Origin of the sequence: Acinetobacter pseudolwoffii (assembly GCF_002803605.1) — a bacterium.
Classification (GTDB): domain Bacteria; phylum Pseudomonadota; class Gammaproteobacteria; order Pseudomonadales; family Moraxellaceae; genus Acinetobacter; species Acinetobacter pseudolwoffii.
The window spans coordinates 1-57,671 of record NZ_PHRG01000002.1 but is presented as its reverse complement, the minus strand read 5'-3'; the positions used below and the strand labels follow the sequence as shown (position 1 = coordinate 57,671).

At 40.1% G+C, this 57,671-nt stretch carries 49 protein-coding genes, 2 tRNA genes and 8 pseudogenes (1 of these 59 running past the window's edge); 36 read left to right on the top strand and 23 right to left on the bottom strand.

The genetic code is table 11. The annotated features are described in order from the left end of the window. On the top strand, positions 1-886 hold the 3' portion of the coding sequence (locus CWI32_RS04930; protein ID WP_100357726.1) for a M61 family metallopeptidase. Its footprint begins 818 nt before the window's first position; only the last 886 of its 1,704 coding nucleotides appear in the window; its start codon lies beyond the left edge, outside the window; its stop codon occupies positions 884-886. 65 nt (positions 887-951) lie between these two features. On the opposite strand, the gene paaI is transcribed toward CWI32_RS04930, so the two are convergent. The 3 genes from paaI to CWI32_RS04915 all read right to left on the bottom strand — a co-directional run bounded on the left by paaI (position 952) and on the right by CWI32_RS04915 (position 2,439). Beyond that, positions 952-1,344 carry a hydroxyphenylacetyl-CoA thioesterase PaaI gene (paaI, locus tag CWI32_RS04925; protein ID WP_074383292.1) on the bottom strand — a complete coding sequence of 131 codons (393 nt, stop codon included), beginning with the start codon at positions 1,342-1,344 and terminating at the stop codon, positions 952-954. 129 nt (positions 1,345-1,473) lie between these two features. Beyond that, a complete protein-coding gene (uraH, locus tag CWI32_RS04920) occupies positions 1,474-1,872 on the bottom strand; it encodes a hydroxyisourate hydrolase (RefSeq protein ID WP_100355846.1) in 399 nt (132 codons plus the stop codon). A 69-nt stretch (positions 1,873-1,941) separates the two neighbouring features. Next, complete coding sequence (locus tag CWI32_RS04915) at positions 1,942-2,439, bottom strand: GlcG/HbpS family heme-binding protein (RefSeq protein WP_100355845.1); 498 nt, start codon at positions 2,437-2,439, stop codon at positions 1,942-1,944. A 120-nt stretch (positions 2,440-2,559) separates the two neighbouring features. Between CWI32_RS04915 and CWI32_RS04910 the strand changes: the two genes are divergently transcribed. After that, positions 2,560-3,231, top strand: a complete 672-nt coding sequence (locus CWI32_RS04910) for a heavy metal response regulator transcription factor (protein ID WP_005097421.1) — start codon at positions 2,560-2,562, stop codon at positions 3,229-3,231. Continuing rightward, entirely contained in the window at positions 3,228-4,613 is a 1,386-nt protein-coding gene (locus CWI32_RS04905) for a heavy metal sensor histidine kinase (RefSeq protein ID WP_100534789.1), read from the top strand. The genes CWI32_RS04910 and CWI32_RS04905 overlap by 4 nt, the downstream gene beginning before the upstream one ends. On the opposite strand, the gene CWI32_RS04900 is transcribed toward CWI32_RS04905, so the two are convergent. After that, a complete protein-coding gene (locus CWI32_RS04900) occupies positions 4,610-5,398 on the bottom strand; it encodes an rRNA large subunit pseudouridine synthase E (protein WP_005170277.1) in 789 nt (262 codons plus the stop codon). The genes CWI32_RS04905 and CWI32_RS04900 overlap by 4 nt on opposite strands. A gap of 195 nt (positions 5,399-5,593) precedes the next feature. Between CWI32_RS04900 and CWI32_RS15330 the strand changes: the two are divergent. From CWI32_RS15330 to CWI32_RS04890, 3 genes and pseudogenes are all read left to right on the top strand, one after another. Then, a pseudogene (locus tag CWI32_RS15330) lies at positions 5,594-5,757 on the top strand (NADP-dependent isocitrate dehydrogenase); the annotation flags it as partial. Between the two features lie 539 nt (positions 5,758-6,296). After that, on the top strand, positions 6,297-6,425 hold the full coding sequence (locus CWI32_RS15465; protein ID WP_005170281.1) for a hypothetical protein: 129 nt from the start codon (positions 6,297-6,299) through the stop codon (positions 6,423-6,425). A gap of 145 nt (positions 6,426-6,570) precedes the next feature. Beyond that, positions 6,571-7,131 carry a M23 family metallopeptidase gene (locus tag CWI32_RS04890; RefSeq protein ID WP_100534788.1) on the top strand — a complete coding sequence of 187 codons (561 nt, stop codon included), beginning with the start codon at positions 6,571-6,573 and terminating at the stop codon, positions 7,129-7,131. Here CWI32_RS04890 and CWI32_RS04885 read toward each other — a convergent pair. Together CWI32_RS04885 and CWI32_RS04880 are read right to left on the bottom strand one after the other, a co-directional pair. Beyond that, on the bottom strand, positions 7,110-8,321 hold the full coding sequence (locus tag CWI32_RS04885; RefSeq protein WP_100534787.1) for a YbfB/YjiJ family MFS transporter: 1,212 nt from the start codon (positions 8,319-8,321) through the stop codon (positions 7,110-7,112). The two genes, CWI32_RS04890 and CWI32_RS04885, sit on opposite strands and share 22 nt — an antisense overlap. 215 nt (positions 8,322-8,536) lie before the next feature. Next, positions 8,537-9,967, bottom strand: a complete 1,431-nt coding sequence (locus CWI32_RS04880; protein WP_100534786.1) for a pyridoxal phosphate-dependent aminotransferase — start codon at positions 9,965-9,967, stop codon at positions 8,537-8,539. Between the two features lie 229 nt (positions 9,968-10,196). Here CWI32_RS04880 and msrB point away from each other — a divergent pair, with 229 nt between their 5' ends. Together msrB and CWI32_RS04870 are read left to right on the top strand one after the other, a co-directional pair. Next, positions 10,197-10,616, top strand: coding sequence for a peptide-methionine (R)-S-oxide reductase MsrB (gene msrB / locus CWI32_RS04875; protein ID WP_100534785.1), 420 nt, complete (start codon positions 10,197-10,199; stop codon positions 10,614-10,616). Then, the gene (locus CWI32_RS04870; RefSeq protein ID WP_005097407.1) at positions 10,613-11,089 is read left to right on the top strand and encodes a glutathione peroxidase; all 477 of its coding nucleotides are present in this window, start codon (positions 10,613-10,615) and stop codon (positions 11,087-11,089) included. The genes msrB and CWI32_RS04870 overlap by 4 nt, the downstream gene beginning before the upstream one ends. Before the next feature lie 113 nt (positions 11,090-11,202). On the opposite strand, the gene dapC is transcribed toward CWI32_RS04870, so the two are convergent. The 5 genes from dapC to CWI32_RS04845 all read right to left on the bottom strand — a co-directional run bounded on the left by dapC (position 11,203) and on the right by CWI32_RS04845 (position 17,769). Beyond that, positions 11,203-12,372: a succinyldiaminopimelate transaminase gene (dapC, locus tag CWI32_RS04865; RefSeq protein WP_100534784.1), complete on the bottom strand. Its 1,170-nt coding sequence runs from the start codon at positions 12,370-12,372 to the stop codon at positions 11,203-11,205. 23 nt (positions 12,373-12,395) lie between these two features. After that, a complete protein-coding gene (glnD, locus tag CWI32_RS04860) occupies positions 12,396-15,062 on the bottom strand; it encodes a [protein-PII] uridylyltransferase (protein WP_005097404.1) in 2,667 nt (888 codons plus the stop codon). Positions 15,063-15,088: 26 nt separating this feature from the next. Further along, positions 15,089-16,303, bottom strand: a complete 1,215-nt coding sequence (purT, locus tag CWI32_RS04855) for a formate-dependent phosphoribosylglycinamide formyltransferase (protein ID WP_171063324.1) — start codon at positions 16,301-16,303, stop codon at positions 15,089-15,091. A 369-nt stretch (positions 16,304-16,672) separates the two neighbouring features. Next, complete coding sequence (gene ygaH / locus CWI32_RS04850; protein WP_005097402.1) at positions 16,673-17,020, bottom strand: L-valine transporter subunit YgaH; 348 nt, start codon at positions 17,018-17,020, stop codon at positions 16,673-16,675. Then, positions 17,017-17,769 carry an AzlC family ABC transporter permease gene (locus tag CWI32_RS04845; protein ID WP_005097401.1) on the bottom strand — a complete coding sequence of 251 codons (753 nt, stop codon included), beginning with the start codon at positions 17,767-17,769 and terminating at the stop codon, positions 17,017-17,019. Before CWI32_RS04845 ends, ygaH begins: the two co-directional genes overlap by 4 nt. 103 nt (positions 17,770-17,872) lie before the next feature. On the opposite strand from CWI32_RS04845, the gene CWI32_RS04840 reads away from it, so the two are divergent. After that, positions 17,873-18,370: a hypothetical protein gene (locus CWI32_RS04840; protein ID WP_005097400.1), complete on the top strand. Its 498-nt coding sequence runs from the start codon at positions 17,873-17,875 to the stop codon at positions 18,368-18,370. 204 nt (positions 18,371-18,574) lie between these two features. On the opposite strand, the gene CWI32_RS04835 is transcribed toward CWI32_RS04840, so the two are convergent. Continuing rightward, complete coding sequence (locus CWI32_RS04835; protein ID WP_005097397.1) at positions 18,575-19,192, bottom strand: superoxide dismutase; 618 nt, start codon at positions 19,190-19,192, stop codon at positions 18,575-18,577. Between the two features lie 206 nt (positions 19,193-19,398). After that, positions 19,399-20,490 (bottom strand): redox-regulated ATPase YchF, encoded by a 1,092-nt coding sequence (gene ychF / locus CWI32_RS04830; RefSeq protein WP_005097395.1) that lies wholly within the window; start codon positions 20,488-20,490, stop codon positions 19,399-19,401. Positions 20,491-20,783: 293 nt separating this feature from the next. On the opposite strand from ychF, the gene CWI32_RS04825 reads away from it, so the two are divergent. After that, positions 20,784-21,548 carry a glutathione S-transferase family protein gene (locus CWI32_RS04825; RefSeq protein ID WP_005097394.1) on the top strand — a complete coding sequence of 255 codons (765 nt, stop codon included), beginning with the start codon at positions 20,784-20,786 and terminating at the stop codon, positions 21,546-21,548. A gap of 60 nt (positions 21,549-21,608) precedes the next feature. Here the strand turns inward: CWI32_RS04825 and CWI32_RS04820 are convergent. Continuing rightward, positions 21,609-22,860 (bottom strand): annotated as a pseudogene (locus tag CWI32_RS04820) (autotransporter outer membrane beta-barrel domain-containing protein). A 380-nt stretch (positions 22,861-23,240) separates the two neighbouring features. Here CWI32_RS04820 and CWI32_RS04815 point away from each other — a divergent pair. Next, positions 23,241-23,711 (top strand): Lrp/AsnC family transcriptional regulator, encoded by a 471-nt coding sequence (locus tag CWI32_RS04815; RefSeq protein ID WP_100329904.1) that lies wholly within the window; start codon positions 23,241-23,243, stop codon positions 23,709-23,711. Between the two features lie 68 nt (positions 23,712-23,779). Here the strand turns inward: CWI32_RS04815 and CWI32_RS04810 are convergent, their stop codons facing one another. Next, on the bottom strand, positions 23,780-24,529 hold the full coding sequence (locus CWI32_RS04810; protein WP_005097391.1) for a YebC/PmpR family DNA-binding transcriptional regulator: 750 nt from the start codon (positions 24,527-24,529) through the stop codon (positions 23,780-23,782). 245 nt (positions 24,530-24,774) lie between these two features. After that, positions 24,775-25,329 carry a 1-acyl-sn-glycerol-3-phosphate acyltransferase gene (locus CWI32_RS04805; RefSeq protein WP_005097390.1) on the bottom strand — a complete coding sequence of 185 codons (555 nt, stop codon included), beginning with the start codon at positions 25,327-25,329 and terminating at the stop codon, positions 24,775-24,777. A gap of 797 nt (positions 25,330-26,126) precedes the next feature. On the opposite strand from CWI32_RS04805, the gene CWI32_RS04800 reads away from it, so the two are divergent. Beyond that, positions 26,127-26,203: transfer RNA gene (locus CWI32_RS04800), tRNA-Ile, on the top strand. A 655-nt stretch (positions 26,204-26,858) separates the two neighbouring features. Here the strand turns inward: CWI32_RS04800 and CWI32_RS04795 are convergent. Further along, positions 26,859-27,440 (bottom strand): hypothetical protein, encoded by a 582-nt coding sequence (locus CWI32_RS04795; RefSeq protein WP_100534783.1) that lies wholly within the window; start codon positions 27,438-27,440, stop codon positions 26,859-26,861. A gap of 20 nt (positions 27,441-27,460) precedes the next feature. Beyond that, positions 27,461-27,847: a hypothetical protein gene (locus CWI32_RS04790; RefSeq protein WP_100534782.1), complete on the bottom strand. Its 387-nt coding sequence runs from the start codon at positions 27,845-27,847 to the stop codon at positions 27,461-27,463. A gap of 221 nt (positions 27,848-28,068) precedes the next feature. On the opposite strand from CWI32_RS04790, the gene CWI32_RS15145 reads away from it, so the two are divergent. The 11 genes and pseudogenes from CWI32_RS15145 to CWI32_RS15230 form a co-directional block, all read left to right on the top strand. After that, entirely contained in the window at positions 28,069-28,227 is a 159-nt protein-coding gene (locus CWI32_RS15145; RefSeq protein ID WP_167381263.1) for a hypothetical protein, read from the top strand. Between the two features lie 66 nt (positions 28,228-28,293). After that, positions 28,294-28,758, top strand: coding sequence for a YfjT/YkfB family phage-associated protein (locus tag CWI32_RS04785; protein ID WP_100534781.1), 465 nt, complete (start codon positions 28,294-28,296; stop codon positions 28,756-28,758). A gap of 81 nt (positions 28,759-28,839) precedes the next feature. After that, positions 28,840-29,379 carry a hypothetical protein gene (locus CWI32_RS04780; protein WP_100534780.1) on the top strand — a complete coding sequence of 180 codons (540 nt, stop codon included), beginning with the start codon at positions 28,840-28,842 and terminating at the stop codon, positions 29,377-29,379. Continuing rightward, on the top strand, positions 29,360-29,701 hold the full coding sequence (locus CWI32_RS04775) for a hypothetical protein (RefSeq protein WP_100534779.1): 342 nt from the start codon (positions 29,360-29,362) through the stop codon (positions 29,699-29,701). Before CWI32_RS04780 ends, CWI32_RS04775 begins: the two co-directional genes overlap by 20 nt. Positions 29,702-29,760: 59 nt before the next feature. After that, positions 29,761-30,039: a hypothetical protein gene (locus CWI32_RS04770; protein WP_100534778.1), complete on the top strand. Its 279-nt coding sequence runs from the start codon at positions 29,761-29,763 to the stop codon at positions 30,037-30,039. 639 nt (positions 30,040-30,678) lie between these two features. Next, the gene (locus tag CWI32_RS04760) at positions 30,679-31,872 is read left to right on the top strand and encodes a tyrosine-type recombinase/integrase (RefSeq protein WP_252146093.1); all 1,194 of its coding nucleotides are present in this window, start codon (positions 30,679-30,681) and stop codon (positions 31,870-31,872) included. 55 nt (positions 31,873-31,927) lie between these two features. Beyond that, positions 31,928-34,375 (top strand): DEAD/DEAH box helicase, encoded by a 2,448-nt coding sequence (locus CWI32_RS04755; RefSeq protein ID WP_100534776.1) that lies wholly within the window; start codon positions 31,928-31,930, stop codon positions 34,373-34,375. A 569-nt stretch (positions 34,376-34,944) separates the two neighbouring features. Continuing rightward, positions 34,945-36,429 carry an AAA family ATPase gene (locus tag CWI32_RS04750; protein ID WP_100534775.1) on the top strand — a complete coding sequence of 495 codons (1,485 nt, stop codon included), beginning with the start codon at positions 34,945-34,947 and terminating at the stop codon, positions 36,427-36,429. 11 nt (positions 36,430-36,440) lie between these two features. Next, positions 36,441-38,093: a VWA domain-containing protein gene (locus CWI32_RS04745; RefSeq protein WP_100534774.1), complete on the top strand. Its 1,653-nt coding sequence runs from the start codon at positions 36,441-36,443 to the stop codon at positions 38,091-38,093. Positions 38,094-38,866: 773 nt separating this feature from the next. Then, positions 38,867-38,997: transfer RNA gene (locus tag CWI32_RS15075), tRNA-Met, on the top strand. A gap of 192 nt (positions 38,998-39,189) precedes the next feature. Continuing rightward, a pseudogene (locus tag CWI32_RS15230) lies at positions 39,190-39,360 on the top strand (IS5/IS1182 family transposase); the annotation flags it as partial. A 51-nt stretch (positions 39,361-39,411) separates the two neighbouring features. Here the strand turns inward: CWI32_RS15230 and CWI32_RS15325 are convergent. Further along, a pseudogene (locus tag CWI32_RS15325) lies at positions 39,412-39,653 on the bottom strand (hypothetical protein); the annotation flags it as partial. A 104-nt stretch (positions 39,654-39,757) separates the two neighbouring features. Between CWI32_RS15325 and CWI32_RS15320 the strand changes: the two are divergent. Both CWI32_RS15320 and tnpB read left to right on the top strand, forming a co-directional pair. After that, positions 39,758-40,172 (top strand): annotated as a pseudogene (locus tag CWI32_RS15320) (transposase). Next, entirely contained in the window at positions 40,169-40,357 is a 189-nt protein-coding gene (tnpB, locus tag CWI32_RS04730; protein ID WP_075166711.1) for an IS66 family insertion sequence element accessory protein TnpB, read from the top strand. The pseudogene CWI32_RS15320 and the gene tnpB overlap by 4 nt, the downstream one beginning before the upstream one ends. Positions 40,358-40,734: 377 nt before the next feature. Here tnpB and CWI32_RS04725 read toward each other — a convergent pair. Further along, positions 40,735-41,667 (bottom strand): annotated as a pseudogene (locus CWI32_RS04725) (IS5 family transposase). A gap of 41 nt (positions 41,668-41,708) precedes the next feature. On the opposite strand from CWI32_RS04725, the gene CWI32_RS04720 reads away from it, so the two are divergent. Next, complete coding sequence (locus CWI32_RS04720) at positions 41,709-42,536, top strand: hypothetical protein (protein ID WP_157799535.1); 828 nt, start codon at positions 41,709-41,711, stop codon at positions 42,534-42,536. Here the strand turns inward: CWI32_RS04720 and CWI32_RS04715 are convergent. Further along, positions 42,525-43,484, bottom strand: a pseudogene (locus CWI32_RS04715) (IS481 family transposase). The gene CWI32_RS04720 and the pseudogene CWI32_RS04715 overlap by 12 nt on opposite strands. A 621-nt stretch (positions 43,485-44,105) precedes the next feature. Here CWI32_RS04715 and CWI32_RS04710 point away from each other — a divergent pair. The 6 genes from CWI32_RS04710 (at position 44,106) to CWI32_RS04685 (ending at position 50,443) form a co-directional block, all read left to right on the top strand. Beyond that, positions 44,106-45,770, top strand: a complete 1,665-nt coding sequence (locus tag CWI32_RS04710; protein ID WP_004679594.1) for an arylsulfatase — start codon at positions 44,106-44,108, stop codon at positions 45,768-45,770. 279 nt (positions 45,771-46,049) lie between these two features. Next, a complete protein-coding gene (locus tag CWI32_RS04705; protein ID WP_100534770.1) occupies positions 46,050-47,669 on the top strand; it encodes an ABC transporter permease in 1,620 nt (539 codons plus the stop codon). Positions 47,670-47,680: 11 nt separating this feature from the next. Further along, positions 47,681-48,484, top strand: coding sequence for an ABC transporter ATP-binding protein (locus tag CWI32_RS04700; RefSeq protein ID WP_004679590.1), 804 nt, complete (start codon positions 47,681-47,683; stop codon positions 48,482-48,484). A gap of 10 nt (positions 48,485-48,494) precedes the next feature. Further along, positions 48,495-49,283, top strand: a complete 789-nt coding sequence (locus tag CWI32_RS04695; RefSeq protein WP_100534769.1) for an energy transducer TonB — start codon at positions 48,495-48,497, stop codon at positions 49,281-49,283. 36 nt (positions 49,284-49,319) lie between these two features. Beyond that, positions 49,320-50,039, top strand: coding sequence for a MotA/TolQ/ExbB proton channel family protein (locus tag CWI32_RS04690; protein ID WP_100534768.1), 720 nt, complete (start codon positions 49,320-49,322; stop codon positions 50,037-50,039). After that, complete coding sequence (locus tag CWI32_RS04685; RefSeq protein ID WP_004679585.1) at positions 50,039-50,443, top strand: ExbD/TolR family protein; 405 nt, start codon at positions 50,039-50,041, stop codon at positions 50,441-50,443. Before CWI32_RS04690 ends, CWI32_RS04685 begins: the two co-directional genes overlap by 1 nt. A 35-nt stretch (positions 50,444-50,478) precedes the next feature. Here the strand turns inward: CWI32_RS04685 and CWI32_RS04680 are convergent, their stop codons facing one another. Then, positions 50,479-51,261, bottom strand: coding sequence for a Crp/Fnr family transcriptional regulator (locus tag CWI32_RS04680; protein ID WP_100534767.1), 783 nt, complete (start codon positions 51,259-51,261; stop codon positions 50,479-50,481). Between the two features lie 213 nt (positions 51,262-51,474). Here CWI32_RS04680 and CWI32_RS04675 point away from each other — a divergent pair, with 213 nt between their 5' ends. The 4 genes and pseudogenes from CWI32_RS04675 to CWI32_RS04660 all read left to right on the top strand — a co-directional run. After that, complete coding sequence (locus CWI32_RS04675) at positions 51,475-52,545, top strand: ABC transporter substrate-binding protein (protein WP_004679580.1); 1,071 nt, start codon at positions 51,475-51,477, stop codon at positions 52,543-52,545. A gap of 120 nt (positions 52,546-52,665) precedes the next feature. After that, positions 52,666-54,918, top strand: coding sequence for a TonB-dependent siderophore receptor (locus CWI32_RS04670; RefSeq protein WP_252146092.1), 2,253 nt, complete (start codon positions 52,666-52,668; stop codon positions 54,916-54,918). Positions 54,919-54,933: 15 nt separating this feature from the next. Beyond that, complete coding sequence (locus CWI32_RS04665) at positions 54,934-56,253, top strand: aryl-sulfate sulfotransferase (protein ID WP_004679578.1); 1,320 nt, start codon at positions 54,934-54,936, stop codon at positions 56,251-56,253. A 67-nt stretch (positions 56,254-56,320) separates the two neighbouring features. Beyond that, a pseudogene (locus tag CWI32_RS04660) lies at positions 56,321-57,148 on the top strand (IS3 family transposase); the annotation flags it as partial. Positions 57,149-57,202: 54 nt separating this feature from the next. On the opposite strand, the gene CWI32_RS04655 reads toward CWI32_RS04660, so the two are convergent. Beyond that, the coding region (locus tag CWI32_RS04655) for a transposase (protein WP_167381262.1) at positions 57,203-57,671 on the bottom strand (469 nt) is incomplete at its 5' end.

Below are 57,671 nucleotides of genomic sequence, written 5' to 3'. Positions count from 1 at the left end.
CCATGAATATTTCCATTCTTGGTTGGTGAAATTTATTCGCCCTGAAAATTTTGTCAATTATGATTTGAACCGTGAAGGCTATACGTCTTTGCTGTGGATCTTTGAAGGCTTCACTTCTTATTATGATGATTTGATTTTGCTACGCAGTGGCGTGATTAACCAGGAATCATATATTGCTTTATTAAAAGCGCAGATTGATCGTTACTTGCAGAATCCGGGTCGTGCGATTCAGTCGGTGTCTGAATCCAGTTTTGATGCCTGGGTGAAATTCTACCGTCAGGATGAAAACTCGAATAATGCCGGCACCAGCTATTACAACAAAGGTTGTTTGGTTGCATTGTGCCTAGACTTAGGTTTGCGTTTACGCGGTTCAAGTCTGGATGCCTTGATGCGCCGTTTGTATGAAAATGCACAAAAGGGTGTTCAGGTACATGAGCGGACGATCTTTGAATTATGCAAAGAGCTGACCGGTGATGATTGGTCAGAGCAGATTAATCACTTGATTAATACCACAGATGAATTGCCACTGGATCAGTTATTGCCTGAGTTTGGTATCGGTTATAACCTGAAAAATGACAAGTCATTGCCTTTCGGTTTAAAACTGGTAGATAAGCCGGAAGGTGTATTGGTTCAGTCGGCGCGTCGTGATAGTACTGCTGTAGTAGTTGGCCTTTCTGCCAATGATGTGATTATTGCCGTTGATGGTTTAAAAGCAACGATGAAGTTAATGGAAAGTTATGCAAAACAGGAAGGTGTTTATACCATGCATGCTTTTCGTCGTGACGAGCTGATGAGCTTTGAAGTTCAGGCAGCTGGTTCTGAACTGACCGAAGTTGAACTGAAAATTGAAGATCAGACTAAAGCTGAAAAGTGGTTGAAAGCTTAATTAAATTTCAAACTTTAAAAACCGATGCTTAGGCATCGGTTTTTTATTGCATCAAGTTTTGAAAGTTATCTGATGATCAGTCGAGACGTACCACGGAACTCTGCCACAATTTGATCATGCTGATTTATCACCTGAATATCGTAAATTCCGCTACGGCCACTGCTGGCCCTATGTTCTGCTACAGCAGTCAATGTATCGCCAAGAACTCCTGATTTTAAATAATGAATTCCACAATGCTGACCAACAGCCGGATGTTCACCTGTATTACAGGCAATGGCAAATGCCGCATCTGCAAGCGCGAAAATCACTGCGCCGTTACAGGTCTTGTGACCCTGTAAATGTTGTTCAGTGACTTTCAGCGAAATTTTTGCGTGATTGTGACTATAAGCAACAAGGTGTGCACCAAGATGCTGGATTAATCGATCCTGATTAAACATCTGGTTGACTTGCTGATCCATTGCAAAGCTCCTTGTTTGAGATACGTTTTATTTTTAAATTCATTTAATATGAGTCATGAATAGCATTCCAGCACAAGAATAACAAGTAAAAGAATAAGGCCCAATAAGATGGGCCTTAAGTGAAAGAGCTTAGTTACCGCGATAAGTCGAATAACCATAAGAGCTCAATAACAGTGGAATATGATAATGCTCTAAAGCACCATCAATCATAAAGACCACCGGTACTTCAGGGAAGAATGTCCGCTGATTATTGGCCTTAAACCAGTCACCCGTTTTAAAGGTCACTTTATAAATACCCTTTTGCAGATTGGTATCTTTTGGATATAGCTCTTTAATACGGCCATTTTGATCTGTTTCAGCTTCATTGAGCTTGACCCATTTCTCACCTTGCTGTGCTTCCAAAGTAACTGCAATATTTGCGGAAGGTAAACCTGTTTCCTGATTCAGAACATGCACACTAAGTGGATTCTGTGCAAAGGAAAGCGTGGCTGCGGTGCTCGCAAGGGTTGCTAGCAGGATTTTTTTCATGTTGTATTCCTCAGTAGATGGATGAAGTAATATTGAATAAAAGAAACCAATAAGACTTATTTAAATAGATTAAAGCTGTTTTAAAGTGCTTTGAATGCCGCTATTGGCACATTGATGATCCTGTTCCGAACCGCCTGCACCCGCAACACCTACAGCACCTAAAATATGATTCTGGTACATAACAGGTACACCGCCACCCAGTAACAGCAGTTCAGGCAAACTATTCAGGTTCTGTGCGTCCGGATTGTTCTGGGCATTGCGCATAAAATCCAGCGTACTGGTTTTCGTTGAATACGCGGTAAAGGCCTTGCGTTCTGCTGCGATCAGGTTGTGAATGCCGACAGATTCATGGCGTTGACTAGCCAGCAGATTACCACCCTGATCCAGAACCACGACTGCTGCGGGCTTGGCCTGTTTCTGGCAGGCCAACATGACATTGCTGGCCATAAGCTTTGCTGCTTCTAGCGACATGACTGGTGCTGTTTTTAATTCTGCATGTGCCAGTGAGCTGAGTAGTAATGAGCTGCTGAACAAGGCTAGGGTTGTTTTGGCGATTGAATTTTTCATACTTGTCATTCATGCAATTGAATACTGTTGCTATTGTAGAAAGAAATACGCCAGTGCAGCATGACAATCAGATTACCAATTTGTAATCTAGGCATAGCTAAAAACAGCTAAACTACTGACATGCATATTTTAATTGTAGAAGATGAAGTCAAGATTGCTGAATATCTGGCAAAAGGACTGAGTGAGTCAGGTTATAGCACGGCCATTGCTGAAAATGGCGTGTTGGCATTGGCCTGTTTGCAGCAACAGTCATTTGATCTGGTACTGCTGGATGTAATGCTGCCAGATCTGGACGGCTGGCAGGTGCTGAAAACCTTGCGAACTTTTAGCCAGATTCCGGTATTGATGCTCACTGCACGCGATCATGTGCTGGATCGGGTGAAAGGCCTGGAGCTTGGCGCCGATGATTATCTGACCAAACCTTTTTCCTATATTGAGTTACTGGCCCGGATCAAAAGTCTGTTGCGCCGTGTGCCGCGACTGGAGCAGGAGGCCTATCAGGTTGCAGGTCTGGTATTGAACCGCCTAAAGCATGAAGTATATCGTAATGAACAAAAGATCGAATTAAGCCAGAAAGAATTTGCGCTGTTGCAACTGTTGATGGAGCATCAGGGGCAGGTGATGACCCGGAGCCAGATTGCCTCCATGGTCTGGAATATCAATTTTAATACCGATACCAATGTGGTGGATGTGGCCATTCGCAGGCTGCGGAGCAAAATTGATGATCATTACACGCCAAAACTAATTCATACCGTACGCGGTATGGGTTATAAACTTGATGAATACCCATGAACAATCCTATCTTATTACCGCTGGCAACACGCTTGAGTATTGCGTTTGCATTGGTGTCCTGCGTGGTTTTTTTGAGTGTGGCGTTACTGTCTTATCAAAATATGCAACAGATGATTCAGGCTCAGCAGGATCAGGCACTGGCTGCACGTATTTCCCGAATTGAAATATTTCTTGAAGATGCCCAGAGTTTCGAGCTTTTGGTTCAGCATCCCAAATTATATGAAAACATGCTGGGGCAAGAAGATAATCTACTGCTGCTGCAACATCAGAATAATCGCTTGATTGAAATCAATCCTTTGCAGATTCATATTCCGGCATTGCACTATACCTCTGCCTTACAGTTTCAGAATAATCAGGCTGAACAGCCTTCGACACGACTGGCTTTTAAACAGGTGCAGTTTGATGGTCGCAGTTATCAACTGGTGGCTGGTAAGCAGCTGGCAGAGGGACAAAGGATACTGGCAAGCTATTTATCAAAACTGGTGCTCTATAGTCTGCTTGGCATACTGCTCTCGACCTTGATGGCCTGGCTGGCAGGACGCTATATTCTCAAGTCCATGCGCCAGTTGATGCTGGCTACAGCACAGGTCAATATTCAGCAGCCCAATCAGCACATCGATGTTCAGAGTAATACGCTTGAGGTTCAAGAGCTGCGTCAGGCCATGAACGATATGCTCGCTAATATTCAGGCTGCGTATCAGCAGCTGGCACGTTTTTCTGAGGATATTTCACACGAACTTCGCACCCCATTAAACAATTTAATCGGGCAGACACAGATTCTGTTATCGCGGTCGCGCGAACCTGCTGAACTGGAAAATCTGCTCTATTCCAACTTGGAAGAATACGAACGCCTGAGCCAGATGATTGAAAGTATGCTGTTTATCGCCCGGGTAGAACATGGCGGATATGCGATTGAAAAACAGCATTTCAATCTAAATGACATGCTGCAAGAATTGCTTGAGTACTTCAGCTTTCTGGCCGAAGAGAAGCAGATGCATTTAAAAGTGGATGTTCCGCCAGATTTAAGTCTGACAGCCAGCACCGTATTGTTACAGCGCGCAGTCGCCAATCTGATCAGCAATGCCATTACTTATGGTCAGCCTGGGAGTGAGATTATTGTGTCTGCACAGCGACTCAACCACAGGATTAAAATATCAGTGTTGACGCCAGAAGTCTGGATTGCAGAGCAGCACCATCCGCATTTATTTGAGCGTTTTTATCAGATCGATGACAGCCGGCACGAAAAAGCCCAGACGGGTGGTCTGGGCCTTGCCATTGTACAGTCGATCATGCAGCTCCATCAGGGGCAGACAACTGTAGAAAATACACCGTCTGGCGTGATCTTTAGCCTGTCCCTACCTGATGAGCAGACTGGGTTTTAACCACGACCGCGTCCGCGACCACGAGGTGCTTTGGTATTTGGACGAGTTGTACCATTGGTACGACGTTTCGGCTTTTCGCTTTCGTCCATTTGCCAGATACGTTTGGTACCTGATTTTTTCACTGAACCATCTTTGTTCTTGCGAACCATTGGCTTACCACCCGTACCACCCGGTTTTTTCACATAAGAACGTGAACGGTATGGCTCTTCAGCAGGAACATTCTGGAAATCTGGATAAAGTAAAGGTTCAATTTCTTTGGTTTCACCCGGTTTAATATCCATACGTACAAGGTCAATATCACCAATTTTAGTACGGATTAAACGCAGTGTAGGGAAGCCCACCGCAGAGGTCATACGACGAACCTGACGGTTACGGCCTTCACAAATTGAAATCTCAACCCAAGACGTTGGGACAGATGCACGGAAACGTACAGGAGGATTACGCTCCCACAACCATTCCGGTTCAGATACTTTTTCAGCTTTGGCTGGAAGGGTCATGCCATCTTTAAGTTCCACACCTTTACGAAGCTGCTCAAGTGCTTCTTCGGTGACATCACCATCAACCTGCACCATATAGGTTTTAAACTTTTTATTGGCAGGATTGGTGATGTACTGGTTCAGACCACCGTGATCTGTTAAAAAAACCAGACCTTCTGAGTCCATGTCCAGACGACCAGCAAGACGTAAATCTTTGTCGTCGATGAAATCAGCCATGGTTTGGTGTTTTTCATCTGGGCGGAATTGGGAGAGGACGTCATAGGGTTTGTTTAAAATGACGATTTTCATAGGAAATAACTTCTATAATTACATAAACTTAAAAAATGTAGAGGCTTATTTTAAAGGGAAATTTGGTTATTTCCCGTATAAATCTCAAAAACAACGAATCTGGATTAGAATATTATGCGTTAAGAACAGTTGAAAGTATTGCCTAATTGGCAATTATTTTTAGGTTTGTCAGTAGCATTCGGAAAAATATGAAGAATAGAATATCAAAAGATCGTAATACCTGCGGATGGTGCCAAATTACCGTTAATGCAGACCTGTCACTCAACCTAGCAAATAATCCAATTGTCCCATGTATCAAAGGGAATGAAATTGGTGCTGATATTACACCAACAATACAGGCTGTGGTAGATGTTACAGTTTAAAAGTATAGAGTAGTAAGCCCTCAAATGCCGGGACTAAACACCTAGAATCACCTTGAACTAAATTGTGCGTTAAACATGAACTACTAGAAAGAAGTCCTGACCTGATCATAAAGAAGATTTTAGCTATAAAAATAGCCAAAGAGCGAACATTCACGCAGTCTTGCGCTGGAGGTCAAGCGCAAGACTGCGAGCTTTTTTTGAATTTGATCATCCTACTATTGCAGATATACTTAACTCATTAAAGCCTGATTCTCCTAATTAAAACCTATATTAATCGCAGGTTTCTCAGGGGGATTAAATTTTCTTAAATTCTGATTGATAAACGCCCAAAAGTTAAAATGAGTATCAAGCTGCAACTTTGCGTAAAGATTGTAGTGAGCCAGAACAGGATTTGTTCTGAGTTGAATCACTTAGCCAACCTATTATTACATTGACGCATTTGGATACAGCTCGATGATTGGCATATTTTCCAAAAACGTTAGAGTGATCAATGGAACTTCCAGTGATAGAGACGTTTCTCCGAAGGAGTACATAATATGGCCAAATCTAAAGCGAAACATAAGCAGGTCCAACAAAAGGACAAGCAGGACAGCGCTCAGAATGAAGAGCAACAACAGCAACAGCAACAACCAGCCAAACCCTCCCGTGCAAAAAAACGTAAGTAATTCCTAGCTACCTTCCATAACAACGCCCTTACATAAGGGCGTTGTTATATCATTGATTTTATAAAAATATCATTCAAAAAATTACAAGATTACGACTTTAAATTGTGCTGTTCTGCTTAAGATAAAAACCATCTTTCTAAAATAAATGCGAATAATATTGGTGAAATTTTTTCGGATTTTAAGCTTAATTTTATCTGTATGCTTTGTCTTGACCGCCTGTCAGCCACCACCTTCAGGTGAAGCAGCAGGATGGAAAAGTCCTTATCTTTATTGGCAACTGAAAAAGACTCAATTAGAAGCACTGTTACAGATTCCGGTCGAAGGTATTACAGTCCGTCAAATTAATGATACGTGGGGAGCCGCGCGCAGTGCAGGCCGTAAACATGAAGGGACAGATATTTTTGCTCGACGTGGCACACCTGTCTTAAGTGCCACCCAAGGGATTGTACGTAAAATTGGCACCAATAATCTGGGTGGGAAAGTTATCTGGGTGACAGGGCCTGATATGAGTCAGCATTACTATGCGCATCTGAATGATTATGCTGAGCATATTCAGGAAGGCGACTGGGTGGAAGCGGGCGAAGTGATTGCCTATGTCGGCAATACTGGAAATGCCAAAAATACTCCGCCACATCTACATTACGGGATTTATCTGAGCGGGCAAGGGGCGACCAATCCATATCCTTATTTCGTGCCTTCTCCTTGAGCAGAAACTGGATGGGGTTGTGTTTCAGGAGTGAATCTGGCAGGACGGGTACACCAGAATAATTGCAATGTTCCTAATAAAAGAACAAATGCAGCTAATATGAACTGTTGATGATAGCTCAAACCAAAATATTGCAGCGCACTAAAACTGAGTCCGCCAATCAGCTGAACAGAGGCGAAACACAAGGTGGCAATGCTCCAGAGTTTTTTATACGCCAGCCCATACAGTTGCAAAATGGTATAAGAGGTCAGGAAGACCACAGCAGGGTTTAGCATGCCGGTCAAAAAGGAAGAGCTCAACGTGAGCAATGCTTGGCCCTCTAGAGTCGCAATAAAAATAGCCACAATATAAAGACTATAAAGAATTTTTAGGGCAGCAAAATTACCGAATTTTCTGGCCAGTGCATAAGCACTGAAGGCACCTAAAGCACTACCAAATCCATAAAGAATCCAGTTGAAGTTAATCCAGAACAAGCTCAATTCCAACTGCTGGCTTAAATAATCAATCCAGAAGAGCGAATGCGGTATATAGGCAAAGGCGCTACACGCGTAGACAGCCAGTAAGCTATAAAAGACGCTACTCAAAGATATCTTGGAGGTAGTCGAAGGTGCTTGTACGGACAAATAAGGCTTAAATTTTTGGATAAGTCCACTTAAACATAGACAAATGAGCAGGGCAAAGCCACATAAGATCAGCCAGGCAGTCTGTATGGAAATCTGATCAAGATAAGGCAGAAACAGGGTTGCAATTAATACACCTAATCCGATTCCGCTAAAACCGATAAAGTTGATTTTAAGACGATCCTGAAGCTCACAGCACTGCGCAACTACACTCGGCGATAAGATCATCATCAGCCCGCCGCTGATTCCTGAAATCACGCGCCAGACGATATACCAAACTTCAGAGAAACCAGAAAATGCACAGCACATCAGACTGAACATACCGGCAAAAGCTGAAATTTGAATATACCTGCTCATACTGCGGTCTTGAGGCAGACGCATGGCGGTATAGGCACCGATTAAATAGCCCAGTAAATTGGCACTGCCCAAAAGCCCGGCAAAATCTGTACTCCAGCCAAAGGCTTCTCGTGTACCCGGTAACAGCGCAGTATAAGAGAAACGAAGAATGCCAATCCCCAAGCACATACTAAGGCAGAGAAACAGGCTGAGTTTAATTGTGTGTGAGGACATCCGTGTACTCATAAAGTTTTATATTTGGTTAAAAAATAACATGAATCTTCGTGATTAAGGAGAAATCACTTGATAAGAAACCATTGAGTGCAGGAATTTGTGCTTCAGGAAGTCTTTGTACTTTTTAAAATGTTATAAGTCGAAACTTTGAATATGGAGAGAAATAAAAAACCGCATTCAGAAATGCGATTTTTTTATGTTGTCTATTTCAGGAATTAACGCATCTTGGCCAGGAAACGGCCAACACGAGTGATGGCTTCACGCAGTTCATTTTCAGCCGGCAGGAACACGACACGGAAATGATCCGGTGTTGGCCAGTTAAAGCCTGTACCTTGAACCAGAAGTACTTTCTCTACACGTAACAAATCCAGCATTAGTTTTTCATCGTCCTGAATTGGATACACATTCGGATCCAGTTTCGGGAAGCAGTACATCGCACCTTCAGGTTTGACACAAGATACCCCTGGAATCTCGTTCAGCATTTCCCAGGCAATATTACGCTGTTCATATAAACGGCCACCGGGACGAATCAGGTCATTAATAGACTGGTAACCACCCAGGGCGGTTTGAATCGCATATTGTGCCTGATGGTTGGCGCACAGTCGCATCGACGCCAGCATATCAAGACCTTCAATATAGTCTGCTGCACGTGCTTTATTGCCGGTAATGGCCATCCAGCCGGAACGAAAACCAGCAATACGATAGGCTTTAGATAAACCGTTAAACGAAACACAGAGCTGATCGCCAGCCAGAGCTGCTACAGCAACATGCTCGATTCCATCGTAGATAATTTTGTCGTAGATTTCATCAGCAAATAAAATCAGGTCATATTTCTTGGCCAAGTCGACAATTTGTTGTAACACATGACGTGGATAAACTGAACCGGTCGGGTTATTCGGGTTGATAATCACAATACCACGGGTATTTGGCGTGATTTTACTTTCCATATCGACAATGTCGGGATACCAGTGATTTTCTTCATCACATTTATAGTGAATCGCTGTACCGCCAGATAGATTCACTGCCGCCGTCCAGAGTGGATAATCCGGCATTGGAATCAGCATTTCATCGCCATCATCCAACAGACCTTGCATGGCCATAACAATCAGTTCAGACACACCATTACCGATATAGACGTCATTGACGTGCATATCCAGAATGCCTTTTTGCTGATAATACTGACAGATCGCCTTACGTGCCGGGAAAATCCCTTTGGAATCGGTATAGCCAATCGCATTCGGCAGGTTTAAAGCTACATCATTGATAATTTCCTGCGGCGCTTCAAAACCGAATGGGGCGGGGTTGCCGATATTCAGTTTGATAATCTTATGACCCGCTTCTTCCATCTCGATGGCCGCTCGTAACACAGGCCCGCGAATGTCGTAGCAAACATGCTCGAGCTTAGACGATTTCTTAATTTCGCGAGGGGTTGGGAGAGTGTTCGGCATTTTGATGTTCTCGGAAAGAGTGGAGGTCACTTTTGCATAACGGTATAAATAACTTTTAAATGTCTCAGTTGTTACCAGATCGAGATGATGTTCATCTCTGAGTAAAGCAACAATTCTTTCATGGGTAAATCCTAGCTGTTGATACTGTCTGATCACAGGAAGTAAATTCTGAAAAATTACGCTCTTTTTTTGCGACATTTTTTAATCCTGAGCAAGAATATGACTAAGCTTAACACTAAATTTGCTCACAAAAAAGCATTTAGTACATAAGTTGCTTACTTTGTTTCTGCATATTTGCTTACTTTTTGCTTTTTTGGCTATTATAGGTCTTTTGTAAATTGTTAAATAAACACTAGAATTTTTAAATTGAATCACGTAAATATAGGATTATCCTATTTTAAATAGCAAGATAAAAAGGTACGCAATCATGGGAAAACTCAATAAAACAGACAGAGAATGGCAAAGAGAGTTATCACCTGAAGAGTTCCGTATTACACGCCAAAAGGGAACCGAACCCGCATTTACCGGGAAATACTGGAATACCAAACAAGATGGTGTTTACGTATGTCGCTGTTGTGGTGAACCTTTATTTACTTCAGAAACCAAATTTGACAGTGGTTGTGGCTGGCCAAGCTTTTACCGTCCCCTGAGCAGTTCAGTCATAGAAGAATTACCTGATACTTCACACGGGATGGTCAGAACTGAAATTGTTTGTCATTATTGTGACGCACATTTAGGGCATGTTTTCCCTGATGGTCCAGAACCGACGGGCTTACGTTATTGTGTAAACTCGGCTTCTTTAGAATTAGAAACACAAGAAAAAAATGATGAGGAAACCTATCCATGACCAGCATTTATCAGTTTGAAGCTGAATTGTTAGATGGTAAAAGCAAACAGCTTGCAGATTATGAAGGCAAGGTACTTTTAATCGTGAATACAGCAAGTAAATGTGGCTTTACCCCACAATTCTCAGGATTAGAGAAGCTTTACGAGAAATATAAAGATCAAGGTCTGGAGGTCTTAGGATTTCCATGCAACCAGTTTGGCGGTCAGGATCCAGGTTCCAATGAACAGATTGGTGAGTTTTGCCAGAAAAATTACGGGGTATCTTTCCCGATGTTTTCCAAAGTGGATGTTAAAGGCCCTGAAGCGCATGCCATCTTCCGTTATTTGACCAATAATTCCAAAGGTATTTTAGGAAATGGGATTAAATGGAACTTTACCAAGTTTCTGATTGGACGTGATGGTAAGGTTTTGAGCCGTTTTGCACCGACGACCAAGCCTGAAGATCTTGAAGTTGAAATCGAAAAAGTACTCTAAACTTTATTTTGAGACATGAAAGAATTTTTGAGTGCTGGATTAAAATTGATCGTATTGCATTTTTATAAAAAAACCACTGTATTTACAGTGGTTTTTTTGATTATGACTTAAATCTAGAGAATCACTTTTAGACGTTGAATGACTTGTTCACATTGTGCCAGATCAGCAACCAGAGCTAAACGTACATGATTTTCACCCGGATTACCTTGTTCAGTATTACGAGACAGATAACGGCCCGGCAGAACTTTAATATGGGCTTTTTCCATCAGCATTTTGGCAAAGGCTTCATCATTGTCGACTTTGAGCCAGTAGTAGAAACCGGCATCCGGTTTTTTCAGTGGCAGCAGGTGACCGAGTTCTTGCTGGAACAAATCAAATTTGGCGCGGTATTGCACCCGGTTGTCTTCCACATGGGCTTCATCGTTCCAGGCAGCAATAGAAGCCAGTTGGTGCTGTACCGGCATCGCTGCACCGTGATAAGTACGATACTGCAAATACGGTTTTAGTAAAGTTGCGTCACCGGCGACAAAACCTGAACGCATGCCCGGCAGGTTGGAACGTTTAGACAGCGAGTGGAATACCACACAGTTTTTATAGTCATCACGACCGATTTCAGCACAGACTTCCAGTAAACCCGCGGGTGCCTGATCAAACCACAATTCCGAATAGCATTCATCTGAAGCAATGACAAAGTTGTATTGATCTGACAGCGCAATCAGCTTTTTAAACTGTTCTTTAGACAGCACCGCACCCGTTGGATTGCCCGGCGTGCAGACAAATAATAATGCGGTTTTTTCCCAGACTTCTGCCGGAACGGCATCAAAGTCACCGAGGTAATTATTTTCCTCAGTACAGTTGATGAAATAAGGTTTGGCACCTGCGAGCAGCGTCGCACCTTCATAAATCTGGTAGAACGGGTTCGGCATCACCACATAAGGTGCCTCTTCTCGGTTCACCAAGGCTTGTACAAAAGAGAAAATTGCTTCACGTGTACCGGAAACGGGCAGGATATTGCTGTCTGCACTGATGCTATTCAGCTTAAAGCGGCGGCTTAACCAGTTGGCAATACTTTCACGTAGTTCGGGAAGACCTTTACTGTTGGGATAAGTCGATAAATGTTTAAAGTTATCAATAATCGCCTGTTTCACAAACTCCGGTGCAGGATGCTTTGGTTCGCCAATCGACAGGGGAATTAATGGCATATTTGCAGGCTGGATATCCGCAAAAAGCCGATTTAACTTTTCAAAGGGATAAGGGTGCAATAAAGACAAGCTAGAGTTCATGAAATGTGTTACCGAGCAGAGTGTTAGTGTTGACCGCTGACCTGATGTGAAGCCTCATCCAGGGCAGCTTTGAGTGCAGCTGCAAATTCTTGAGACTCAGTCGGGCTCATCGGGATGCCATTTTTTTTGGTGACAAAGAAAATATCTTCAGCACGTTCGCCAAGTGTGGCAATTTTGGCAGAGTGGATATCCAGCCCTTGCATCATAAATAAACCGCCAATTTTGGCAAGTAAACCAGGATGATCCAGAGTCGCAATTTCGACCATATTCTGATCCAGAGCCGCATTCATCGTAATATCGACTGTATTTTCAATATCGAAATGACGGAGTTGACGCGGAATGCGGCGTTGCATCAGACCCGGATATTCATCTGAATGGCTCAAAGCGTCTTTCAGGGCTTCAATGACGGTGGCTTCCCGTTCAGGGTCGGTGAGTAAGGTACCAAAGCGATCCAGCACCACATAGGTATCCAGACTAAAAGCTTTGGTCGCGGTAATAATCCGCGCATCTTGAACATCCAGATTCATACGATCCAGAATGGCAACTGTGGTCGCAAACAGGTTCGGTTTATCCTGAGTATAAATAAAGATCTGTACCGCATCCTGAGCATATTTTCGATGCGCCCGCATCAGCACCAAAGGCGCAGGATTATCGCCATGTTGTAAAATGGCGCGGGTATGCCAGGCAATTTCATCCGCGGTTTCTTTCAGGAAATAATCATCACCCAGTTCCTGCCAGACTTTTTCAACATCATAGAGCGAGAAATGCTCGACCAGACGTTCACTGGCTTCAAACTTGGTGTCTTCAATCAGCATCTGATAATCGACCGGACGGCCGAGACCAGAACGGATCACATCACGCGCCTGCGTATAGAGCTGACGCATCAAGGATGCGCGCCAGGTATTCCAGAGCTTGGGATTGGTGGCATTGATATCCGCAACTGTCAGGGTATACAGATAGTCCAGATGCTCCATATCGCCCATTTTTTCTGCGAATTCTTTGACCACATCCGGGTCGGAAATATCTTTTTTCTGCGCAGTCACAGACATCACCAGATGATTCTGGATCAGCCAGGCCACCAGATTACTTTCGCGTTCGGTAAAGCCATGGCTACGGCAGAATTTAATGGCATCGGCTGCTCCAAGCTCACTATGATCACCGCCACGACCTTTGGCAATATCATGAAAAAGAGCTGCCAGATATACAATGTCACGACGGGTCAGGCGCTGGAACACTGAACTGACCACAGGAAATTCCTTGGCAAATTCAGGTGCTTTAAAGCGATTTAAATTGCGTAGCAACAATAAGGTATGTGCATCGACCGTATAGATATGGAACAGGTCATATTGCATCAGGCCCAGAATCTGCCCAAAGGCCGGGATGTAATTACCCAGTACGCCATAACGCTTCATCGTCACCAGGGTGTCGTAGAGCCGATGCGGTGAGCGGATAATCGCCATAAACAGCGCCTGATGCACCGGATTATCACGAAAATCCTGATCAATGCGTTTTCCTGCCAAGGTCAGCAGGCGTAAGGTACGCGCACGAATGCCCTGAATTTCAGGACGATTGGCCAGCAGATAGAAAATTTCCAGAATCGCGCTTGGATTTTCCGAGAAAATCTTGTGATGCTGAACTGCTAACTTGCCATCGACCAGTTTGAAATTTTCATTAATTTCCTCAATCTGGCGTTCATATTGCGGTAAACGTGGGGTAATCACAGATTCATTGAAGTAGGCCAGCAGCATTTCATTGAGTGTAGAGACTTGCTGTGCGCTGCGATAATAGCGCTTCATAAACTGTTCGATCGGATAGTTCGGATGATGCGCCTCATCACGCACATAGCCGAATTTAGCCGCAATATCACGCTGATAATCGAACAGTAAGCGGTTTTCATCGCGCTTGGTCAGGCGGTGCAGATGATGGCGAATTTCCCAGAGAAAACTTTCAGCTTCTTCGAGCACACCGAGTTCAAATTCAGAAATAAAACCCAGATGTACCAGATCATAAATCCGGTTGACGCGGAAATGTCGTTTGGCAATCCAGCCGATCTGGTTGATGTCGCGGATACCGCCCGGCGCATTTTTAATATCCGGTTCCAGATTGCTTTCGGTATTGTTGTGCTGAGCATAGCGTTTATGCTGCTCATCCATTTTGGCATCAAAGAAGGTTTTATCGGTCCAGGTGCGTGACACGATGCGCCGTGGCCATTTGCACAGGTTCTCATTGCCAATAATCAGGCGTGCTTCGATTAGCGTAGTGGCAACAGTGAGATCACTACTGGCCTGACTGACACAATCATTGATGGTACGCACGCTGATCCCCGGTTTGAAATTACCGACATCCCAGAGTAATGAAATGAAGGTAGAAATCAGCTGTTCCTGCTCTGGACTAATCTCGTCTTCTGACAGGATCATGAGGTCGACATCAGAATAAGGCAGCATTTCACGGCGACCATAACCTCCGACAGCAAACAGGGCCAAATCGGTTTGATCCAGTTCGGCGTATTTCCAGAGAAATTGCAGTGCTTCATCAATCAGATTGGAACGTGCCAGAATAATATCCCGAATCGACTGTCCATTTTCAAAACTCTCCTGTAGCTGATTTTCGACATCACTACGCCATTGATTGATGGCTTTAATGTCATGGTTACTTTTAATGTAATTCAGCAGAGGTAAGGTATTGATCATGAACAGTGGTCCGTTGGTATTTTAGCTTAGTTTTGATTAATGCTAACTTGATTTGCGACCTGAAGTGCCAGTTCGCGTGCCTGTTCAATGCTTTCAGCACGTGCAGTCGCAACACCCATGCGACGCCGTTCGAAGCCTTCAGGTTTGCCAAACAGGCGCAAATCAGTATTGCCGTCTGCTAAAGCAAGATTCAGGCCAGAAAATGAAAGATTACGATCATCTACCCCGGCATAAATCACCGCGCTGGCAGCCACACTATGCCGTGTGGTATTGACGGGCAGGCCTAAAATCGCACGTGCATGCAGTTCAAATTCGCTTTGAAATTGAGAGGCGAGTGTTACCAGTCCGGTATCGTGTGGACGAGGAGAAACCTCACTAAACCATACTTGGTCGCCTTTGATAAAGAGTTCTACACCAAAGATTCCGCAACCCCCCAGTGCTGTGGTGACTTTGTGGGCAATGCGTTTAGATTCCTCTAGCGCTGCCGGAGTCATCGGCTGAGGTTGCCAACTTTCGACATAGTCGCCCGAGTCCTGACGATGGCCGATCGGATCGCAATAAGAGGTTTCGATCTCGCCGGTTGCCGGATTTTTTGCACGAACAGTCAATAAGGTAATTTCAAAATCAAAGTCAATTTGCGATTCGACAATCACTGTACCCTGATTGACGCGTCCACCAGTTTGCGCATATTCCCAAGCCGCGTCTACCTCTGCAAAGCTTTTTACCCGAGACTGGCCTTTGCCAGAAGAGGACATGACCGGCTTGACAAAGTTTGGATAGCCGACATCATCACAGGCAGCACGGAAGGACTCTAAACTGTCAGCAAATCGGTACGCTGAAGTTGGCAGCCCCAGTTCTTCTGCGGCCAGACGGCGAATGCCTTCGCGGTTCATGGTCAGATTGACCGCTTTAGCCGAAGGAATGACGGTCGCAATATTTTGTTCTTCAACGTCAACCAGTACTTGTGTGGCAATGGCTTCAATTTCAGGAACGATTAAATGTGGCTGGATTTGATGGATCAATTGTTTTAATTCTTCAGCATCGGCCATATTCAAGGTATAGGAATAATGCGCGACTTGCATGGCAGGTGCATGCTCATAACGGTCAGCAGCATGAACTTCGACCCCAAGACGTTGTAGTGAAATCACCACTTCCTTGCCCAGTTCACCAGAACCCAATAATAGAACTTTATAGGCAGAAGCTTGCAGGGGAGTACCAATAGTCACGCTCATGTGTGTCATCCATGCTTGATTTTATGGACTTTTAGCATAGCAGAACTGAGCCGGCAGTTAAGCCAAGATTCATACAAAATTGTGATATTGTCCAACAGTTTTATTTATAAAGTTTTTCTGGAGGTAAGTAAGGCGTAATTGTCATGTCACTGATCTGTCAGACTGATTTGAAGACGGTATATCCTGTTTTGGCAATAGCTTTTTTCTATCTACAACTGGTCGAGTATTAAAAAAGTATAAAAGAATACGGAAATGATTTTATTTGAGCTTTTTCTTTCAGGAAAAATGATAGGGATCAGCTAATTATTTTTATATAATAAAGACCTATACTATTCCATAAGCATAAGTCTTTATCTTGATTGATCAGTCAGTTCAAGCTTAAAACGTCATCGGCACATAGGTATAAACCAGACCATAGGTCAGTGCTGCGGTCAGGGTCGCCATCACGATGCGTTTGAATTTAAAGTACAACGCAGTGAGTACGATAAATCCGACCAGCATCGCAATACTTTTATTCGGTGTTTCTAATAATGGCGGTAAGGTAGCAACTACCAGCATGGAGCTGATTGCCGCAATGCCGATTGAACCCAAGGCAATTTTTAGCCACAATGCTCCGCGTTTTTGTGAGCCTTGCTGAAATTTCTGAATCACAAAAAAAGGCCCGAAGCGTGAGACGAAATTGGCGATCCCGACGACAATGCCGACCAGAATAATCTCTAGATTCATGCTTGATCTCCTGCATGTTCAGGATCTGGCTGTTTTAAGATATAGTGCTTGAACAGGCCGGCAAAAATACCGGAACTGATACCAATGAAAATCGCGGCAGACAGATCAATAAAGTAACAGGCCACAGCAGAAACCAGAATGGTGACAGTCACAACAAAAGTATGTTTCTTCTCAAAAGCAGCCAAGAGGAAACTCAGGAACAGCGCAGGTAACAGGAAGTCTAGAGCCGCTTGCAAGAATTGCGGCAGATTGCTGACCTGATCGGCAAATAAACCACCGAGAAAAGATCCCAATGCCCAGGACATCCAGCTAAACAGGCTTAAACCCAGCATCCAGGATTCAGACCATTCCTGACGCCGTTGCGAGAGCTTGATCATGCCGGAAGCAAAAACCTCATCGGTCAGACCCCAAGACCAGATCGCAGTTTTCTTTAAATTCAGCCGGTCTTGAATCAGGTTTTGCAGCGCAGGGCCATAGAGCAAATGCCGAATGTCTAGGGCAATCACCGTTAATGCCGTCATCCAGATAGATGTGCCACTGCCTAAAAGTGCGACCACAAGGAACTGGCTGGCACCTGCATACATCGAGCAGGAAAGAAACAGCGCTTCCCAAGCCGTAAAGCCAAACTGAGTGGCTGAAACGCCAAAAGCAAACGACACTGGTAAATAAGTGAAGATGATCGCTTGGCTATCTTTTGCACCTTGCCAGAAGCCAGCAGGTTGCGTAGCGAGTTGATTCTGTTCAGACACGACACACCTTGAAGGAGAGTTGAACGATGGGTCAAATGAAGATTGTGTATTCTACGTGAATTTAATAGCATAGTGCCGAAATGTTTAAATTGGCGAGCCTGATATGTGGATGTTCAAGACACGTACGATGCTGACAGCTGCTTTAATGAGCACTGCATTGTTGTTACAAGCGTGTGGGAATGACAGTCAATCGACTGATAAGCCAGAAATTAAACCGGCACCTAAACTGACGAATGATGCGACCACCTATGCCAATGCGGCATGGCAACTGATCAATAAAGTCGATCCACTGGTTTATCATAAAGAAGTGGATCAGCTGGAAACCCAGGTGCGTCAACCGGCACGTAAGCTGAGCACAGACTGGCGTATTAATGTCAAAATGACCGATTCGGTGACTGAAGGTAAATATGCCTTGTGCCGTAAAGCCTTAACCAGTCTGGAAATCTGGGCGCGTACCGTGATCGACAATGGCAGCAGTCTGGAACAAAAGCAGGCGGATTATGAGCGGGATAAACTGCAATGTCAGAATGCGATTGATAATCCTGAATTGGGAAATACTGATCCCAAACAAAAAGGCACCGCGATTGCTAATATGCAATAAACCTTTAGCCATTTAGTTATAAGCATAAAAGCCAGTCATTCAGACTGGCTTTTTTAGGATGAGACAACAGCAAGACTCTAAAAAGAGGGTATCCACACATGTTCTAATAAAATCACAAATACACCACAGATCAGGAGTGTGCTGCCAATTATGCGTTTAATCAGAATAGGTGTAGACATGGTCGATCTCCTTAAATATTTAAAGCTAAAGCGTGTTCAATGCTTCCAGATAACGACGATTCACTTCTTGCCAGTTCACGACATTGAAAAAAGCCGAGATATATTCCGGACGACGGTTTTGATAGTGCAAATAATAGGCATGTTCCCAGACATCCAGACCTAAAATGGGAATATTGCCATGCATCAGTGGAGAGTCCTGATTGGCGCTGCTTTCTACAATAAGTGTTTGATCTGGCGCAACACTCAGCCAGGCCCAGCCGCTACCAAAACGGCTCAGTGCTGCCTGGGTAAAGGTGTCTTTAAATGCCTCGAATCCGCCTAATTCATGTTCAATGGCCTTTGCAATTTCAGCTTCTGGATGGCCGCCACCGTCTGGACTCATGACTGTCCAGAACAGGGAGTGATTGGCATGTCCACCGGCATTATTGATCACGTTCTGTTTTAATTGCTGCGGTACTTCATTGAATTTGCTAATTAAGGCTTCGACCGATAAATCTTCCCATTCGGTTCCTGCGATCCCTGCATTGATATTATTAATATAGGTTTGATGATGCTTGCTATGATGAATTTCCATGGTCTTGCTATCGATATGAGGCTCTAGGGCATCATAGGGATATGGCAGTACAGGCAGGGTATAGCTCATGGTCAGGATTCCTTTGCTAGAATGAAGTCATGTTATTTTTCATTAGATTTAACATACGCCTGAATTTAATATTTTTATATGAGAATAATTATCATTATTGTTAATATGTGTGAATTATGCGTTGCCTGTAAGTTTTCTACGCTCGGTCATCTTATTTCCTAGGTAATAAAAAAGCCCCAGAAGGGGCTTTTTCACACAGCAAATACTTAGACGTTAAAACGGAAATGTAAAACGTCGCCATCCTGAACGATATAGGTTTTACCTTCTAGACGCCATTTACCGGCTTCTTTTGCACCCGCTTCGCCGTTGTACTGCACGAAATCATCATAAGCAATACATTCTGCGCGGATAAAGCCTTTTTCAAAGTCGGTATGAATTACACCAGCGGCTTGCGGTGCAGTTGCACCAACTTTCACAGTCCAGGCACGAACTTCCTGTACACCTGCGGTGAAGTAAGTTTGTAAGCCAAGTAGTGAATAACCTGCACGAATCACCACGTTTAAACCAGGTTCTTCCATGCCCATCGCTTCCAGGAATTCAGCACGGTCTTCATCTTCAAGCAATGAAATTTCCGCTTCAATCTGGTTGCAAAGAGGTACGACAATTGCATTTTCTTCAGCAGCCAATTTTCTCACTGCATCCAAATGCGGGTTATTTTCAAAACCGTCTTCAGCAACGTTGGCAATATACATGGTTGGTTTAAGCGTCATTAAGCCAAAGCCACGTACCAGTTTACGTTCGTCATCATCCAGATCCGCTGCGCGAGCCGGTTTGCCTTCATCGAGTAAAGGCTGGATTTTTTCTAATACTGCTTTAGTAGCAATTGCTTCTTTGTCACCACCTTTGGCAGATTTAGTCAAACGGGTAATCGCTTTCGCCACCGCGTCGAGATCTGCAAGCGCGAGTTCTGTATTAATCGTGGCGATATCATCCAGTGGATCAATACGACCATTCACATGAATGACGTTTTCATCTTCAAAACAACGTACCACGTGAGCGATTGCATCAGTTTCGCGGATGTTGGCCAGGAACTGGTTACCTAAGCCTTCACCTTTAGAAGCACCAGCGACCAGACCTGCGATGTCCACAAATTCCATAGACGTTGGAATCACGCGCTGCGGTTTAACAATTGCTGTCAATTTGTCTAAACGTGGGTCAGGAACAGGCACGATGCCGGTATTTGGTTCAATGGTACAGAACGGGAAGTTTTCTGCAGCAATAGCAGCTTTGGTTAAAGCATTGAAAAGTGTAGATTTGCCAACGTTCGGCAAGCCGACAATACCGCAATTAAAACCCATGAAATAACTCACAAAAGCGTTATATAAAAATTGCCCCCGATTTTACATGAAAGCACGGCTAAAGTCAGGTCATGCACTTGTGGTTTATTGCAATCAAATGCTTCTTATAACTTAAAAGCTCCGCTGAGCTTTCCCGGATTTATTATGAGTCCGCCGAATATAGAGGAATAATCAGCCAGTATTGTACTTTTGGATAAAAATCACATTGTTTTTCTAAAATTGAGTGACTAAAGTATCTGAATAAAACAGCGGCCTATACGCCCTGATCCAATAACGATAAACATGGAGCATGCATGCGAACTTTATACCAGTTTCCTTTATCTCACTTTTGCGAAAAAGCACGTTGGATGCTGGACCATAAAGAGCTGTACTATGTTGCTCACAACCTGATTCCCGGCGTACATCGGGCTTTTGCCCGACTGAAAACAGGACAGAATCGTCTGCCTATTTTGCGCGATCAGGACAAATGGATTGCAGATTCAACCCAGATTGCGCTTTATCTGGATGATACTTATCCAGAACATCGTTTATTGTATGCTGAAGGACATTTTCGAAATAAAGCCTTAGAAATTAATGAAATTACTCTGGAGCTGGGTCGTCATGTCCGCCGCTGGATGCTCTCTCAAGCGCTGACTTCCGATCATGAATCTCTCGATATTTTAATTGGTGAGCAGGGCTATTTGCGCCAGTTTGAAAAATTTTCTAAACCTTTATTAAAAGCGATGGTCGCCAAGGGTTATGCATTGAATGAGGAAACCGTGGCGGAATCCAAACAGCATATTGATGTCACTGTACAGCAACTCAATCAGATGCTGGTTAGTCAAGGTGGATATTATTTTGTCGGAAATCGTTTAGGTCTGGCGGATATTGCTGTCTGTTCTATGCTTGCTCCATTATTGGCGATTCCGGGGACGCCGTGGGAAAAAGAAAATTTTGAAACCTTGTCCGAAGAATATCGTGATTATCAGCAGCATTTAAATGCGTTGCCTCTGGGTGAATATATTTGTCGTATTTACCGAACCGAACGCAATGCGCGAGTAGACTGGCGTGGTGTATAAGCTTCAAGGCAAATCCTAAAATTAAAAACGCGCATTTGCGCGTTTTTAATGAGATGATGATTAACCCCAAGGATTATTTGGGTCGATATCAATATTTTTACTAAAGTGATTGAACAGTGAACCAAAATCAAAGCTGGATGAACCACCACCACTGCTGATATTTTGAATCGTATCTTGAATGTCAGGCAGAATAGCAGACAAGTCAATATTGGAATCTGTGGCACCCACATCTTGGACCAGATCACCTGGATCGGGTAATTCAATCGAAGAGCTATTATCAATCAATTGCCCAATGCCTCCGGCAATGCTCCCTGGATCAAACCCGTTTGAAGCAGAGGAAATTCCTTCGATCAGAGTACCCAGATCCAGATCACTATCTAGATTGAGATGACCCAATAATCCTCCTAAATCTATGCCATTTGAGCCATTCGCGATCAGGCCGCTGAGTAAATCGGTAAAGCCATCGAGATCAAAATCCCCCGCTGCATTCTCACCGACAAAACCGCTAATTAAATCTGTGATAGCACCGATATCAAAATCATTGCCTGTATTGCCGCCGATTAAACCGCCGATCAGATCTGCAATCGCGCCGATGTCGATATCACCCAGTGCACCAGACCCACCAATCAGACCACCAACCAGCTGAACGATTTGTGCAATATCAATCTCGCCATTACTGCCGATGAGGTTGCTGACCAGATCTGCAATCGCAGCAATGTCGATGTTGCTTGAACCACCGATGAGACCACTCACCAGTTGGGCAATTTGTGCAATATCAATCTCGCCATTACCGCCGATGAGGTTACTGACCAGATTTGCAATCGCAGCAATGTCGATATTACCTCAACCACCAGAACCGCCGATCAGGCCGCTGACCAGCTGAGCGATTTGTGCAATATCAATCTCGCCATTACCGCCGATGAGACCGCCGACGAGTTTGGAAAGAGCACCAATATCCAGATTGCTGCTATTGTTCGCCATTAGGCCATTCAACAAGTTGGTGATCTGGCCAATATTAAAACTGCCTCCATTGGATTGGGTTAAGCTGCTGATCAGACTCTGATGAACCAGACAACTGAATTAATAAATTGCTCATATTTGCGCTGTTAAGACTATGTCCAGAGAGAAGGCTGTTTAATAATGAGCTCACGGAAGGTTGTGAATTAGAGCCGTTTAGACTGCCAATGAGATTGCTAAGCGTACCTGAGGCTGTTCCAGCGAATAAGCCACCTAACAGGCTTTTAGTTTGTGTTTCAGCCGTTAAGACAGGACTCACCTTGGTTTTAATCAAACTTAAAATTTTAGAAGCCATGAGCATTCCTTATTTAATATTTTTGAAAAATGCTATTTTTATTTTTAGTGCGGCTTTGTTTTAATCTATTTCTATACACTTGTAAAAGATAAGTGGCTGAACTGTGCGGGTACTTGAAGGTCTGGCTTATATTTTACTGGACTAATTAAACTTAAACTATTAAAAAATAAATAATTAATAGAAATTACCATTGGTCATTTTTTAGAATTATATGATTAACGGTTATCTGGTTCAGGATTGAAAGTTACTTTATAAAATGGCAGAAGATTTGGAAAATATTTTCAGAATATGAAAACTTTGTGAAAAATAAATAAATATTGTATAACAGGGAGAGTGCAATATTTTGCTATTTTTATTGATTATTAAGAAAGAGTATAAAAATGGAACTGGATCGTTTCGATAAACATATTCTAGAAATATTGACCCATGAGGATGTCAATCTGAATGAACTGTCAGAGCGGGTAAATTTATCTGTGAGTTCAGTCCATCGCCGGATCAAACACTTGATCGATCAAAATATTATCAGTGGCTTAAAGCGTGAAATTAATTATCAGAAATTAGGTTTCACGCTGCATGTACTGTTACAGGTGTCGCTAAGTAAACATGATAGTGATACTTTTGCTAAATTTCTGGAAGAACTGGAAAGTATTCCCGAAGTGATTAATGCCTTTTTGGTCACCGGCCAGTCTGCGGATTTTATTGTCGAAGTAGTGGCGCGAGATATGGAAAATTATAGTGAAATTTTACTCAAGCGTATCGGGAAAATTGAGCATGTGGTTGCACTGCATTCGAGCTTTGTCATTAAAGAATATAATGTCTTTAACTGTAGCGGATTACTCAATAAAGTTTGATCCTAGGCGAGAGTAGTAGACAACTATAAAAAACGCACCCAAGGGTGCGTTTTTAGTTTTGATCAAGCTTAAGCATCTAATTGCGCCATCACTTCATCAGTAAACTCTACGTTGGTATATACGTTTTGAACATCATCTAAATCTTCAAACATATCGATCATTTTCAAAATCATTTTGGCTTGATCAACATCTGTAATTTCAGCTTTGGTTGAAGGGCTCATCACCACTTCAGCATTGTCAGACTTCAGACCTGCTGCAGTGAGCGCATCCTGTACATCACCAAAGCTTTCAGGCGTGGTAATTACCAGAATTTCATCTTCAGCAATTTCAATATCTTCCGCGCCTGCTTCCAAAGCTACTTCCATGATTTGATCTTCTAAAGAAACATCTTCAAAAGTGATCTCGCCACGTTTGGTAAACAGATAAGCCACTGAACCGGCAGTACCTAAGTTACCATTGGTTTTTGAGAAGCAATGGCGAACATCAGGAACAGTACGATTCAGGTTGTCTGTCATGGTCTCTACCAGAACAGCAACACCACCTACACCATAACCTTCATAGGTCACTTCTTTCAGGTCGTCGTTATCTTCGCCACCCGCACCACGTTGAATGGCACGGTTGATCACATCACGTGTCATATTTACAGATAATGCTTTTTCAACCACCGCACGCAGACGAGGGTTGCTACCTGCATCTGGACCACCGAGTTTTGCCGCAGTGGTTAATTCACGAATATATTTGGTAAAAAGCTTACCACGACTCGCATCTTGTTTTGCTTTACGATGCTTAATATTGGCCCACTTGGAATGACCCGCCATGCGAACTTTGCTCCTTGTAGATTGGCTGTATGCCTATCAGAATGCCGAAATTCTACCATAAGCTTTTTTTTAAAAAAAAGTGTCTGGATTTGAGATTTCAGGATAAAACAAAAAAATTGTATTAAATTGATAGAAAAGGGGAATGCTATAGTGCAGTTTTTGATTTTATTTTTCAAATTTATACAAATGCTTTAGGAGGACATGAACAGCAAAGGATCTGTTCATGTCGAGCACTGTTACTGAGCTTATTCCGGAATGACAATATCCAGATCCACTTTATCTTTATAGAGCTGTTTGATTAAGGCCAGATCTTGAGCCAGATCTGTTGGATAAATCTTGCCTAAAATGCCACCTTGTTTGGTTCTGGAATTGGCATATAGCAACACAATCGGCACATTGGCAGCTTTGGCAATATGCCAGAAGCCGGTACGGATCGGTTTACGTGCTTCACCTTGCTTGGCACGTGTCGCTTCTGGTGCAATCACCAGATTAAACTTTTCATTATTCTGAAAATGCTCCACCATCTGGGTCACGATATCTTTATTGGCCTTGCGGTCAACAGGAATACCGCCGACAGCTTTTAATAGCGGTTTGAAAGGTCCTTTAAATAGTTCTTTTTTGATCAAGGTATGAACTTTAAGATCATAAATCTGGAAGAGGGCAATCGACAGCACCGCATCCATCATTGAAGTATGTTCAAAGCCAATAATGACCTGTTTGTCTTCGAGTACATCTGGTTCGACATGATATTGCCAACCCGCAAGTTTAAATGCAGATTCGCCAATGAATTTATTTAGCATAAGCACAGATTAAGTAAAAGCCATATGTGGAGAATTGCATAATTTCTTCTTGTTCGGCCATTCAGTCAATAGGCTGGCAAATAAAACGTGTAAATAATGTAGAAATCTATAATTTCTTGATCTTTTTAAACTGAAATATTAAGAGCTAAAATGTATAAATAAAAAATTTTGATATTAAAAAAGTATTATTAGATATAAAAAAAGTCTTAAAATGGTGAAAAAATGACTATCCAGAGCAAGATTTAGTTATTAGACTTTTGTCGAAGAAGAGAAGGGGTATTAATCCTTTCTATTTTGTTGTTCTTTCTACTCTGAGATTGAAAACTATGACATACATTACAGCCTTTGTAGTCTCTTTATTGATTTTAGTGCTTATAATTGTATGGTCTTTCATCGAAATTAAGCAGGATTTGCGTAAAGAAAAAGAAATGAAGTCTCAATTCTAATTTTTCTTTATTCTGCAGCTCATATACTTTTCCATCATTTTTAATATTTTATCAAATATTTTTTGATACTTTATAAATATACTGAGACGTCAAATCTATCAAATGTATGCTTTATTCTATGAGGTTGACGTCAATATTTCAGGCTAGGCTGCCTTAAATTGATCTGTATATACCCATTTTTCTGCATGTCTTTAGACTGAAGTATTAAAGAACTAGAATTTCTTTCGAATCAAGTCATGATGATTGCTGCCTAAGTGTTCAAGTGGTTATAAAAGTACTTGTCTTTCAAAAAAATCTTAGCTAGTATTCATGACGCTTGAACTTATTGATAAATAAAGTTTTCAGCATGTAGGGCCTATAGCTCAGTTGGTTAGAGCAGCGGACTCATAATCCGTTGGTCGACAGTTCAAGTCTGTCTGGGCCCACCAGTTTCGAAACCCCGTAACTCTTTGAGTTATGGGGTTTTTTACGTCTATATAGCTGAAAAAAGATACAACTATTTCGGACCGTAATGTGGTCCATCTTCCAGAAAGTCCGATGGGGATCAGTCAAGATTCCACAAAATATCACTCAGACCATTTCTTCATGCTCATTTGCGATGCGGTCAGAATCGTGGATGATTCATCAGATGTCAGTACATCGCTCGAGCTGAGCGCAGAGGAAATGACAAAAGAGTGGGGAATGTTTGAGGTTTTGCTGTTTACCTGTTTCCCCCTAGTGTATTAGGGGGATTTCGGTTTTATCTTGGGGGAATCTACTGATATTTGTTTGGATCTCACAGGCCCTTGTAGGAATCTATTTTGATTTTTACCCGTTATGGCCTATATTGAAATAGTTATACTAATCAAGAGGGAATACTAATGCCATCTCCAAAAGACACGAAAGGACCAATCGTGAAAACAGGCCCAACAGCAGGTCAGAATCGTTCACGTAATGAGGATGGACAGTGGCGTAAAAAGCGTTCTGATGCAGGTAAGACAAGAAGCAAATAGTTTTTACTAATCAGCAATGTAGTAATGGAAGGATTCCCTTCCATTAATAAATAGTATTGTGAGAAGTGCTATTTATTAGTTACTCCTGCTTTCAGTAAGTAGAAGAATACTTTGCTCTGATTTTGGCTTCTTCTTCTGCAATACGTTTGCTTTGGTGCTTAGGTAGTTTGTTATAGATTACATCCTGTAAACATGCTTGTTCTGTAAGTTTAGTCGCATACATACAATGTTCATATGCTAGGTTAGTCATATCTATATTAGCTGTACCGTAAATGAACTCTCTAGAGAATCTTAGCTCTGCTTCCATTGCCTCATTAGACTGGTTTTGATTTACACTCATATTTTCATCTGAAGCTTCTTGTTTTTCAGTTTCAGTAGTTACTGGTGCATTTTTAGAAATATCTTCATTTCCATTATCAGAGATGGTACTTACTTCATTAGTTACAGTAGGTAATGAATTCTGATTTTCAGTTGCAGGTATAGTAAATGGTAAAATAAAAATGAATGCTAACCATCCAAAACTCATACATCTAGCTAAAGTTGAATAACCTGCTTTTAAGGTAATCCATGAGCAAAATAGGGGGAAAATAAAAATACCAAGACCTAATAAAAAAGATACCTTTCTTTTAGGGTGTTGTATTTGATTTGGTGTTATTTCAATTGAATCAGACATGTTTTATCCTAAACTAAATCTTAATAACACTTAATATATTTTATTCCATAAGATGCTAAATCAAAAATAGCTCCATTTCTTTTAAGATAAGCAAAGGAAGTATAATCTGTACCTTCTTCACCTTCACTAGACCAGTGTGATTCTCCTGTTCCTGAAATTAATTCTTGTTCATTAAAATTAATTTTATTAATGTTAATTTTGGAAAGAGACTCATGAGATTCTATTTGAATAGTATTTGGTTTAATAGTTATTCGGCTATCGGTGTCGTTTCCAGTCATACCTTGCTTACAAACGAGTTGTGAAGTTGCCCATTTTCCTAAAAAACTAGCGTTTATTTTTTCACTTGCAAAGACTGGATTTGCCATTGACAAAGTTAATAATCCTAGCGAAATATGGATTTTATTCATGTTTTTCTCTATTAGTAAGAAGGTGATAGGAAATTATATTGAAATACTTCTTATGATTTTTCATATTAATTTTATTTTACATTTTGAGCAAGAGCATTTTTTTAGAAATGGATAAAAATATTTTTTTTAGGATTATTATTTAATTATTATTCTTAATGAAAGTGAAACAAAATTACTTTATGGGACATATTATTTTTATGATCTTTTACTAAGGAGTGATCATGAAAAAATATTATCCAGAATTAGATACAGTTTCTGATTTTATCGATTATATTCCACATTCAAAGAGTAAATCTATTGCAAAAGCTATTCGCACTTGTAATGATAAAGATGCTCATAACGTCGAAAAGTTGCAAGTTATTTTAGGTGTTTTTATCTAACTCAATTTAATAAAATTATTTATTTTAACTTAACTATCAGTTTATTTATTTTATAAAGGGTAATTCATGTTTAAATCAAAAAGCTTAGTTTTTATCGCATTATTTTCAGCAAGTTTCAGTGCATTTGCTGTTCCTAACGTTTGGCGTTCTGGTTATGGTCAAGGATTTTCTGAGTATTCAATTCAGGATGCTAAAGGGCAAACGTTATGGGTGGTTTGTAATGTTGGAGCTGGAGAAGACTATGATCATGGTGCTCGATTTGAAACAAAATCTAGATCCTATGAAAATTCAAACTCAAAATATCCTTTAACGTTCCTATTGGATGGCAAAAATGAAGTTATTCCACCCAAAAATACTGATTGGCGTAATGGTGGTAATGCGTGGCAAGAATTTTCTAAAGGTGTAGCAAAGGCTAAGAAAATTGAAGTCTTTATTAATAATAAGAAAGTTACGACCTTTACACCAACCGCAAGCAGCATAAAAAGCGTTGCAAGTGATATAGCTTCATGTACTGCAAAATTTTATCTCTAAAACCCGTCAAACCCTAATTTTTACTATGTCCCGATGTACGTTAAGTACATCGGGATTTTTACGTCTATAGGAATCAAAACCATGCAACCACGTATCAATGACAAAGTGGGATATCACCTGATCCAAACTTTCCAATGCCACAAACTCTCTGAGCGAGCACAGGACAAATTACATTACCAACTATGGAAGCACAATGATACAGGTGTATTAGGCATTGCCTTGAGCAAGAACGAATCGTCAGGTGGCTTTAGTGCTGAGCTGATCTTAGTGGAAGATGTGATGCAGACACTGAGCCAATTGCACAAAGAGCAAAAGCCATTTCATGCGACAGCATTCAAGGAACTCTTTACTGGAAAGTCTGTGAACAATTCAAGCTTTTTCGGCGCTGTATTGGTTGATCAAAAAGTGATTCGATTGCATCCACAGACGACAAGACTGCTAGAAGTTATTGAAGATTACGAGTTATGGCCTACACGCTTGGAGAGCATACCTGTAGCAGCCGTAGTTGATGAAGTCCCTACGTCACAAGGCAATGGCAGACAGTCCAAAAAGCGACAAGGAAAACCAATGAGCACAGCACATACAGAGGAGGTATCGCCTGATGCAGATTGTACGCACTAGGGAAAACCTAGAACTTATTCATGACAAAGCGATTGCTGATGCCATCTCTACCACAATGGATGAGTTGGAAGAGCAATACCAAGAAGCATATCAAGCCACCCTATATGGGTGGTTTGTTGTTTGTGAGTGTGAGCAGGACCTCACTGATCCATTTACCGATTTGACATTTAGCTTGGCAGAAAAGCTACATGCAGGTGAGGTCGAATTTGTGGAGAAAAAGCAGGATTGGTATGAGGTCTACATCATGCTCAACGACAATGAAGGCATCTTAGTCTATGTTCCGAATATGATTTTTGAGCAATATCAACTTAACGTGATCTGAGTCAGCTACGACAGACCTGTCTGCACTTTTCCCTATTGATTCCAATGTGAGAACCTTTGATGACAAAGCATCCCTTATTCGCTTTGGGCCAAGTCGTGTCTACACGAAATGCCTTACAGTTTGCTGAAACAGAGAAGATTGACCTCGTTGCATTACTTTTACGTCATCATTGTGGTGATTGGGGTGATGTATGCGAGGAAGATCGAGAGTCCAATGAGGAAGCACTATTACTACCACTGCGCATCATGTCGAGTTACAAATTCGCCGAAGGGAGTATCTGGATCATTACTGAAGCAGATCGGTCGGTGACGACCATTTTGTTACCTAGTGATTACTGATGGACCGAGAAGAAGACCGTAGGGCAACAAGCTTTACGGTTGATCTTTTTGTGAAGTGAAGGGTGGCAAGAGAAGATGCCTTTTGATGATGAACAGTGACACTGTCTAGTAGTCCTGTGGTCCACTTTTTTTGACCTTTCGGACTGTTTGGTTGAAAAATGTACAGTTGTTTTTGTGTGAAAATTAACCATTTTTAGCCTGAAAACCGATTTGTCCCTAGAAACCACGGCTTCTAGCGGATTCCCCGTTTTGTCGGTGATTACTAGGGGGTAAATGGTTTTTACCAAATGGTTAAAAATCATATATTCTTTATAATCATATACTTGAAAATGCAATTTTTCAGGTAGGTCCATTTTCTGCAAGAAAAGTAGGGGGCTATGATGCTGACTGAAAATCGGATATAACGCTTGTATCTGTTTGGTCGAGCAGCAAACAGCAAGGTTTTTCAGGGTGAAATCTACCGTGAAAAACAATAGATGGTACTTGCTCATTTTCAAGTTGCAATTGTCATTGGTTGGCTGAGTTGAAATTGAACTCAGTCAGATATTATTGAATTGAACCCTTAGTGTAGAAACATATTGATTTCAAATGATTTCGATTATTTGAAGTAGGTTTCTGCACCCAAAATTTGGAGTACCTATGAAAATGGAGACTGGTTTGAAAGTGCTATTTGTGGCCTTACAAGATCCAGAAAATTGGGGCAAAGAACAAGATGTTCGCAATATTTGTCCAGAAGTGCAGGTCAAAGGCCTCCGTCTAGTTGCAACAGCGAAGGCAGTACGTGGTCTTGTACGCCTGACTTACCAAGGGAAGAAGGTCAGTCAAGGCTTAGGGTCATGTGCACATGAGGAGCTGACAAAATTCTTACCTGAGTGGCTGAGTCGTGTTGAGCAATGCCATGCACGTTTAGCACAAGGCTTGGATCCATTCGCTGAGGATGAGAAGAGCAAAAAGGAAATGACATTTCGTCATTTTGCTAATGAGGTTTATCTACCAAGTGCCAGAGTTAGCAAAAGGTCATATCGAGATGACGAATCACGACTACGGAAACACATTTTACCCTACCTAGGAGAAAAGAGATTTGATGAGCTGAATATGGCATTGGTGAATGATGTCTTACATTCGGCAAAGGCTACAGGCCTGAAACCTGCTACCGTGAATCGTATTGGGGCGTTATTGTCTGTGATCTTCAATTCTGCAATTGATCATGAGTTGATTGCAAGCAATCCGATGAAGCGCGTGAAGAAGTTGCGAGAGAACAATCAGATTGAGCGTTACTTGTCTGAGGATGAAATTCAGAAACTTTGGCCGATTCTGAATGATCCTCATTACTATGGGATTGGTAACAAGACGATTGCGGCAATCATCAAGTTTTTACTACTTACAGGTGTTCGAAAGCGTGAGGCTTTGGATATGAAGTGGTCTGATGTTGATCTTAGCAAAGCATCTTGGCATTTGAAGTACAACAAATCTGGAAAGGCTCGATATGTCACTTTGAGTGAAGATGCTATAGAGGTTTTACAGTCTATGCCGAAAATCTCAGAATTTATCTTTGCCAATCCTCAAACGCAAAAGCCGTACAACGATATCCGAAAAACTTTTGACAAGATTATGCAGTGCGCAGGGATTACGAATATGCGTATTCATGATTTACGCCATAGTTTTGCCAGTCTTGCTGTGAACAGTGGGGAATCCCTCTTTGTTGTGCAGAAATTACTTGGCCATGCCTCACCACAAACAACACAACGCTATGCACATTTGCAATCTAGCACGCTTCATCAGGCATCTACAAATGTTGCCAATATGATTCGCCAACAAAGCGCAACAATCTAATTCATTAATCCATATACAAATATTGGGCGTATGACCTACGCCCAAAGGAGCTCTTATGCCTAAACTTAAGGAATTTTACTTGAAGCAGGGTCAATATCTCGCAGATAGTGATGTATTTGTTCAGAAGAACGCACTGACAATGCTTCAGGCTGGTACAGGTGTTGGTAAGACAACTGTGGTCACTGAAAAGTTTTCGAAAGACTATGATTATGTGTTGATAGTTATGCCTTCAGTATTGAAAGTGACGGAACTGAAGGAGGCTTACAAGAAGCAATTCAGTGGGACAGAATACCATTTTTTTTATGACAAACATGTTCCTTCAGAAACCACCTTTAGAAAAGGTCGCAAGTATGTAGTGATATGTACCTATGAAAAACTGGAGAAGGTGAGAGAGTGCTTGCCAAAAGGATATCAGGACAAAACGCTCTTGGTTGTGGATGAGTGTCACAAACTCTATTCAGCAGGAAGCTATCGTTATGAAGCTTTGAATAGCCTCTTGTATTCCATCCTTAAAAAGAAATTTCCGACTATCGTATTCCTCACTGCAACATTTACGGAGCATTGTTGGAAAACTTTGGATATCCCACTGGATCACACTTACACCGTGTATTCAGAAAATAGTTTGAGCCGAAATGTTGAGGTGGTGTTGCTCAAAAAAGGGGACCAATATAGTTTCGTCCATTTAGTCATGGACCGTATCAACACTGTGAAAAAAGAGGGCAAGCGTGGCAAGATTTTGATACGACTGAACAACCGCAAAAAGTGCGAAATGATTGCAAAGTTGTTTGAAAGTATGTTCAAGCTCAAAGTGCTTGTGGTTCATAGTAAAAACAAACATGAGGACGCTGTGAAGGAAATGTTCCATCGGCAGGAGATCCCGAAAGATATTGATGTGGTGCTGAGTACTTCCATCATGGATGAGGCAATCAACTTGAACAATTTACAAGAGGAGATTGATTCGGTATTTGTTCTTGGTAAAGATGCACATCCAGAAGAGCTGGTACAGTTCCTTGGGCGGTTGAGAAATGCAACAGTCCCATGCTTCATTGTGCTACATACCAATATGGCGGTAGATACAACAGTTGCACCAGAAAAATTACATGACATTTATTTGAAAAAGAATATGCAGTTTTTGGAGAAAATTAATACTGTTTCTGATCTTTTGATCAGTGTATACGATGACTATCAACTGGTTGGGGACGATGATGAGGAGTGTGAAAAACATTCCTATGCATCTCTATATCGGAAGGTGAATACCTTGAACGAGACTTTCGAATACTTTAGTGGTTCAAAAATATTTGCTGTTATCAATGGGGCTGTGAAAAAAAATATTGCCAGTATTTCTTCTGCGTATTACCGCATGGACAAAGCATGTAGCTATCAGAATTTTTCGTATTTCAAATTCAGAATTCAGGAGTTATTGCCGACTTGCAATGTGACATTACGAGAGGATCATAGCCTGAAGACTGACAAGTCGATACTGTCATTTTTAGGTGCAGCCAAGAAGAGCAACGAGCAGCAGAAGCAGGATAGTATTGATACTGCCATGGAGATATTCTTGAGTGTTGAGCCAGAGATTGAGGATTGCAAAACTGAGCAAGAAGTCAAGGAAAGTCGTAACATCAGAATGAGCAATAGGATTGATGAAGATACGATTTATGAGGATGACGAATATGCGATTTATGAGGATGACGAAGGGCCAGAAGAACCATTTGCTGAGAGTCATACATCACAAGATTTGCCTGATCGTGAAACTGAAAGCAAGATTTTGCTGAAAAACTATAGTGTATTTATTTTACGAGAGCAGGAAGAGGATGATTTTTATGTGCAGAGATTGGTTGCAAAGTACGTTGTGCCATACCCAGAAGTCACAGCAGAACTGGTTAGCACAATAGCAATCTTATCCACGTATATTAGCAATCTTGAGGACATTTATCAGATTCTGAAGAGGAACGAGTCGGAAAAGGTCATTATGCTTGCCAAAGCTTATGCCGACAATATCGTTGTCCGATACTTTGTGAACAGATTTTATCGCTATAGTTCAGATCGCTATTTTGGGGCTCATCGACTTCGTCCTGATGAAGCTGTTACATGGATTACAGATGCCTTCACAGCCGTACAGAAAAAGACACATATCCCAATGAAAACCTTCCTTGATCAAAAGCTAGTGTCTGGAATGAAGTTGGATATGAGGACCAAGCAAATGGTGATTGATCCTAGCAAGGCAGCCAACTTCTTTGTACGTTTTTTTGCAGTGAAGGACCGCAATGCGAAGAAGCCTGATCTACGTTATTTGGAGTTCCATGGTATCGTATTTGGTAACTATCAGTATTTGACTACAGCAAAAAAGCAGGCGAAATACAAGAATGTATCCCCACAATTCCAAATTGGACAACGGGTATTTGATTCAATGACTGGTGAGTGTGTGTCAGATACGCCATCTCTATTAGTACGATCACGATTGATTATCGAAGAGGAGGAGTTCTTTGATGATGTAGCTTAGCCTTATGCACCTTACTGAGTTCAGTGAGTTACATTTTTTGCTTAGTTAGCTTTGCCATTTTGGACAATGAAAATGATTGATCTCATTGATCTTTAGTGCTCAGTCAAACATCTTTGCTCGACTCACAGCTTTGTGTACTCACAGAGCTGTTTGAGCAGAGCAGAAAGATTGATTGAGGGGGAAAAAGAAGGATAGTGGAGACTTAGTGATTTTAGATTATTTTTCTTCGGCATTCGTGAAAGGTAGGGTGGGGTTTTGTTTATTTTTTACTTTTTTGTGGGTGATTGATCTTCCCAAATTATCCAGCAAATCCGCACTTTACAGTACAGTAGTCGGATATGGTCCTGTTTCTGAGTGGTGGAATTAATTCATAAAAAACCATCTTTATTTTTTAAATTTTACAGAGAAGTCTTTGTTTGACCGAGTACCATTAAATATTAGGGTCAGAGTTACGAGTTTTGTCTAGCAGCTATTAGATGGTTTTTATATTGTTATTTTTTAAGTTGAATTTATATTTGAAATTTGAGTTACTAGTCAACAAAGCTTATTTTTAGTAATTAAAAACATTTATGAAAGATACAATCAAAGAATTATTAGTTCAATTAAATACGGGTTTTATCGGTAGGGATGCAGTTATAAAATCAGCATTGCTAAGTCTTATTGCAGGTGAAAACATCCTACTTGTAGGTCCGCCAGGAACAGGTAAGAGTATGCTAAGTCGTAGAATGTCTGAGGCCTTAGCCAGTGAGAAAAATACTGATAAATACTTTGAGTATTTACTGACTAAGTTTTCTACGCCAGAAGAAATATTTGGTCCTTTGTCTTTGAGTGATTTAAAGCAAGATCGTTTCCATAGAAAAACAACAGGCTATTTGCCGACCGTACAAATTGCATTTTTAGATGAAATCTTCAAAGCAAGCTCTTCTATTTTGAATGCGTTGCTTACCATATTGAATGAGAAGATTTATCATAATGGTACGAATGCGGAAGTTGTACCGATACATTGTCTGATTGCTGCATCGAATGAGTTACCTACTGGTCAAGATGAACTTTCAGCTTTATATGATCGCTTCCTTATGCGTAAATTTGTAGATTATGTGGATGAGGATCAGATTCAGCAATTATTTAATCTTCCTTTGAAAACTACGATTGAAAGTAAGTATCAGCTTAGAAATCAGCAAATCGAAGAAGTTAGACAACAAGCAAATCAGGTCATTTTCCCTAATGAAATACAAAATCTGGTCATGCAAATTTGGAAAGAATGTAAAGCAGCTTTTAAAGAGAATAAAGATGAGGTTCTATCAGACCGTAGATTAATCAAAGTACTGCATTTATTACGCATTTCTGCAGTGACAAATGGTAGAAATCAGGTCGATTATTCAGATGTAATGCTTTTAAAAGACTGCGTATGGAATCACCCTGATAATGCGAAAAAAGTATTGGATATAATACTTAAATCAATGCCAATAAGATCAAGAGTTAAAGAAGTTGAGGCGCAATTTCATCATCCAGATTTAAAGGGTAATGGAACAAAAGAAAATCCTTTCAAAATTTCTCATTCTCGAGACTTACAACTATTAAATCAACCGAGTATAGGGATGCAAGGTTTCCATTTCGAACAGACACAAGATATCCAAATTTTAAAATCTAGTTTATTTGAAATTGGTAGTGTAGGCAGATCTTATTTACATTATAGAGATTATGCAGTTATTAAAAATTTTAAAGGTATCTACGAGGGTAAAGGTTTTCGTGTTGGATTACATCATCAGGTATATGCTAACTCTAATTCCAATTATTTTTTGTTCCAAAATATTGAAAATGTCGAAATTCAAAATATTAATTTTTTAGAAAGTAGGTTGGCCTATAAAAGTATAGACAGTACAGTGATAAATTGTTCAGTTGATAGCAGAACGAAAAGCTTAATTGGTACGACTCCTATTAATACGACATTTCTAGAACAACCAACTAAGGAAATTCCGACTGAAACTATTGAAGAATCTAGCTTGGATCAAGACGTCCTAAAACAGCAATTAGCAAACAATATTTGGTTATAGGACTGCTGAATATGATTTTTGCTTTAGCATATTTGTCTACGTTTACATTATTCAAGTCTATTAAATACTTTATAGATAGTAAATTTCGTAAGTCAGTTATTCCTATTGAAGGGAGTGTAGTTTATTCTCCCTTATATGCTTCTGTCGAACATTCAGGTATTTATATTGGTCGAGAAAAAATCTCTAATATTGTCGTGGATAGCTTATTCAATCGTGAAAGTACTGTCCGTTTGAGTTCAGCTAGTGAGTTCACAGATAGTAGTTGGTTAGGGAATAAAATTTACGTTTCCTGTGATCGTGATGGAAATCCCGTAGGAAATGAAATAGTCGCAACTAAATCCAAAGCGCATGTTAGTGAAAGATGTTATTATGGATTGATTTATAGTAATTGTCACAGTTTTTCAATAAAATGTCTTGAGTACTCCCCACAACATTATGTATCTAAGCAGAAAACCAAAGCACTAATTGTCGATGATAATTATCCGAAACCAGAAATTCCAGAATACGGATCTTTTACAGATTCGCCAACAAACTTTAGACAATTAAAACAACTTGCCAGAAATAAGCTTAATGCAAAAAAATGGTTATTGTGGGATTGGGAAAACAAACAGGAGAAAGTACAGGAACCAGATTGGCAAGAAATTCAAAATCTTTATCAAGATCAAATCTTGAATCCTCAATTTATTCAACAGTTGCATCAGGAACTTTCAGAACTTAACGAATATCAGCAAGAAATTAGTGATGAAAATATTCCGCCTAAGGTTGTTAATCAACTAAAGCAATTTGGACAAAATTTGCAGAATATTTTGGATGTGTATCAAAAATCGAAGTCATTTTTAGAACTATTTCCTGAATCACAACTTACTTATAGGCAATTAAAACAATCAAAAGCTAATCTTCAGAGATTAGTAGATGAGATACAAAATAATAAATCTATTCAAGAATTAGTTCGTAAAATGGGACGGAATTACATTTCAGAAGAAAGAAAAAAACAAGGTAAAATTTCTAGTAGAAGTAAAGATGAAGTACATGGTATTCATCGTAGTGCTGACCTAATGTGTTTATTACCAAATGAACTCATTAATCTTGAAGATGAAACACTAGAAAACCTTTTTTACGCAAGATTACTTGAGCAAAATTTATTAACGTATGAAATTCAAGGTACTACTTTAATAAATGGTGAACAGTTAGAGGCTAATAAAAAGTGGACTGGACCTATCGTTGCTTGTTTGGATACATCTGCAAGCATGAGTGGTTTGCCTATGAAAAAAGCTAAAGCTTTATTATTCGCAATAGCAAAAATTTTAAACAATGAAAAAAGACATTTATATGTTCTTGTGTTTGGAGCAGAGGGGCAAATTAAAGAATTTCAAATGCGGGAATCACAAGATTTGAGTGGTTTACTTGTATTTTTAGATCAAGGCTTTGATGGTGGCACTAATTTTGAAACACCACTCCAACGAGCTATCGAAATTATTAAAGGTGAGAAAGACTACACAAAGGCTGATATTTTAATGATTTCGGATGGTGATTGTTCAATTACATCCAAATTCAGTAAATATTTGAATAAGGAAAAATCTGAATTAGATTTAATGATTTATTCTGTACTTTGTGCAGGGGCTAAGAAAAAGGATTCTTTTAGTGATGAAATATTAATTATTTAGTTGAGTTGGCGAAATATAGAACAATACCAGAAGAATTCATTTTCTCACGTTATGTATTAATTGTTGGCGAACGGGTATTTGATTCCATGACAGGTGAGTGTTTGTCAGATACATCATGTCCATTAGTACGATCACGATTGATTATCGTAGAGGAGGAGTTCTTTGATGATGCAGCTTAGTCTTAGATATCTTGCTGATTTCAGTGAGTTACATTTTTTGCTTGGATAGTCTTGTATTTTGGGCAATGAAAATAATTGATCTCATTGATCTTTAGTGCTCAGTCAAACATCTTTGCTCGGTCTACAGCTTTGTGTACTCACAGAGCTGTTTGAGCAGAGCAGAAAGATTGAGTGAGGTGGAAAAAGAAGGATAGTAGAGATTTAGTGATTTTGGATTATTTTTCTTCGACTTTGATGAAAGCTAGGGTGGAGTTTTGTTTATTTTTTACTTTTTTTGTGGGTGATTGACCTTTCCAAATTATCTAGCAAATCCGCACTTTACAGTACAGCAGTCGGATATGGTCCTGTTTCTGAATGAGCAAATTGACTTCCAGAAACTAGGGTCGTTTACGGTCGAAGGAAGTTTTGTTGAAAAACATGAACTTAGTTACTACGGTCCATCCAAGACATGAGGGAAAAGTTCGGTCCATTACTGGTCCATCGCAAAAAATATAGGTGTATTTTCTTGGACTTACAGAATCACACTCAATGCGGTTTTAGGGGCGGAAAAACCACAAAACCTTTACAGTTCATGAGGTTATGTGTTTTGAGGGCGGTCCTATTGATTTTATTGAGTTTTACTATCTTTGGTATTTATAACATATTGTTTTTTATAGTGAAAAAATGAAATGCTGTTCTGACTCATAATCCGTTGGTCGACAGTTCAAGTCTGTCTGGGCCCACCATATAAAACAACCACTTACGTGCACTAATCGTAAGTGGTTTTTTTGTTTTTAGATTCTGGTAAGCAAATAGTAAGCGGAATGAATCAACATTATTTTCCATTGGCTTTGATAAACAAACGATTTAAAAATAGAGTTTTCTGTAGGTACTCAAATTAAAGTGACAATGTGGTGGGTATAGGGCGGCCTAATATGGGCTATCACCGTCGTAGTTTGGTGGTAACCCAAATGCCATGTATCAAATTATTAGGAGATAAGCTGACGGCAAGACATTTTTAAAGTCAGATCAATGAAATTCACACGCGTGTAGTAGTTCTGAATAGATTTACGGAATTGGGTAGACCTCACACCCAAGTTATCACTTAAATTTGAATGAATTGGGGAAAACTCAGCTTTTGAATGTCTATGCAACACAGCAGCTTGAATTAGTTTTATCGTGCGTGGTGGAACAAAACTATCAAATTGACAATAAAATAGAGGTTCACCGCGTTTTAAAATCAAATCTTTAGAAGTGTCATGACATTCAAATGCCCACATCAATGGTCGAGGCCAAATGTGAATTGGAAAATGTCCACCAAAGATTCTGCGTGGTAATGGATTGTCATGGTAATGCCAAAGGCATCCAGTTAGGTGATATACACTACTTCATCAGCTATAAATCAATAAAGCCGTTTCAACGTAAGCATATGGTTAACTTATCTTGCTAAGCTGTCCTATAAGTCTTAATTTGGTTTCCACTTAAAAACAAGTGGAGATTTAATCCATGAGCATGGATCTATATTCTGCAACACCTCCCGTTGCTAAAAACGTAGAACATATAGCAAAGAATTTAAACTCAGCATTGTAAAAGCCGTTAGGGGGTATTTTACAATGCTGCTAACACCTGCAAAGATCCTAAAACATCGATTGCCTCGGTTGCATTGAAGCATGGTCTTAATACCAACCTCGTCAGCCGAAAAATCAGAATCTTCAGTCATCATGATGGTGTCGTGCAGGATCCTGATTATGTGAAGCCAGCATTTATTGCTTTGCTTTATACAGCTGCGATCAGTCAACCTATTGATGTGATGATCACACTGCATATCGCTGTGCCGCATACCAATAACGTGAGCCAGTTAAAATGGCAGGCATCAGAAATGCCCGCCTTGGCAGAATTACTCAAGGCGCTGGCAATATGATCCTTATCGATGAAATTTGGCTTTCTACTCAGCCGATGGGCATGTATGCGGGGATGGGTACTGCTATGGCTCAGGTGCTGAGAGCCTTTGGCTACATCAAATCACATTTTGCCTACCTGTTCTATAATAAACGTGGTCATCGCATGAAAGTGCTAGTGCATGATGGCCTGGGCATCTGGCTCTGAGCCCGACGGTTGGAACAAGGCAAATTCCACTTGGTTCAAGTTCACCAAGGTGAAACAGTAGTTCTCAGTCAAGAACAGTTACAGGCAATGATCTGAATATAGCTTAAAGCAGCATGAAAAAATTGAGTAGTCAATAAAGACTTAAAAATTTGCACAAGAAAGTGCATTAAAAAATCTTTTAAGCGTAACTTCCATTTGGAAGTTACACTTTCTGTTTTGTTAATTGTATTAACTCAAAATAATCCAGATAATATAAATATTATCGAAGTTTAGCTTCAAATTGATTTGCAAAACTCATAATCAAGATTAGAAAACACCTGTCTATGGCTTTGTTGCATAAAGGTTTGAAAGGCTGAGTTCCCTTAAGCTGCTCAAATTTAAGAGACAACTTGGGTATGAGGGCGACCTAATTCTGTGAATTTATTCAAGACTGCCATGCGTGCATGGATCTCATTCACCTGACTTGGAAAACTCCGCGCTGTTAATTTATCGCCTAATAATTTGATGCAATGCATCTTGGTTTCAACCAAACTTCGACGGTGATAACCAGACCACTTTTTCCAAAGCGATCTGCCTAGCCGTTTGACTGTCTTTAATAATTCGTTCCGCTCTATAGACCTCGCTTGCTGATCCTTCCAAGGCTTTGCATTCTTTCTAGGTGGAATGATCGCATGTGCATCTCGATCTAAAATGACTTGTCGGCAGTGCTTTGTGTCATAAGCACCATCTGTATAAACAGAATCAATTGGTTCATCCAAGGGAATTTGAGCAAGTAAATCTTCGAGTACTTGAGAATCACTGACATTATTTGTGGTGAGTTGTACTGCACGTATTTGCAGGGTTTTAGCATCTATAGCAATGTGAAGCTTACGCCATTGGCGACGATATTCAGCCCCATGTTTCTTGCGTTTCCATTCACCTTCACCAAGAAACTTCAAACCAGTAGAGTCTACGAGTAGATGCAGTCCATCACTACTTTTTTGATAGCTAATCGCAATATCAATATGCTTTTGTCTACGACAAAGGGTGGAATAATCCGGAGCTGTCCAATCTAATCCAGAGAGTTTAATCAGACTTTGAACAAAACCTGTGACCATACGTAAAGAGAGTCGGAATAGTAATTTGATCATTAAGCAGCATTGAATCGCTGTATCGGAGTAGGTTTGATTTCGACCTTGCTTGCCTTGTGATTGTGCATACCACTGAGTCTTTGGATCAAACCAAATGGAAATATTACCTCGGTTAATTAAGGCTCGGTTATAGGATGATCAATTGGTTGTACGGTAGATTTTAGAGGCAGGCTTATTCATTTTGAAATTATATTGCTGAATAAGCTTTTGATGCTAGGTTTGTGCAACAAAGCCGATTGAAGGATGAAATTTTAGGTGAGCTTAGTCAATATGTTGACGTTGAAGATGTTTTGAAAACGCTTACTGAGATAGGTGTTTCGCGCACAGAAGAAAGAATTGAAGAGGCACTAAGAAATGCCAAAGAAGCAGTGAATATCCAGCGAGAAATTTTATCTTATGCTACAAGTGGGGATGCTGATAGTGTTCGAACAGATATTCAGGTAGAAACTAACCATATCGAAAGCTTCATTTTAGGTATGCTTGACCTCTTGGATATTGAGCATACTTTACATAGCGAGTCTGGCTATATTCGTATCCGATTTAATGACGAATATCAGAAAAAATTTAAAAGCATATTAGGTAAAGCATCTTTATTAGATGTAACGATTGATCGCTCTGTCGCAGTGAATCGTCCTCAGATACATATGCTAGATCTGTCTTCACCTATCATGCAGTATTTGATTGAAAAGGCATTGGATTATGATAATGGTGGATTATGTTGTGCTATTTCAAATGCTGAAAATGCGTTTATGAATTTTATGACGACCAATATTTTAAAATGGCAAGATTTGCAAGGGAATGTTGTACGTAAGCAATTCTGTATATACACATATTCACCAAAAAGTGAGCATGTAAATCCACCAAAAATTTTAGATATGTTCACTAAAAAATTAACCGCATTTCATCAAACAGTACCGATTACTACACAGCAGGCAAATAGCCTATTAGAAAAAGCGGATAAAGCCCTACAGTCTTTTATGGCAGAAAAATCTAATTCATATTTAATGCCAAATGATTTGTATTGTTCGTCTATGTTACTAGGTGTTTAGTCCCGGCATTTGATGGATCGGATCAATCTTAAAAAGTTCAGGTTCATCTGTCCACTGTTTGCAGATGAATTCGTAGGGAGTCAGGCCCCTGAGTGTTTTGAGTCTGCGGCCGAAGTTGTATGCAGCAATAAAATCAGCAAGGTGAATGCATAGCTGAGTGTGATCGTCGTAATGGAACCGTTTGACAGTAGCTTCTTTAATCGTTCGGTTCATCCGCTCGACCTGTCCATTGGTCCATGGATGCTTGACCTTGGTAAGACGATGTTCAATGCCACATTCAGTACAAATCCGATCAAAGATGTGCTCAGAGGCGTAGCGATCACAGGTGCGGTTCGTGAACTGGATGCCGTTATCTGTTAGCACCGTATGGATTCTATAGGGCACAGCCTTAACCAGATTGCGCAGGAACTCCGCGGCTGCCATCTTACTGGCTTTAGTATGCAATTCAGTGAACGCGAACTTGGAAGTGCGATCAATGGCAACGAAGAGATAACGAAGAGATAAAGCTTACCCTGTGCTGTTCGCATCTCAGCGATGTCGATATGAAAGTAACCAATGGGGTAGCTCTTGAAGCTTCCTGACAGGGCGATCACCTTGTACCTCAGGCAGTCGTGAAATACCATGCCGCTGCAAGCAGCGGTGTAACGACGAGCGTGTCAGATAAGGAATACTCGGCTGCAATGCATAAAGGCAATCGTCTAGCGGCAACAAAGTGCGTTTTCGAAAAGCAACAATTGCCGCCTCATCTTCAGGCGATAACACGCTTGAGCGAGGATTCTTTGGCCCGGTTGTAAGATCATCTACTGAAGTACGTTTCTTCCATTTTGCGACGGTCTTTTGATTGATGCCGTAACGCTTGGCTAGCGTTCTTAAGCTCTCTTGACTATTTTGTATTGCTCGACGCACTGCCTGTGTCGTTGTGGCGCTGCTGTGTAGAACTTGTCCCATAGTGCTTCCTTCCATTTATCTGAGAATATTGCACCATTAAAATCTGGGACTAAACACCTAAATTTATCCACTAAATAAGCTATAGCCAGAGCATAGTTAACATGCTCTGTTTTTGAATGAAAAACGATAAAGTGGTTTATTGATTTTACATTTGTTTTGGTAGAAATGGCTAAAAACATGCATTAATAAATGTTTAAATGTCAGTTAAAAGGAGATGTGAACCGTACCGAGTTTGTCGGAGACTTTTTATTTAAGTTAGGCCACCTGACCTAATGGGTTAATCTTATCATAGTACATTGCTTCAAACTCAGAAGAGGCTATTAAGCTCTTTTCTTTATGGGATTGTAGACTGGCATAAAAAGCAACTTGAATTGAGTTGGTTTTCTCAATCAATATGGAACTAAAGATTACAGTAGTAATCTTTAGTTAGGTGGTTATTAATTTTCAATAATGAATCAAAAAAAATTATCATTTTCACTTTTAATTTAATTATATCTTACCTCAGGTAATTCCAATCTTTTGATAATATTATGCTTAAATGAAATATCAATAGTCATATTTGTAACAGATAGCTGTGTAGTCATTGGTCAAAATGCATCAAAACATTAGTTGAGCAAGTCGATGACTATTTCTAAAACAAAACAACCGAATATTTTACTAATCGTAGCAGATGATCTTGGATTCTCTGATATTGGTGCTTTTGGTGGTGAGATTCACACACCATATCTGGATGACTTAGCCTATCAAGGCTTACGTTTAACTAACTTCCATACTGCTTCAGCATGTTCTCCAACACGTTCTATGTTGTTGTCAGGAACTGATCACCATTTGGTCGGACTTGGGACAATGGCTGAGAAAGTTGCACCTGAGCATGAGGGTAAAGAGGGTTATGAGGGTTATTTAAACCATAAAGTAGCTGCTTTACCTGAATTATTGAATGATGCTGGATATTACACAGTAATGTCGGGTAAATGGCATTTAGGTAAGACACCTGAGCATTTCCCAAATTATAAAGGCTTTGAACAATCATTTGCATTACTTCCAGGTGCTGCAAATCATTATTTATTCGAAACACCACTGCCTGATGAAGAATTACCACGCTTACTGAGATCGACTAAAGGCTTGTATAGTGAAAACGATCATTTTGCAGGTGAGCTTCCAAAAGATTTTTATTCATCAGATTATTTCACAGACCGTTTGATCGAATTTATTGGTGATAATGAGCACCGCGCAGATCGTCCATTCTTTGCATATTTACCATTCTCAGCACCGCATTGGCCATTACAAGCACCGAAAGAAGATGTTGAAAAATATGCAGGGGTTTATGATCAAGGACCGGCAGTGTTACGTGAACAGCGTCTTGAACGGTTAAAGGCTCTGGGGCTAGTAGAACAAGATGCAACAATTCATCCTGTACTTGCACGTACCCCATATTGGGATGAGTTAGATGAGGAAGGGCGCAAGCGCTCAGCACGGATCATGGAAGTCTATGCAGGTATGGTCGACCGTATGGATCAGAATATTGGACGCGTCGTCGAATATTTAAAATCAACAGGTGAATTAGAAAATACAATCGTCATTTTCCTATCGGATAATGGTGCTGAAGGTGCACAATTGGAAGCATTACCTGCATTCGGTCCAAATCTAAATCAGGTGATTGCCGACTACTATGATAATTCATTTGAAAATATTGGCCGTGGTAATTCGTATGTCTGGTATGGAGAACACTGGGCTCAAGCAGCAACTGCACCATCCCGTCTATATAAGGCACATACTAGTGAAGGTGGTATTCGTACTGTTTCCTTTATTCGTTATCCAGATTATGAACGTCAAGGCGAAATCAGTCACGAGTTCTTGACTGTGATGGACTTGCTGCCAACCTTACTGGATCAGTTGAACATTCAGCATCCAGGTCATACCTATAAAGGCCGTACATTAGCACCTTTACGTGGCAAAACTATACTACCGTACTTGCAAAAGCAGCGTAACTATATTCATACAGAAGATCATGTCACAGGATGGGAACTGTTTGGACAGCGTGCATTGCGTAAAGGGGATTGGAAAGCATTGTTTATTCCTGCACCAAATGGTCCAAATAAATGGCAATTGTTCAATCTGAAAGAGGACCAAGGGGAAATTAAAGATCTTGCAGATGAATATCCTGAGAAACTCAAGGAATTATTGGATCATTGGGCGGTATATGTCAAAGAAAATGGTGTAGTTGAAACAGCAGAACCCCGTAATCCATTGATTGATAATACTTCTAAACCATTAGCAGTAGCTTGATTTATTTATTGTTGTCTTACAATGCAGCCTTTAGGCTGCATTTTTTATTAGTGATGTTCTTATATTTAAAAATCATATTTAGAAATAAACATTATGGAAAATGTTTGTCTCAATTCAGACAGTCATGTCACTGCAACGTACCTAATATACGCGTAGAGATTCTGGCGGGATAACTAGCTTTATTTTTATCAGGGCAAGATCTAAAACCAGAACCTAAACATGACCTTGTATCTTAGATCTAAGGTTTGAAGACAATTTAAACCAATATTTGCATACGCTATGTCTAAAACAATTTCTCAAACACTGGTTGAAGAAAAACAACACAGTACAGTTTTGCAAAAAATCATAGCACTGAACGCAAAATTGAGCGAACTCTTGCGACCTTGGTTAGTGCCATTTGCCATTTTTGTGTTGTGGTGGTTTGCCAGTGAAGCACAGTGGATGCCTGCACAAATTCTGCCTAGTCCTCAGGATGTGGCACAACGAGCTTTGGAATTATTTCAAGCTGATTTATTAAGCCATGTTGCAATCAGCTTACAACGATTATTTATGGGCTTGATTGCGGGTATTATTGCAGGTTTCTTAATTGGTATCGCATTAGGCTACAACACATTGGCTGATAAGTTGGTTTCACCAATATTTTATGCATTATCACTTATTCCGACTTTAGCTTGGCTTCCTATACTCATGATGTGGTTAGGGATTGAAAATGCTTTGAAAGTGTTTCTGATTTTTAAAGCTACTTTAATTCCAATTGTGATCCATACCCATAGCGGTGTAAGAGATATACAACCACAGCTAAAAGAAGTAGCTTTAACGTTACGTTTAACAGTTTTACAAAAATTATATAAGTTAATTTTGCCAGCAACATTACCTGCCTTTTTGACTGGATTACGTCTTGCTATTGCGGCTTCCTGGACAACTTTAATTGCAGTGGAATTAATGGCATCTTCTGAAGGTATTGGCTATCTGATGGTACAGGGACGCCAGTTGTTTCAACTAGATATTGTCTTTGTTTGTATTGCAGTAATTGCACTGATAGGCGTGGCTTTAGATCAGATATTCAACCGTTTGGAAAAAGGAATTATCCGGTGGCCGAATAGTGCATTGACAGCTTTAGTCAAGCCTAAAGAGACTGGCCTATGGAGTACGGCTCTACTGAAACTCATTTTACCTGTGTCATTGGCAATATTGTGGTGGGTTTCAGGGCAATGGGCCTGGGTTTCAAATGAAGTGCTACCAGCACCAGAATTAGTATTTGAAACACTTATCACAGGTTTAAAAGATGGATCAATCTCTATAGCGCTACACAATACGATCTATCGAGCTTTATTGGGACTGGTAATTGGCGGTGGATTAGGAATTTTGACAGGAATTGTCCTTGGATTAAACAGAACCTTAAATGGTTTATTTTCTCCAATGCTGAATGTCTTGCGTCTCATCGCTATCTTTGCCTGGATTCCGTTTATTACCGCATGGGGGGGGGTGGACAATACAGCAAAAGTTATCTTTATTTCGATTGCAACATTTTTCCCATTATATATTTCAACTTGGAAAGGTGTAGAAAATTTATCAAATCAGCATGTTGAGGTCGCTGATATTTTTAGACTGAATCAAACTCAACAACTGAAATATTTGCTATTCCCATCCATCACACCAGCAGTTTTCTCAGGTTTGCGTGTTGCATTGTTGTACTCATGGATGGCGTCCTTTGGTGCGGAATATTTAATGGGGTCAGGTACAGGTATTGGTACTTATATGATTGCTGCACAACAGCATTTTGAAATGGAAAGAGTGTTAGCAGCAACGGTACTGGTAGCAATTTTGGGCGCTTTTTTTGCCTGGGCAGGAACCACGCTTGAATCTTATGCATCTGCTTGGCGCAATCAACAAAGGTAATCAGGATCAATATGGGTATTCAAATAGATTTAGATAAAAAACAAATTGCTGCACAGATTGAGCCAATTATTTCGATCCAGCATTTAAACAAATACTTCCACGTAGGTGGACAGCCAAAACAGATCATTAATAACCTGAACCTTTCCATTTATTCCGGAGAATTCATAGCTGTCGTGGGGAGTAGTGGTTGTGGTAAATCAACACTCTTGCGTTTATTGGCAGGTCTGGATACGGACTATCAGGGAGAAATTTTGGTTCATGGAGAAAAAATTCAAGGAATTGGAAAAGATCGCTCAGTGGTTTTTCAGGAACATCGGCTTTATCCATGGCTTACGGTTGCTGAAAACATTGAGTTAGGTTTGATTAATGAACAAATCAGTTCCAATGAAAAGTTAAAAAAAATCCACGACATTATTGAGCTGATAGGTTTGAAAGGATTTGAAGATGCACGACCACATCAACTTTCAGGTGGGATGGCACAGCGTGTATCTATTGCCCGTAGTTTAATTGATGCGCCAGAAATTCTACTTTTAGATGAACCTTTTGGTGCTCTTGATGCCCTGACACGTTATCAGATGCAAACAGAATTATTACGTATTCAGAAAAAGTCAGGCCTTACGGCTGTGTTAATTACACATGATGTTGAAGAAGCAGTGTTGTTGGCAGATCGGGTGGTGATTTTAAAACCGAATCCTGGGCGTATTGAGGAAATTGTTGAAGTCAAATTGGCTCGACCACGTAAACGTGCAGATTATTCACTACACCAACTTAAAGAATATGTCTTCAGCATCTTAACTGATGACCAGGTGCTATGAGGAAATAGAAATGAGTATTATCACCCAAGTCCGTGCCCAATTAGCACAAGCACAGAATACTTCCAATACGGGCCTATATTCTATACAACAGTATACGCCTGTTATTCAACCGGTTCAGATACAGAATTCTGCCCAACAAAAGAAATGGAAACAAGCAGGGACAATTTTAGCAGTTGCCGGAGTGCACTTGGGCCTATTCTGGCTAGCAGAACATCTACCAACTCCTGAGTTAGAGTTATCACAGCCTGAACCGGTGGTTATGGAAATTATTCAACCTGAAGCGTTGCCTCAAATTGAGGAAATTCAACCTCCTGAAATTCCTCCTATAACAGAGCAACCAACACCGAATGAACCACCACCAGTACAACAGCCTGTACAGGCTCAGCAACCGGTTCAGCCACAGATCAAGCCTGTGGATTCTAAACCTGTGCAGCCGCAGCAGGAGGTTAAATCTGTACTACCGCCAGAGCCTGCACCTGTGCCAGAGCCAGTAGCGAAAGTTCAAGAAGTACCTGTAATACCGGCAAAAGGGTATGCCGGGTATCTCAGTAATCCAGCACCAGAATATCCTGAAGTCGCGTTGGAAAGAGGCTGGGAAGGGGAAGTTATTTTACGAGTAAAAGTTTCTCCAGAAGGTCAGCCTATAGTTGTGAATGTACAACGAAGTAGTGGCAAAAAATTATTGGATGACACAGCAGTTAAAACCGTAAAACGTTGGAAATTCTCACCTGCTAAACAGGGTAATCAAGCTGTAGAGGGTTGGGTTGAAGTCCCAATTGGCTTCCAGCTACCAGAATAAATTTTTTCATTTATATTAAATATTAAGGAATATCGTATGAGCGATTTAAATAGCCTGATTCATGATGCAACCATTTGGTTACTTGTTTTATTATCTGTAATTACATGGGGGCTTATTGTTGTAAAAGCTGTTAAAGCCCAAAAAGCAAAACGTCAAATCACTGCATTTGTAGAGCAATTCTGGAAAGCAAAAGATATTAACAATGCAATTCAGCAGTCAGAGCAAGCACAAGGACCAGCTGCCCGTATTGCTCAAGCAGGTTTCCAAACTCTCGCAGCAGCGGACAATAAGACTCATCAAGATTTACAGCAAAGCTGGAGCCGTCAAGATTTATTAGAACGCCATTTGCGTAAGCAAATCTTAGCGGAACGCCGTCAACTAGAACAAGGTTCTGCTGTTTTAGCATCTATTGGTAACAACGCTCCATTTATTGGTTTATTTGGTACTGTATTTGGGATTATCCATGCTCTTCAAGCGATTGCAGCTTCTGGCAGTGCGAGTATGGATATTGTTGCTGGGCCAATTGGGGATGCTTTGATTGCTACAGGGATTGGTATTGCTGTCGCAGTTCCGGCAGTTTTGGCTTATAACTATTTTGTTCGTTCAGTAAAAGGAATTGGTGCTGATCTAGATGATTTTGCTACCGATTTTGTCAGTTTAAACCAGAAGCGCGGCTTTCAGCTACCAGTCCTAAATACAATAATAGCCCAGCAAAGTACGGCAGTACGTAATGAAAATCAGGAGGCTCTAGCATAATGGCGATTTCAACCTCTGAAAATGATGATGTAGTGAGTGAAATTAATATCACTCCACTGGTTGATGTGATGCTTGTACTATTGATTGTATTTATTGTCACAGCACCATTATTAACAAATACTGTGAAAGTAAATTTACCTAAAGCAGCACCAACGCAGGCTACATCACAGAATAAAGCCACAGTGATTAGTGTAAAAGAAGATGGCGCTGTGTATATTGATCAAAAACAGGTTCAAGTTGAACAATTTGAACAAGAGTTAAGCCAAGTGAAAAAATCTCAGGATGATCTGATAGTCAATTTGAATGCAGATGAAACAGTGGCTTATGGGGTAATTGCCAAGTTATTAGCAAGTATTGAACGGGTAGGGGTTGATAAACTTTCAGTCGTTACCTTACCCCAGTAAAAAGTTAATTCCTCATTATTAAATATAATGAGGAATTAAAAAAAATCTGTGGTTGGCACTTGATCAGTGGCTGAGGCAAGCTGCTTTAAAGTGTCATAATCTAGAATTTCGGTTCGATTGTAATTTACTTCGATTACTTTTATTTCAACTAAATAAGAGAATTCTTTATTGATTTTTTGCCGCGTTGTTCCTAATAGTTCAGCAAAGCTAGCTTGGCTGAGCTTTATAATGGAATCATCAGTATGGTAATTGGCAAGGAAAAGTAATTCTTTTGCTAAGCGAGTCAGCAAGCTTTGAGTTGTATCAAAAATCTCATTAGCACGTTTGTTTTGGGTTCGATTACAGACCAGTTTTAAAATAGAAAATTGTGCTTTTGCATTACGTTGTAAAATTTCTGAAAAAATAGCCCCAGGAATATTGGCAATTACTGTTTCATTTTGGGCAATATGTTCATAAATCAAAGGTTGTCCAGATAAGACAGGAACAATATTAATCAATGTACCGGAAGGCATGAACATAACTGTGTGATAATTACCTTGGGAAGTGTTCCATCCTAACTTGATTGCACCACTTAAAATGATATTAATATCTGTACTTAAGTAGTTTTGCTGGTAAATCACTTGTTGATGAAAATAGCGATGAATTTTCAGATTTTGAAGTAGGAATTTTTGGTCAGTTTCATTTAAATATTGGATGAAATCATAATTTTCCAATATTCTACGTACATTATTTAAATGAGTTCTCTGTTGTGAAATATGCTTAACATGAATTAATGCATTGTTTCGATATAGGTTAATTGGATTTGTTGAATTTAGCATGGATATTCAATTTTGTTATAAAGGGAGGATGATTAATATAAATTTAATAAATACAATGATCAATTCTTTCAAAAGATAAGCTATTTACAAAAAAAGTATATGAAATTTATAGATAAACAATTCGTTAATTATTCTTCTTATTGTGTTAATTAGGACAGATTTGTTTTTTTTAATTCAGAAAATAGGACATATTCAAAGAGGATATAATTGGATATGTTAACGTCAAAGAAACACACTAGTTTTTGGGTATTTCCATTATTTATAGTGCTATTAGCTGTCTTTTTTTATTTTAAACCAGAATCATTTGATAAAAAAAATCAAACTTTCACTGAAAATCAGGACGCTGCTCATGTTATTCGAATAGCATCTCCTGATTTAAGTGCTAGTAAAAATAATAGTACTGCGAATGCTTTGGTTGATCATGTTTATTTAAATAAAATTTTAGAAAAAGAATTTTCTAAAGAAAATATTAAAGTTGAGTGGAATTTTTTCAAAGGAGCTGGTCCTGCAATTAACGAAGCCTTAGCGAATAAACAAATTGATATTGCATATTTAGGTGATCTAGCAGCAATTATAGGTAAATCTAATGGTTTAGATACAAAAATTATTGCAGCTACAGGTAGAAATAATCCTTCTTATTTAGGGGTATTGCCGAATAAGGGATATGACTCTTTAGAAAAGTTAAAAGGCAAACAGATCGGGGTGTGGCAGGGTACTGCTTATCAACTGTCTTTCAATAAATTCTTGAAAAGCCAGGGATATCGTCCAGAAGATTTTAGAATTGTGAATTTGGATACGTCTGCAGCAAATGCAGCCTTAGCTGCAAAGAAAATTGATGCAACATGGGGGCTTATACCTGTATTGGCATTAAAGAAAAAAGGATTAGCAGAAGTTCCCCTGAGTACACATACCAATAAGGATGGTAGCGGTACGATGCAGTCCGTATTTATTGCACGCACAGCATTTTTACAAGAAAATCCTGCTTTGGCACAAAAGTTTAGTGACATTTTGGTTGACTCATATCAATGGATAGCTAAAGAGGAAAACCGAGAACAAACAGTTAATCAAGTTACGAATAATGCAGGTTTTCCAAAGGATCTTTATGAAGAAAATATTAAAAACCTTGCTTTAAAAGATATTTATAGTCCTGACCTTGATCCATATTTTAAAGCACATTTAAAAACTGGTATTGAAGAAGCCCTTGATGCAAAATTAATTCAAAAAAATATTAATATTGAAGAGTGGGTTGATGATCAGTTAATTAAGAAATCTCTTAATCGGTGATAATATTAATATTTTGAATATATAAATATTGATAAATGCTTATAAGTGTCATAATTAAAACAGAATAATAGTTTATCAAAAAATAATATGGTTCCAGTTAAATGGTTATGGAGCCATATTGTGTTAAAAGAAAAATCTGTCTTGGTGGATTTAAAACAAAAAAATTCATCAGGAATTCGATTAAATTATTTAAGCCAATGTATTTTAGTGAGCTTAATCGCTGGGGTTTCTACATCTCAAATATATGCAGCGGATACTCAAGAAAATCCTGCTGCAGAAGATGTAGTGAAATTGAATAAAGTTATTGCGAAGGCAAAACCTAAACCAAAAGCTAAAGCTGAGAAAAAGGTTCAGGCAGGAACTTTGGGCACAGTTAGTGAACTAGAAACTCCATTTTCGATTAAACGTGTAGACAGCAAAGCGATAGAAGAAAATCAAGCCAAGTCTCTTGCAAAACTATTTGAATCAGAAGCTGGGGTAGAAACAAAAGGTTCAACTTATAGCATTAACTCACATGCAGTGTCAGTTCGTGGCCTTCAGCTTGATTTTACAAATGGCTTCAAAATTGATGGTCACCCATTTCAAATGTATGGGGTAGAACTACCATTAGAGCTATTTGATGAAGTGCAATTGTTAAAAGGTTCAACAGGGTTTATGTACGGTATAGGCTCTCCCGGTGGGCTAATTAACTATGTCACAAAGAAACCGACTGCAACTCAAACTTTATCGGCATCAGTAGGCTATAGCTCAGACAGTATTTTCAGTCAACATGTTGATGTTGGCGGTCGTTTTGGTGAAGAAGATCGATATGGTTATCGCTTTAATGTCATTAATGAAGAAGGTGAAACCTATAATGGAACAGACATCGAGCGTCAGGCTCTTTCTTTAGGATTAGATGTAGAAATTACTCCTAATGTAAAACTGCGTGCGAATGGTTTGTACCAGGAGCGAAAGCTGGATGGTGGCATTAATTCCATTATTGTGACACGCACTGGTGCAAATGCATATGTAGGTAATGAGCTACCAAGTCCAATTAGTGGTAGAAAAGATTTGACCGCCTATGATGGACTGCCATATTACGATTCAAAAGTATGGGCTGCGTCTACAGGTATTTCGTGGGATCTCAATGAAAATTGGAATGTAGATGCAAGTTATTCACATACTTATAAGCAAATTGATACACGTGATGAAAACCTGTATCTCAGAAATATTCAAGGTGATTATGGTGTAGCGATACGACAGTTGTATATGCCAACCCTCGAGTTCGATTCAATTCAACTGCGCTTATCTGGTGATCTCGAAACAGGATGGCTAAAACATAAACTCATCTTTGGCGTAGATAGACAAACTCAAACTCGTGACTTGAATATTGGTAATCCTGCTTTAAATCCAGATACCAGTACGGGTGGTCAAAACCATCTTTATCCAGGTACAGGACCCTACCCACAAGGAAATCTCTATCAGAATTCATTGGACTTAGCTTATGGTGGTTATTCTCCACGAAAGTTTTTCAAAATCTCTGATTGGGAAACACGTTCTGCCTATATTAGCGATAAATTAAGTTTTAATGATCAATGGTCATTATTACTTGGTTTGCGTAAATTCGATTATGAGAACAACAACTATTTTGTGTCTGGAAAATTACGTAATCGCTATCGTGAAAAGCCACTTACACCAACAGCCGCATTACTTTATACCCCAAATAAAAATACTACTTTCTATGGTAGCTATGTAGAAGCATTAGAAGATGGCGGTACGGTTGGTAATACATATGTCAATGCCAATGATCAGTTAAGTCCAATTACCAGTAAACAATATGAACTTGGTGTTAAAACTGAAAATAACACTTGGGGAGTTAGCTCAGCTATTTTCCGTATAGAGAAAGGTCAAGGTTATGCAACTGCACAAAATTACTATAGTGATGATGGCTTAGTCAGATATGACGGGATTGAATTTGCAGGAACTTATAAGCCAGTTAAGGACCTAACATTATCTGCAAGTAGTAGCTTTATTGATGCTGAATATAAAAAAGGTCAGCCAGCGGTCCTGGGGAATGAGCCATCAGCAGTTGCTAAATTCCAAGGCAATTTAGGCGCTGCTTATGATGTTGCAGCTATAGAAGGATTAAAAGTACACGGTAATTTTAATTATATCGGAAGCCAATACTTAAATACGGCTAACGATTTAAAAGCGCCTTCTTATGAGCTGCTAAGTCTAGGCACAAGCTATAAAACTTCATGGGGTGATCATCAGCTTACTTACCGTGCTGAGCTAAATAATATCTTCGATAAAGAATATTGGATTGCCACTAATGATGGTGTAGTAGTTGGTGCGCCAAGAACACTTAATTTAAACATTAAATTTGATTTTTAAAGGAAAGAGCAAAAAATGAAAAAACTAAGCTTATTAGCTTTAGGTCTATTGACTGCAGCTCATGCTGTAGCTGCACCCTCAGTTTATCCAACAGGTGTGACAATTTATAAACCTGAAAAGGCATGGAATCACTATACAGTTTATTCAAGCCCAGATAAAAATAGTTATCTAATTGACATGAACGGTAATGTAGTAAATAGCTGGCCTTATAAAGGTTTTCCAACGGAAGTTATTGATCCTGCTGTAAACAAAGGCAAGTTAGGGCATGTACTGGTTCAATTAGAAGACCGTAAAGATACAAACAACAAATCATTTGGTAATGGGGTAAATAACCATGCTATTGGTGAGCTGGATTGGAAAGGTAACATCGTTTGGAAATGGGAAGGTGAAAAAACCGCAGGTCATGCGCATCAACATCACGAAATTGAGCGTTTAAAGAATGGGAATACGCTAGTACTTGCCAACCGTATTCATAAAATTAAAGGCTTTAAACTTGATAGTACAATTGATGATGTCATTTATGAAGTAACACCAAAAGGCAAAATTGTTTGGGAATGGTTAGCTTCAGATCATTTAAATGACCTAGGGTTTACACCAGAGCAAGTTGAATTGGTGAAAAACTCAAATCTTGCGGACTATTTACACTTTAACAATGCACGTACATTAGGTCCAAACAAGTGGTTTGACGCAGGTGATCAACGTTTCAACCCAGACAATATTATTGTTGATTCTCGTCAAGCAAACTTTATTGCGATCATTGATAAAAAAACGCGTAAAGTTGTTTGGACACTTGGACCGAACTACCCATCAGCTGAACTTAAAAACCCATTTGTAGCAGGAGACCAAAAACCTCGTCCAGTGGATCAATTAAGTGGTTTACATGATGCGAAGATTATTCCTAAAGGCTTACCAGGCGAAGGCAATATCCTAGTATTTGATAACCAAGGTGGTTCAGGTTATCCGGCTGTTTCTTTTCAAATTTCGACAGGTTCTTCACGTGTAGTTGAAATTGACCCATCGACTAAAGAAATTGTATGGGAATATCGCCCAGGTAGTTCATTCTTTAGTGCTTTCACAAGCTTGGCACGTCGTTTACCTAACGGAAACACAGTGATTACAGAAGGCCAAACTGGTCGTGTATTCCAGGTGACTAAAGCGGGTGAAATTGTATGGGAATATGTATCGCCACATTTCTCTGAAACAAAAACGAATGGTCTTGGCGGGAATAATTTATACCGTGCAACACCAGTACCATATAATTGGGTACCAGCTAATACACAAAAGAGTGAAGTTGCAGTCAAAACTCCAGACTTGGCAAAATTTAAAGTCAATTGATAATCTAAAGCTTATAAAATATTAAACTTTGTGAAATTAAAAAAGGAAGAGTAGTTACTCTTCCTTTTCGACCTATTATCGGGCTTTAGATCTCGTTGATAACCCAGAACATCGAGCGAAACGTGCTCTGCATGATTTACATCATGCAGAGCAAATCAAACGTATTTGGAAAGAAAGTTCAGGTCGATATGGTGTACGTAAAGTTTGGCAACAATTGAAACGTGAGGGTTATGTTATTGCACGTTGTACAGTTGCTCGATTGATGCAAAAGCTAGATATACAAGGTGTTTGGCGTGGTAAGAACAAACAAACTACCCGCAGCCGAGATGATCAAAAACGGGCAGGTGATTTAGTGAAACGGAATTTTAGTGCTGATCGACCTGACCAATTATGGGTCAGTGACTTTACGTATATTCAAACCAATTCTGGCTGGGTCTACACCGCATTTATTATTGATGTGTTCTCACGAGCAATTGTTGGATGGAAAGTATCGACACGGATGAATACAGATATGGTGCTCGATGCATTGGAGCAAGCATTGCACGATCGAGGCATGCCAAAGAATGTAATTCATCATTCAGATAGAGGTGTTCAATATCTTTCTATTCGCTATACCAATCGTTTAGAAGCTGCAAATTTACGAGCATCAGTCGGTACAACGGGTGATTCATACGATAATGCTTTGGCTGAAACGGTGAATGGCTTATACAAAACAGAGGTGATTGAATATTTAAAAGCAGATTGGCAAGGTTTAGCAGATGTACAACTTGCGACATTAAATTGGGTAGATTGGTTCAACAAAAAGCGTGTACACGGTGCACTGGGTTATGTATCGCCTTTTGAGTTTGAAGCAATGTACTATGATAAGATTAATCCGTTAGGTCAGGTGGCCTAACTTAAAAATAAAAAAGAGCCTGTAAATAATTTTGTGTAATTGCTTTTCATAAATTTAAAGGTGATTGCTTAAGCGGTCACCGAATTCAATAATAAAGCGGCTCATGGCTAAACGCCAGTCGCGAATAGGCATATTCCACTTTTTAGACGCTGCATCAATTGCCAGGTAAATCACTTTACGTACAGAATCATCCGTTGGAAAGACTTTACGCTTTTTGATCGCCTGACGTATTACGCTGTTTAATGACTCGATTGCGTTGGTAGTGTAGATGGCTTTGCGAATCTCGGCTGGATAAGCAAAGAAGGTATTCAGATTCTTCCAGTGTGTACGCCAGCTTTTGCTAATCTGTGGGTACTTGTCATCCCATGTTTGAGCAAATTGATCCAAGGCCATCAATGCAGCCTCTTCAGTAGGTGACTGATAAACGGCTTTTAAATCCTGAGTGACGGCTTTGTAATCTTTCCATGACACGTATTTCAAGCTGTTACGCAGCATATGGATAATACACAGCTGGATATGGGTT

Bases quoted from the DNA above. Each gene is read 5' to 3' on its own strand.
- CWI32_RS04805 (WP_005097390.1), bottom strand. From the start codon at position 25,329: ATGCTAAATAAATTCATTGGCGAATCTGCATTTAAACTTGCGGGTTGG.
- CWI32_RS04665 (WP_004679578.1), top strand. From the start codon at position 54,934: ATGAAAAAACTAAGCTTATTAGCTTTAGGTCTATTGACTGCAGCTCAT.
- CWI32_RS04885 (WP_100534787.1), bottom strand. From the start codon at position 8,321: ATGTCCTCACACACAATTAAACTCAGCCTGTTTCTCTGCCTTAGTATG.
- paaI (WP_074383292.1), bottom strand. From the start codon at position 1,344: ATGGATCAGCAAGTCAACCAGATGTTTAATCAGGATCGATTAATCCAG.
- CWI32_RS04795 (WP_100534783.1), bottom strand. From the start codon at position 27,440: ATGTCTGATTCAATTGAAATAACACCAAATCAAATACAACACCCTAAA.
- msrB (WP_100534785.1), top strand. From the start codon at position 10,197: ATGGGAAAACTCAATAAAACAGACAGAGAATGGCAAAGAGAGTTATCA.
- CWI32_RS04905 (WP_100534789.1), top strand. From the start codon at position 3,228: ATGAACAATCCTATCTTATTACCGCTGGCAACACGCTTGAGTATTGCG.
- uraH (WP_100355846.1), bottom strand. From the start codon at position 1,872: ATGAAAAAAATCCTGCTAGCAACCCTTGCGAGCACCGCAGCCACGCTT.
- CWI32_RS04910 (WP_005097421.1), top strand. From the start codon at position 2,560: ATGCATATTTTAATTGTAGAAGATGAAGTCAAGATTGCTGAATATCTG.
- CWI32_RS04880 (WP_100534786.1), bottom strand. From the start codon at position 9,967: ATGTCGCAAAAAAAGAGCGTAATTTTTCAGAATTTACTTCCTGTGATC.
- CWI32_RS04680 (WP_100534767.1), bottom strand. From the start codon at position 51,261: ATGCTAAATTCAACAAATCCAATTAACCTATATCGAAACAATGCATTA.
- CWI32_RS04840 (WP_005097400.1), top strand. From the start codon at position 17,873: ATGTGGATGTTCAAGACACGTACGATGCTGACAGCTGCTTTAATGAGC.
- CWI32_RS15465 (WP_005170281.1), top strand. From the start codon at position 6,297: ATGGCCAAATCTAAAGCGAAACATAAGCAGGTCCAACAAAAGGACAAG.
- CWI32_RS04685 (WP_004679585.1), top strand. From the start codon at position 50,039: ATGGCGATTTCAACCTCTGAAAATGATGATGTAGTGAGTGAAATTAAT.
- CWI32_RS04695 (WP_100534769.1), top strand. From the start codon at position 48,495: ATGAGTATTATCACCCAAGTCCGTGCCCAATTAGCACAAGCACAGAAT.
- CWI32_RS04675 (WP_004679580.1), top strand. From the start codon at position 51,475: ATGTTAACGTCAAAGAAACACACTAGTTTTTGGGTATTTCCATTATTT.
- CWI32_RS04710 (WP_004679594.1), top strand. From the start codon at position 44,106: ATGACTATTTCTAAAACAAAACAACCGAATATTTTACTAATCGTAGCA.
- ychF (WP_005097395.1), bottom strand. From the start codon at position 20,490: ATGGGTTTTAATTGCGGTATTGTCGGCTTGCCGAACGTTGGCAAATCT.
- CWI32_RS04870 (WP_005097407.1), top strand. From the start codon at position 10,613: ATGACCAGCATTTATCAGTTTGAAGCTGAATTGTTAGATGGTAAAAGC.
- CWI32_RS04900 (WP_005170277.1), bottom strand. From the start codon at position 5,398: ATGAAAATCGTCATTTTAAACAAACCCTATGACGTCCTCTCCCAATTC.
- CWI32_RS04890 (WP_100534788.1), top strand. From the start codon at position 6,571: ATGCGAATAATATTGGTGAAATTTTTTCGGATTTTAAGCTTAATTTTA.
- CWI32_RS04815 (WP_100329904.1), top strand. From the start codon at position 23,241: ATGGAACTGGATCGTTTCGATAAACATATTCTAGAAATATTGACCCAT.
- CWI32_RS04700 (WP_004679590.1), top strand. From the start codon at position 47,681: ATGGGTATTCAAATAGATTTAGATAAAAAACAAATTGCTGCACAGATT.
- CWI32_RS04705 (WP_100534770.1), top strand. From the start codon at position 46,050: ATGTCTAAAACAATTTCTCAAACACTGGTTGAAGAAAAACAACACAGT.
- CWI32_RS04745 (WP_100534774.1), top strand. From the start codon at position 36,441: ATGATTTTTGCTTTAGCATATTTGTCTACGTTTACATTATTCAAGTCT.
- CWI32_RS04760 (WP_252146093.1), top strand. From the start codon at position 30,679: ATGAAAATGGAGACTGGTTTGAAAGTGCTATTTGTGGCCTTACAAGAT.
- CWI32_RS04915 (WP_100355845.1), bottom strand. From the start codon at position 2,439: ATGAAAAATTCAATCGCCAAAACAACCCTAGCCTTGTTCAGCAGCTCA.
- tnpB (WP_075166711.1), top strand. From the start codon at position 40,169: ATGATCCTTATCGATGAAATTTGGCTTTCTACTCAGCCGATGGGCATG.
- CWI32_RS04825 (WP_005097394.1), top strand. From the start codon at position 20,784: ATGCGAACTTTATACCAGTTTCCTTTATCTCACTTTTGCGAAAAAGCA.
- CWI32_RS04810 (WP_005097391.1), bottom strand. From the start codon at position 24,529: ATGGCGGGTCATTCCAAGTGGGCCAATATTAAGCATCGTAAAGCAAAA.
- CWI32_RS04770 (WP_100534778.1), top strand. From the start codon at position 29,761: ATGACAAAGCATCCCTTATTCGCTTTGGGCCAAGTCGTGTCTACACGA.
- ygaH (WP_005097402.1), bottom strand. From the start codon at position 17,020: ATGAATCTAGAGATTATTCTGGTCGGCATTGTCGTCGGGATCGCCAAT.
- glnD (WP_005097404.1), bottom strand. From the start codon at position 15,062: ATGATCAATACCTTACCTCTGCTGAATTACATTAAAAGTAACCATGAC.
- CWI32_RS04785 (WP_100534781.1), top strand. From the start codon at position 28,294: ATGTTTAAATCAAAAAGCTTAGTTTTTATCGCATTATTTTCAGCAAGT.
- CWI32_RS04690 (WP_100534768.1), top strand. From the start codon at position 49,320: ATGAGCGATTTAAATAGCCTGATTCATGATGCAACCATTTGGTTACTT.
- CWI32_RS04775 (WP_100534779.1), top strand. From the start codon at position 29,360: ATGCAGATTGTACGCACTAGGGAAAACCTAGAACTTATTCATGACAAA.
- dapC (WP_100534784.1), bottom strand. From the start codon at position 12,372: ATGAACTCTAGCTTGTCTTTATTGCACCCTTATCCCTTTGAAAAGTTA.
- CWI32_RS04755 (WP_100534776.1), top strand. From the start codon at position 31,928: ATGCCTAAACTTAAGGAATTTTACTTGAAGCAGGGTCAATATCTCGCA.
- CWI32_RS04835 (WP_005097397.1), bottom strand. From the start codon at position 19,192: ATGAGCTATACCCTGCCTGTACTGCCATATCCCTATGATGCCCTAGAG.
- CWI32_RS04790 (WP_100534782.1), bottom strand. From the start codon at position 27,847: ATGAATAAAATCCATATTTCGCTAGGATTATTAACTTTGTCAATGGCA.
- CWI32_RS15145 (WP_167381263.1), top strand. From the start codon at position 28,069: ATGAAAAAATATTATCCAGAATTAGATACAGTTTCTGATTTTATCGAT.
- CWI32_RS04780 (WP_100534780.1), top strand. From the start codon at position 28,840: ATGCAACCACGTATCAATGACAAAGTGGGATATCACCTGATCCAAACT.
- CWI32_RS04750 (WP_100534775.1), top strand. From the start codon at position 34,945: ATGAAAGATACAATCAAAGAATTATTAGTTCAATTAAATACGGGTTTT.
- purT (WP_171063324.1), bottom strand. From the start codon at position 16,303: ATGACACACATGAGCGTGACTATTGGTACTCCCCTGCAAGCTTCTGCC.